Origin of the sequence: Billgrantia zhangzhouensis (assembly GCF_021404465.1) — a bacterium.
Taxonomy (GTDB): domain Bacteria; phylum Pseudomonadota; class Gammaproteobacteria; order Pseudomonadales; family Halomonadaceae; genus Halomonas; species Halomonas zhangzhouensis.
Window position 1 is genome coordinate 110,853 of the sequence record NZ_JABFTT010000010.1, and the last position, 56,705, is coordinate 167,557.

The 56,705-nt window shown below is 63.8% G+C and carries 51 protein-coding genes (2 of these 51 cut by a window edge); 33 read left to right on the top strand and 18 right to left on the bottom strand.

The annotated features are described in order from the left end of the window. Nucleotides 1–240: the 5' end (the start) of a methionine ABC transporter permease gene (locus tag HOP51_RS14025; RefSeq protein WP_234274521.1), read on the bottom strand. The gene continues 414 nt to the left of window position 1, outside the view; only the first 240 of its 654 coding nucleotides appear in the window; it begins with the start codon at nt 238–240; its stop codon lies off the left edge, out of view. After that, nucleotides 221–1,228 (bottom strand): methionine ABC transporter ATP-binding protein, encoded by a 1,008-nt coding sequence (locus tag HOP51_RS14030; RefSeq protein WP_407061811.1) that lies wholly within the window; start codon nt 1,226–1,228, stop codon nt 221–223. The genes HOP51_RS14025 and HOP51_RS14030 overlap by 20 nt, the downstream gene beginning before the upstream one ends. Before the next feature lie 535 nt (nt 1,229–1,763). Here HOP51_RS14030 and HOP51_RS14035 point away from each other — a divergent pair. The 7 genes from HOP51_RS14035 (at nt 1,764) to HOP51_RS14065 (ending at nt 7,810) form a co-directional block, all read left to right on the top strand. Next, complete coding sequence (locus HOP51_RS14035) at nt 1,764–2,393, top strand: riboflavin synthase subunit alpha (protein ID WP_234274523.1); 630 nt, start codon at nt 1,764–1,766, stop codon at nt 2,391–2,393. 206 nt (nt 2,394–2,599) lie between these two features. Next, a complete protein-coding gene (locus HOP51_RS14040) occupies nt 2,600–3,892 on the top strand; it encodes an NCS2 family permease (RefSeq protein WP_276574357.1) in 1,293 nt (430 codons plus the stop codon). A gap of 22 nt (nt 3,893–3,914) precedes the next feature. After that, entirely contained in the window at nt 3,915–4,460 is a 546-nt protein-coding gene (locus tag HOP51_RS14045; RefSeq protein ID WP_234274525.1) for an adenine phosphoribosyltransferase, read from the top strand. Between the two features lie 7 nt (nt 4,461–4,467). Then, on the top strand, nt 4,468–4,947 hold the full coding sequence (gene gpt, locus HOP51_RS14050; protein ID WP_234274526.1) for a xanthine phosphoribosyltransferase: 480 nt from the start codon (nt 4,468–4,470) through the stop codon (nt 4,945–4,947). Nucleotides 4,948–5,021: 74 nt separating this feature from the next. Then, nucleotides 5,022–5,705 (top strand): uracil-DNA glycosylase, encoded by a 684-nt coding sequence (gene ung, locus HOP51_RS14055; protein ID WP_234274527.1) that lies wholly within the window; start codon nt 5,022–5,024, stop codon nt 5,703–5,705. A 116-nt stretch (nt 5,706–5,821) separates the two neighbouring features. After that, entirely contained in the window at nt 5,822–6,451 is a 630-nt protein-coding gene (gene upp / locus HOP51_RS14060; RefSeq protein WP_234274528.1) for a uracil phosphoribosyltransferase, read from the top strand. A gap of 117 nt (nt 6,452–6,568) precedes the next feature. Continuing rightward, complete coding sequence (locus tag HOP51_RS14065; protein ID WP_234274529.1) at nt 6,569–7,810, top strand: uracil-xanthine permease family protein; 1,242 nt, start codon at nt 6,569–6,571, stop codon at nt 7,808–7,810. Nucleotides 7,811–7,859: 49 nt separating this feature from the next. Here the strand turns inward: HOP51_RS14065 and HOP51_RS14070 are convergent, their stop codons facing one another. Then, nucleotides 7,860–8,441 carry a cupin domain-containing protein gene (locus HOP51_RS14070; RefSeq protein WP_234274530.1) on the bottom strand — a complete coding sequence of 194 codons (582 nt, stop codon included), beginning with the start codon at nt 8,439–8,441 and terminating at the stop codon, nt 7,860–7,862. Between the two features lie 144 nt (nt 8,442–8,585). Between HOP51_RS14070 and mobA the strand changes: the two genes are divergently transcribed. The 6 genes from mobA to HOP51_RS14100 all read left to right on the top strand — a co-directional run bounded on the left by mobA (nt 8,586) and on the right by HOP51_RS14100 (nt 12,592). After that, a complete protein-coding gene (mobA, locus tag HOP51_RS14075) occupies nt 8,586–9,230 on the top strand; it encodes a molybdenum cofactor guanylyltransferase MobA (protein WP_234274531.1) in 645 nt (214 codons plus the stop codon). 5 nt (nt 9,231–9,235) lie between these two features. Beyond that, nucleotides 9,236–9,817, top strand: coding sequence for a molybdopterin-guanine dinucleotide biosynthesis protein B (gene mobB, locus HOP51_RS14080; RefSeq protein ID WP_234274603.1), 582 nt, complete (start codon nt 9,236–9,238; stop codon nt 9,815–9,817). Between the two features lie 53 nt (nt 9,818–9,870). After that, a complete protein-coding gene (gene moaC / locus HOP51_RS14085; RefSeq protein WP_234274532.1) occupies nt 9,871–10,680 on the top strand; it encodes a cyclic pyranopterin monophosphate synthase MoaC in 810 nt (269 codons plus the stop codon). A gap of 5 nt (nt 10,681–10,685) precedes the next feature. Beyond that, complete coding sequence (moaE, locus tag HOP51_RS14090; protein WP_234274533.1) at nt 10,686–11,153, top strand: molybdopterin synthase catalytic subunit MoaE; 468 nt, start codon at nt 10,686–10,688, stop codon at nt 11,151–11,153. A 4-nt stretch (nt 11,154–11,157) separates the two neighbouring features. Beyond that, nucleotides 11,158–12,150 (top strand): GTP 3',8-cyclase MoaA, encoded by a 993-nt coding sequence (gene moaA, locus HOP51_RS14095; RefSeq protein ID WP_234274604.1) that lies wholly within the window; start codon nt 11,158–11,160, stop codon nt 12,148–12,150. Nucleotides 12,151–12,301: 151 nt separating this feature from the next. Next, nucleotides 12,302–12,592 (top strand): H-NS family histone-like protein, encoded by a 291-nt coding sequence (locus tag HOP51_RS14100; protein ID WP_086509616.1) that lies wholly within the window; start codon nt 12,302–12,304, stop codon nt 12,590–12,592. 155 nt (nt 12,593–12,747) lie between these two features. On the opposite strand, the gene HOP51_RS14105 is transcribed toward HOP51_RS14100, so the two are convergent. Next, entirely contained in the window at nt 12,748–14,331 is a 1,584-nt protein-coding gene (locus HOP51_RS14105; RefSeq protein WP_234274534.1) for a ribonuclease J, read from the bottom strand. Nucleotides 14,332–14,579: 248 nt separating this feature from the next. Between HOP51_RS14105 and purU the strand changes: the two genes are divergently transcribed. Both purU and HOP51_RS14115 read left to right on the top strand, forming a co-directional pair. Beyond that, nucleotides 14,580–15,434 (top strand): formyltetrahydrofolate deformylase, encoded by an 855-nt coding sequence (purU, locus tag HOP51_RS14110; RefSeq protein ID WP_234274535.1) that lies wholly within the window; start codon nt 14,580–14,582, stop codon nt 15,432–15,434. 22 nt (nt 15,435–15,456) lie between these two features. Continuing rightward, on the top strand, nt 15,457–16,128 hold the full coding sequence (locus HOP51_RS14115) for an energy-coupling factor ABC transporter permease (RefSeq protein ID WP_234274536.1): 672 nt from the start codon (nt 15,457–15,459) through the stop codon (nt 16,126–16,128). Between the two features lie 4 nt (nt 16,129–16,132). Here the strand turns inward: HOP51_RS14115 and dinB are convergent, their stop codons facing one another. Continuing rightward, the gene (dinB, locus tag HOP51_RS14120) at nt 16,133–17,182 is read right to left on the bottom strand and encodes a DNA polymerase IV (protein ID WP_234274537.1); all 1,050 of its coding nucleotides are present in this window, start codon (nt 17,180–17,182) and stop codon (nt 16,133–16,135) included. A gap of 40 nt (nt 17,183–17,222) precedes the next feature. Then, nucleotides 17,223–17,870, bottom strand: a complete 648-nt coding sequence (gene lexA / locus HOP51_RS14125; RefSeq protein ID WP_234274538.1) for a transcriptional repressor LexA — start codon at nt 17,868–17,870, stop codon at nt 17,223–17,225. 199 nt (nt 17,871–18,069) lie between these two features. On the opposite strand from lexA, the gene HOP51_RS14130 reads away from it, so the two are divergent. The 4 genes from HOP51_RS14130 to HOP51_RS14145 all read left to right on the top strand — a co-directional run bounded on the left by HOP51_RS14130 (nt 18,070) and on the right by HOP51_RS14145 (nt 21,010). Then, nucleotides 18,070–18,738 (top strand): TetR/AcrR family transcriptional regulator, encoded by a 669-nt coding sequence (locus HOP51_RS14130; protein WP_234274539.1) that lies wholly within the window; start codon nt 18,070–18,072, stop codon nt 18,736–18,738. Continuing rightward, nucleotides 18,738–19,256 (top strand): L,D-transpeptidase, encoded by a 519-nt coding sequence (locus tag HOP51_RS14135; protein ID WP_234274540.1) that lies wholly within the window; start codon nt 18,738–18,740, stop codon nt 19,254–19,256. The genes HOP51_RS14130 and HOP51_RS14135 overlap by 1 nt, the downstream gene beginning before the upstream one ends. 116 nt (nt 19,257–19,372) lie before the next feature. Then, nucleotides 19,373–20,386, top strand: a complete 1,014-nt coding sequence (gene nagZ / locus HOP51_RS14140; RefSeq protein WP_234274541.1) for a beta-N-acetylhexosaminidase — start codon at nt 19,373–19,375, stop codon at nt 20,384–20,386. A 45-nt stretch (nt 20,387–20,431) separates the two neighbouring features. Next, complete coding sequence (locus tag HOP51_RS14145) at nt 20,432–21,010, top strand: hypoxanthine-guanine phosphoribosyltransferase (protein WP_234274542.1); 579 nt, start codon at nt 20,432–20,434, stop codon at nt 21,008–21,010. A gap of 141 nt (nt 21,011–21,151) precedes the next feature. On the opposite strand, the gene HOP51_RS14150 is transcribed toward HOP51_RS14145, so the two are convergent. Then, on the bottom strand, nt 21,152–22,642 hold the full coding sequence (locus HOP51_RS14150; RefSeq protein ID WP_234274543.1) for a CoA-acylating methylmalonate-semialdehyde dehydrogenase: 1,491 nt from the start codon (nt 22,640–22,642) through the stop codon (nt 21,152–21,154). A gap of 11 nt (nt 22,643–22,653) precedes the next feature. After that, nucleotides 22,654–23,994: an aspartate aminotransferase family protein gene (locus tag HOP51_RS14155; RefSeq protein ID WP_234274544.1), complete on the bottom strand. Its 1,341-nt coding sequence runs from the start codon at nt 23,992–23,994 to the stop codon at nt 22,654–22,656. A gap of 171 nt (nt 23,995–24,165) precedes the next feature. Between HOP51_RS14155 and HOP51_RS14160 the strand changes: the two genes are divergently transcribed. Further along, a complete protein-coding gene (locus HOP51_RS14160) occupies nt 24,166–25,089 on the top strand; it encodes a LysR family transcriptional regulator (RefSeq protein WP_234274545.1) in 924 nt (307 codons plus the stop codon). A 62-nt stretch (nt 25,090–25,151) separates the two neighbouring features. Here the strand turns inward: HOP51_RS14160 and nhaC are convergent, their stop codons facing one another. After that, nucleotides 25,152–26,675, bottom strand: coding sequence for a Na+/H+ antiporter NhaC (nhaC, locus tag HOP51_RS14165; protein ID WP_234274546.1), 1,524 nt, complete (start codon nt 26,673–26,675; stop codon nt 25,152–25,154). Between the two features lie 277 nt (nt 26,676–26,952). Here nhaC and HOP51_RS14170 point away from each other — a divergent pair, with 277 nt between their 5' ends. Beyond that, nucleotides 26,953–27,441: an Lrp/AsnC family transcriptional regulator gene (locus HOP51_RS14170; RefSeq protein WP_234274547.1), complete on the top strand. Its 489-nt coding sequence runs from the start codon at nt 26,953–26,955 to the stop codon at nt 27,439–27,441. A 5-nt stretch (nt 27,442–27,446) separates the two neighbouring features. On the opposite strand, the gene amaA is transcribed toward HOP51_RS14170, so the two are convergent. After that, nucleotides 27,447–28,727 (bottom strand): L-pipecolate oxidase, encoded by a 1,281-nt coding sequence (gene amaA / locus HOP51_RS14175; RefSeq protein WP_234274548.1) that lies wholly within the window; start codon nt 28,725–28,727, stop codon nt 27,447–27,449. Nucleotides 28,728–28,801: 74 nt separating this feature from the next. Then, nucleotides 28,802–30,295, bottom strand: coding sequence for an L-piperidine-6-carboxylate dehydrogenase (gene amaB / locus HOP51_RS14180; RefSeq protein ID WP_234274549.1), 1,494 nt, complete (start codon nt 30,293–30,295; stop codon nt 28,802–28,804). A gap of 121 nt (nt 30,296–30,416) precedes the next feature. On the opposite strand from amaB, the gene gcvA reads away from it, so the two are divergent. After that, the gene (gene gcvA / locus HOP51_RS14185; protein ID WP_234274550.1) at nt 30,417–31,304 is read left to right on the top strand and encodes a transcriptional regulator GcvA; all 888 of its coding nucleotides are present in this window, start codon (nt 30,417–30,419) and stop codon (nt 31,302–31,304) included. Nucleotides 31,305–31,373: 69 nt separating this feature from the next. Here gcvA and HOP51_RS14190 read toward each other — a convergent pair whose 3' ends face one another. Continuing rightward, the gene (locus HOP51_RS14190) at nt 31,374–33,101 is read right to left on the bottom strand and encodes an AMP-binding protein (protein WP_234274551.1); all 1,728 of its coding nucleotides are present in this window, start codon (nt 33,099–33,101) and stop codon (nt 31,374–31,376) included. A 173-nt stretch (nt 33,102–33,274) separates the two neighbouring features. Next, entirely contained in the window at nt 33,275–33,715 is a 441-nt protein-coding gene (locus HOP51_RS14195; RefSeq protein WP_267957753.1) for a MerR family transcriptional regulator, read from the bottom strand. 223 nt (nt 33,716–33,938) lie between these two features. On the opposite strand from HOP51_RS14195, the gene HOP51_RS14200 reads away from it, so the two are divergent. From HOP51_RS14200 to HOP51_RS14225, 6 genes are all read left to right on the top strand, one after another. Then, a complete protein-coding gene (locus HOP51_RS14200) occupies nt 33,939–35,105 on the top strand; it encodes an acyl-CoA dehydrogenase family protein (protein WP_234274552.1) in 1,167 nt (388 codons plus the stop codon). Between the two features lie 37 nt (nt 35,106–35,142). Further along, nucleotides 35,143–36,297 carry an enoyl-CoA hydratase/isomerase family protein gene (locus tag HOP51_RS14205; protein WP_234274553.1) on the top strand — a complete coding sequence of 385 codons (1,155 nt, stop codon included), beginning with the start codon at nt 35,143–35,145 and terminating at the stop codon, nt 36,295–36,297. A gap of 46 nt (nt 36,298–36,343) precedes the next feature. Then, nucleotides 36,344–37,246, top strand: a complete 903-nt coding sequence (gene mmsB, locus HOP51_RS14210) for a 3-hydroxyisobutyrate dehydrogenase (RefSeq protein ID WP_234274554.1) — start codon at nt 36,344–36,346, stop codon at nt 37,244–37,246. Nucleotides 37,247–37,311: 65 nt separating this feature from the next. Continuing rightward, nucleotides 37,312–38,715: an MATE family efflux transporter gene (locus HOP51_RS14215; protein ID WP_234274555.1), complete on the top strand. Its 1,404-nt coding sequence runs from the start codon at nt 37,312–37,314 to the stop codon at nt 38,713–38,715. A gap of 84 nt (nt 38,716–38,799) precedes the next feature. Beyond that, nucleotides 38,800–39,981: an acyl-CoA dehydrogenase gene (locus tag HOP51_RS14220; protein WP_234274556.1), complete on the top strand. Its 1,182-nt coding sequence runs from the start codon at nt 38,800–38,802 to the stop codon at nt 39,979–39,981. A 158-nt stretch (nt 39,982–40,139) separates the two neighbouring features. After that, nucleotides 40,140–41,345: a CaiB/BaiF CoA transferase family protein gene (locus HOP51_RS14225; RefSeq protein WP_234274557.1), complete on the top strand. Its 1,206-nt coding sequence runs from the start codon at nt 40,140–40,142 to the stop codon at nt 41,343–41,345. A gap of 9 nt (nt 41,346–41,354) precedes the next feature. On the opposite strand, the gene ppsR is transcribed toward HOP51_RS14225, so the two are convergent. Then, complete coding sequence (gene ppsR, locus HOP51_RS14230; RefSeq protein ID WP_234274558.1) at nt 41,355–42,188, bottom strand: posphoenolpyruvate synthetase regulatory kinase/phosphorylase PpsR; 834 nt, start codon at nt 42,186–42,188, stop codon at nt 41,355–41,357. A gap of 292 nt (nt 42,189–42,480) precedes the next feature. Here ppsR and ppsA point away from each other — a divergent pair, with 292 nt between their 5' ends. After that, on the top strand, nt 42,481–44,853 hold the full coding sequence (ppsA, locus tag HOP51_RS14235; RefSeq protein WP_234274559.1) for a phosphoenolpyruvate synthase: 2,373 nt from the start codon (nt 42,481–42,483) through the stop codon (nt 44,851–44,853). Between the two features lie 106 nt (nt 44,854–44,959). Next, nucleotides 44,960–46,792: a gamma-glutamyltransferase gene (gene ggt / locus HOP51_RS14240; RefSeq protein ID WP_234274560.1), complete on the top strand. Its 1,833-nt coding sequence runs from the start codon at nt 44,960–44,962 to the stop codon at nt 46,790–46,792. 52 nt (nt 46,793–46,844) lie between these two features. On the opposite strand, the gene HOP51_RS14245 is transcribed toward ggt, so the two are convergent. The 4 genes from HOP51_RS14245 to acnB form a co-directional block, all read right to left on the bottom strand. Continuing rightward, nucleotides 46,845–48,716 (bottom strand): glycerophosphodiester phosphodiesterase family protein, encoded by a 1,872-nt coding sequence (locus tag HOP51_RS14245; RefSeq protein WP_234274561.1) that lies wholly within the window; start codon nt 48,714–48,716, stop codon nt 46,845–46,847. An 84-nt stretch (nt 48,717–48,800) separates the two neighbouring features. After that, nucleotides 48,801–49,289: a ribonuclease E activity regulator RraA gene (rraA, locus tag HOP51_RS14250; RefSeq protein WP_234274562.1), complete on the bottom strand. Its 489-nt coding sequence runs from the start codon at nt 49,287–49,289 to the stop codon at nt 48,801–48,803. A gap of 145 nt (nt 49,290–49,434) precedes the next feature. After that, a complete protein-coding gene (locus tag HOP51_RS14255) occupies nt 49,435–50,043 on the bottom strand; it encodes a porin family protein (protein WP_234274563.1) in 609 nt (202 codons plus the stop codon). A 310-nt stretch (nt 50,044–50,353) separates the two neighbouring features. After that, nucleotides 50,354–52,957, bottom strand: a complete 2,604-nt coding sequence (acnB, locus tag HOP51_RS14260) for a bifunctional aconitate hydratase 2/2-methylisocitrate dehydratase (RefSeq protein WP_234274564.1) — start codon at nt 52,955–52,957, stop codon at nt 50,354–50,356. Nucleotides 52,958–53,210: 253 nt separating this feature from the next. Between acnB and HOP51_RS14265 the strand changes: the two genes are divergently transcribed. The 3 genes in view from HOP51_RS14265 to HOP51_RS14275 are tightly spaced (at most 30 nt apart) and all read left to right on the top strand, a layout consistent with a single transcriptional unit that may run on beyond the window. Beyond that, nucleotides 53,211–53,666 (top strand): DUF1289 domain-containing protein, encoded by a 456-nt coding sequence (locus HOP51_RS14265; protein ID WP_234274565.1) that lies wholly within the window; start codon nt 53,211–53,213, stop codon nt 53,664–53,666. Between the two features lie 29 nt (nt 53,667–53,695). Beyond that, nucleotides 53,696–54,331: a tRNA-(ms[2]io[6]A)-hydroxylase gene (miaE, locus tag HOP51_RS14270; RefSeq protein WP_234274566.1), complete on the top strand. Its 636-nt coding sequence runs from the start codon at nt 53,696–53,698 to the stop codon at nt 54,329–54,331. 30 nt (nt 54,332–54,361) lie between these two features. Then, nucleotides 54,362–56,705, top strand: partial view of an AAA family ATPase gene (locus tag HOP51_RS14275; protein ID WP_234274567.1) — the 5' portion only. The gene runs 1,595 nt beyond the window's last position; 2,344 of the gene's 3,939 nt are visible here — the first part of the coding sequence; its start codon is at nt 54,362–54,364; its stop codon lies beyond the right edge, outside the window.

The following is a 56,705-nucleotide window of genomic DNA, read 5'->3' on the forward strand; positions in this document are numbered from 1 at the left end:
GCGCGTGAAGGGGATGATCGCCACCATCAGGATGATGAAAGGGATCGAGCGGCCGATGTTGGTCACCATGCCCAATACCTGGTTGAGCGCCGGGCGCGCCAGGATCTGGCGTGGGCGGGTGACGTAGAGCATCACGCCCAGCGGCACGCCGAACAGAGCCGAGACCACGCCCGACACGGCAACCATGTAGAGCGTGTCAAGGGTCGCCTGGAGGATCAGGTCAATCATCGCGCTGGACATGGCCGAGCACCTCCACGTGAAGATCATGGGTTTCGAGATAGTCGATGGCGCGACGGGTCTGTTCGGGTGAACCGAGCAGTTCGGCGATCATCAGTCCCAGGGTGCGCTCCTGGATCGACTCGACCTTGGCTTGGAGAATGCTTACGTCGACGCCGCACTCCCGCGCCAGGCGCGAAATGAGCGGCGTGGAGACCGCATCGCCGGAGAATGCCAGGCGAACCACCGGGTGGGTATGCTCGCCCGGCGCCTCTTCCAGGCGCTCGACCAGCGCCTTGGGCGGCTCCAGCTGCAGGAAGTCGTTGAGGAACTCGCGGCCGAGCCGGGTTCGCGGGGCGGTGAAGAAGTCGCCTACCTCGGCCTCCTCGACTAGCTCGCCATCGGAGATCAAGCTGACCCGATGGCAGATCGACTTGACCACCTCCATCTCGTGGGTAATCAGCAGGATGGTCAGGCCGAGCTTCTGGTTGATCTCGCGCAGCAGGGCGAGGATCGAACCGGTGGTCTGGGGGTCGAGCGCCGAGGTCGCTTCGTCGCAGAGCAGCACACGGGGCTCACTGGCCAGCGCTCGAGCAATGGCCACGCGCTGTTTCTGCCCGCCGGAGAGCTGGGCAGGGTGCTGGCGGGCCTTGTCGGCCAGTCCGGTCAGCTCGAGCAGCGGCAGCACACGCTCGCGGATCGCGCCACGCTTCATGCCCATCAACTCCAACGGCAGCGCGACATTGTCGAATACGTTGCGCGTGGTCAGCAGGTTGAAATGCTGGAAGATCATGCCGATGCGATGTCGGGCCTGGTTGAGTTCGGTGGCAGAGAGATCAGTCATCTCCTTGCCGTCGACCACGACGCTGCCGCTGGTGGGGCGCTCGAGCAGGTTGACGCAGCGGATCAGGGTCGACTTGCCGGCACCGGACAGGCCGATGACGCCATGAATGCTGCCCTGGGGCACGTGCAGATCGACGTTCCGGAGGGCCTCGATCGTTCTGGTTGGCATGTCGCGGCGACGCGCGGCGAACGGCAGCCGGCTTCCGGGCCTGCTGAGATGGTAGGTCTTGGAGACGTTGCGTAGCGTGATCATCTGGCTTCCTGGGGGCCGTCCCGGTGGCGCGGGCGCAGCAATAGCCAGAGCGGATGACCGGAACGAAAAAAAGGCCACCCTGACGGGTGGCCATCAACGCTGGACACACCCTTTTAGCTGCACTTCACACTGCTGGACAGGGAATTCGTGATTCCTTGCCGGCAGCGTGGGCGCCCGCAATCCGGGTACAAATCGGCGCCTGAAATGTGAGGCGGCATCTTAGGACCAACGGCGTGTCGTGTCAATCCATTTGGTGAATGCGCGGTACTCCTGGCGCTTCGCTTGGTAAATTTTGCTGGATACGTCCCGGTTGGGCATGCATTCGTTTCGTTGTCGGTACTGTCATGCGGACCGGTACCGATGGACGTAGGGTAGCTGAATTCTTAAACTGCCAACCCACTCTTTCCTTTTGCTCTTCACTCTCCTTGCCAGGAGCTGCCCAGGAGACGCCATGTTCACAGGCATCGTTCAGGGGACGGCAGAGATCGTCGCCATTCAGGAAGCCGAGGCATTCCGTACTCATGTCGTGAGCCTGCCGGAACCTCTGCGCGAGGGGCTGGAACTCGGCGCTTCGGTGGCGCACAACGGCGTCTGCTTGACCGTGACAGCCATGGTGGGGGAGCGCATCAGCTTCGATCTGATGCGCGAGACGCTACGCGTGACCAATCTTGGGGCGCTGCGCGAAGGCGACCGCGTCAATATCGAACGGGCTGCGCGCTTTGGCGATGAAATCGGCGGTCACGCCATGTCCGGGCACGTCATGGCGATGGCCGTGCTGGTCGAGCTGGACCAAGCGCCGAACAATCGCCGGCTATGGTTCGAAGTGCCGCATGCGCTGGGGCGCTTCCTGTTCGAAAAGGGGTACATCGGCGTCGATGGCATCAGCCTGACGATTGGTGCGGTGAGGCATGCTTCGGCCGATCATGGTCCGCGTTTTTGCGTCGATCTGATCCCCGAAACGCTGGAGCGCACCATTCTGGTCGATCGCGTGCCGGGCGACCGGGTCAATATCGAGATCGACCCGCAGACCCAGGCCATCGTCGAGACCGTGGAGCGGGTGCTCGCTTCGCGAGGTGCCTGAGTTCCAGCTTCAAATGACCGTTTCGTCAAGTCTGCGTTGGTAGCTGCACTGGCGCATGGCGTAGAGTTTGCTTATACAAAGCGAACCGTGCCATGGCGCTCAAGGCGGGCCTCGCATCGCAGGCGGTCCTTGGGTACCATGTGCGACTTTTCTCGCCCCCTGGTCGACGGCCAGCCCTAGTGCGCAGGAATGCCAAAATGAAGAACATGCTCGATAAACACTTCAAGCTGACGGAACACAATACCAGCGTGAAGACCGAGGCCATTGCGGGAGTCACCACCTTCCTGACCATGGCCTATATCATCTTCGTCAACCCCAGCATTCTCTCCGAAGCGGGCATGGACTACGGTGCGGTGTTCGTCGCGACCTGTCTGGCCGCCGCCGTCGGCTGCCTGATCATGGGGCTGTGGGCCAACTATCCTATCGCCCAGGCGCCGGGCATGGGGCTCAACGCCTTCTTCACCTATGGTGTCGTGCTCGGCATGGGCTACACCTGGGAGGCAGCGCTGGGGGCGGTGTTCCTGTCCGGCTTCTGCTTCTTCCTGCTCAGCGTCTTCAAGATACGCGAATGGATCATTCACTCCATTCCTCTCTCCCTGCGGCTGGGCATTGCCGCCGGTATCGGCCTGTTCCTGGCCATGATTGCGCTCAAGAACGCCGGTATCGTGGTGTCGAACCCGGCCACCTACGTGGCGCTAGGCGATCTCTCCGAACCCGCTGCCATCTATGCGTTGCTGGGCTTCTTCGCCATTACCGCCATGGCCTATCTGCGCATCACCGGTGCGGTGATGATCGGCATTCTCGGTGTGACCGTGCTGGCCATGATCCTGGGGCATAATCAATATGGCGGTCTGATGTCGATGCCGCCTTCCATCGCGCCGACCTTCATGGCGCTGGATCTCGCCGGAGCGCTCGACGTGGCCATGCTCAGCGTGATCTTCGCCTTCCTGTTCGTCGACCTGTTCGATACCTCGGGCACCCTGGTCGGCGTGGCCCACAAGGGTGGGCTGCTCGACAAGGACGGCAAGCTGCCGCGCTTGGGGCGTGCCATGATGGCCGACAGCGGTGCCTCCATGGCCGGTGCCGTGCTGGGTACCTCGACTACCACCAGCTATATCGAATCCACCGCCGGCATCGCCTCGGGCGGGCGCACCGGTCTCACCGCCGTGGTGGTGGCCGCGATGTTCCTGATCAGCCTGTTCTTCGCCCCGCTGGCCGGCTCGATTCCCGCCTACGCCACGGCTGGCGCGCTGCTCTACGTGGCGGTACTGATGGCCGGCAGCCTGGCGCATGCCAACTGGGACGATCCGACCGATGCCGCCCCCGTGCTGATCGCCGCGCTGGCAATGCCGTTGACGTTCTCGATCGCCGAAGGCATCGCGTTGGGCTTCATCAGCTACGCTGCTATCAAGACCCTCTCCGGCCGCTTCCGGGATCTCAACCCGGCCGTGGTCGTGCTGGCGATCCTGTTCGTGTTGAAGTTCCTGTTCCTAGACTGACATTTCCTCACCGAGACCTGCGATGAGCATTTACGGCGACTATATCAAGTCCGTGATACGAACCGTCCCCGACTGGCCGCGGCAGGGGGTCAACTTCCGCGACATCACGCCGCTGCTGCAGAACAGCTCGGCCTTTCGCAAGCTGATCGACAGCTTCGTGCACCGCTACCAGGAGATGGAGCTCGACGCCATCGCTGCCATCGATGCGCGCGGTTTCATCATTGGTGCGCCGGTGGCCTATGAGCTGGGCTGCAGCTTCGTGCCGGTGCGCAAGAAAGGCAAGTTGCCGTTTCGCACCATCAGTGAGACCTACACGCTGGAGTACGGCCAGGCCGAGGTGGAACTGCATTCCGATGCCTTCCGCCAGGGGGACCGCATCCTGATCATGGACGACCTGATCGCCACCGGCGGCACCATGCTGGCTGCCGCCAAGCTCATCACCCGCACCGGGGGCCAGGTAGTGGAGACCGCTACCATCATCGACCTGCCGGAGATCGGCGGGTCTGCCAGGATTCGTGAGGCCGGTTTCGGCGTCTTTGCAGTCTGCTCCTTCAATGAGGACGAGTGACACCATCATGAGCAACGCCCGCTACCACCAGCATTTCACCGTTTCCTGGGATCAACTGCATCGCGACGTGCGCGAACTCTGCCATCGCCTGGTCGAGCGCGACTTCAAGGGCATCGTGGCGATTACCCGAGGTGGATTGATTCCTGCGGCGCTGATCGCGCGCGAGCTCAACGTTCGTCTGATCGATACCGTTTGCATCAAGAGCTACGACTATATGGACCAGGGCGGGTTGGACGTCATGAAAGGCGTGGGTCATGACGGTGACGGCTGGCTGCTGGTGGATGATCTGGTCGACACCGGCAAGACGGCTCGCAAGGTGCGTGAAATGCTGCCCAAGGCGCATTTCGTTACCGTCTATGCCAAGCCGGAGGGGCGCCCGCTGGTGGACCAGTACCTGACCGAAGTGGCGCAGGATTGCTGGATTCAGTTCCCTTGGGACATGGGGGTGGCTTACGTTGAGCCGCTGGTCGACCAGGTCAAGCGCTAGCTGCCTGCAAGCATCACCAGCGCAATCGTCGAACCCTGGTTAAGGTCAACCGCACGTCATATCGAGTGATCGCCATGAGTTGTCCATTGCCTGAAAGCTGGCAGCGCTGGCTGGGAGATGAATTCTCCTTGCCCTACATGCAGTCGCTGCGTGACTTCCTGGCGGCGGAGAAGGCCGCCAGGAAGGTGATCTACCCACACTCCTCGAACTGGTTCCGAGCCTTCGAGCTCACGCCGCTGGAGCAGGTCAAGGTGGTGATCCTGGGGCAGGATCCTTACCACGGACCCCAGCAGGCGCATGGCTTGTGTTTCTCGGTTCGCCCTGGGGTCCCGGTGCCGCCATCGCTGGTCAACATCTACAAGGAGCTGGCCGTCGATGTCGGCTTCCAGCCGGTGGCGCACGGCAACCTCGAGCACTGGGCGCGACAGGGCGTGCTGCTGCTCAATACCTCGTTGACGGTGGAGCAGGGTAATGCCGGCTCGCACCGGGGCAGGGGCTGGGAGACCTTTACCGACCGTGCCATCGAGACGGTCAACGCTCATGCACCACCTTCCGTGTTCCTGTTATGGGGCAGCCATGCCCGGCAGAAGAAGGCGCTGATCGATACCTCACGACACCTGGTACTGGAATCGCCGCACCCTTCGCCGCTCTCCGCCCATCGGGGGTTCTTCGGCAATCGGCATTTCTCCCGGGCCAATGCCTTTCTCGAGGCGAATGGCCGTGAGCCGATCGACTGGCAGCTCCCTGCCATGCCCTGAGGTGGCGGAGGAGTTGCCTGGCATGCCTTAACCTGTTCGTCGGTTACGGGTAGAATGCGCGCGACTCGTCCACAAGACGCAGCTTGCCCCTTCCATCCCACGCCGAGAGGTCCGTCATGAGCGTCCATGCCATTCAACATCCGCTGGTCCAGCACAAGCTGGGTCTGATGCGCGAAGCCGGCATCAGCACCAAGAGCTTTCGTGAGCTGGCCGGTGAGCTGGCCAAGCTGCTCACCTACGAGGCGACCAAGGATCTGGAGCTGGAGCAGCAGAACATCGACGGCTGGAGCGGCAAGCCGATTCCGGTGAAGCTGCTCAAGGGCAAGAAAGTGACCATCGTGCCGATCCTGCGCGCCGGGCTGGGCATGCTGGATGGCGTGACTGACCTGATTCCTAGTGCCCGGATCAGCGTGGTGGGGCTCTATCGTGACGAGGAAACGCTCGAGCCCGTGCCGTACTTCGCCAAGTTCGCCAATGACCTGGACGAGCGCATGGCGATCGTGATCGATCCCATGTTGGCGACTGGCGGCACCATGGTGGCGACGCTCGACATGCTGCGCGAGCGCGGTTGTCAGCAGATGAAGGTGATCGTGCTGGTGGCGGCCCCCGAAGGGATCAAGCGGGTGCAGGACGCATATCCCGACATCGAGATATACACCGCTGCGGTGGACGATCACCTCGACGAGAACGGCTATATCGTGCCGGGCCTCGGCGATGCAGGAGACAAGATCTTCGGCACTAGGTGATTTAAGTTCATTGGCAAAACAACGCATGATGCTGCCCCTGAGATCGCGATCCAGGGGCGTTTTTCTGGGCAGGATGCCTTCATTCGAACCAACGATACAAAAGAAGGATAGCTTCCCATGAACGAACACGTGGCGACTGCGCAGGCGCCGGTCGAATCCTTGCCCAAGGTAATTCTGACCGGGGCGCAGATGCTTTTCGTCGCCTTCGGCGCGCTGGTTCTGGTGCCGCTGTTGACTGGTCTCGATCCCAGCGTAGCGCTGTTCACTGCCGGGGTCGGTACCTTGGTATTCCACGGCGTGACGCGCGTCACCGTGCCGGTCTTCCTGGCCTCGTCGTTCGCTTTCATCGCGCCGATCCAGGGCTCGGTGGCCAGTTTCGGCGTGCCGGCCACCATGGGTGGGTTGATGGCGGCGGGGCTGGTCTATGTGGCGATCTCCCAGGCGGTTCGTCTCAAGGGCACCGCCTGGTTGCATCGCCTGCTGCCGCCGGTGGTGGTGGGGCCTGTCATCATGGTGATCGGCCTGGCTTTGGCGCCGGTGGCGGTGAGCATGGCTACCGGTGAGACCAGCGATCATATCGACTATGGCCCCGCCATCCTGCTGTCGATGGCCAGCTTGCTGGTCACGCTGGTGTTGGCAGTGTTCGGGCGCGGCCTGTTGCGCCTGGTGCCCATCATGGGCGGTATCCTGGTGGGCTACGCCATGGCGCTGGTGATGGGGCTGATCGACTTCACGCCGGTCCGCGAGGCAGCCTGGCTGGCTCTGCCGTCGTTCACGGCACCGAGTTTCCACTGGGCGGCGATCCTGTTCATGATCCCGGTGGCCATCGCCCCTGCCGTCGAGCATATCGGCGACATGATCGCCATCGGCTCGGTCACGCGCAAGAACTACCTGGAGAAGCCCGGCCTGCACCGCACCCTGCTGGGCGATGGCTTGGCGACCTTCACGGCGGCGCTGTTCGGTGGTCCGCCCAACACTACCTACTCGGAGGTGACCGGGGCGGTGACCCTGACCCGCGCTTTCAACCCGAAGATCATGGTCGTTGCGGCCTGCTTCGCCATCGGCCTGGCCTTCGTTGCCAAGCTGGGTGCCTTGCTGCAGACCATCCCGGGGCCGGTGATGGGCGGTATCATGACGCTGCTGTTCGGCTCCATTGCGGTGGTCGGCATGAACACCCTGGTGCGTGCCGGTCATTCGCTGACCGCGCCGCGCAACCTCGTGGTGGCGTCGCTGATCCTGGTATTCGGTATCGGCGGCATGCAGTTCGGTGGCGGCCAGTTCACCCTGCAAGGGGTAAGCCTGGCCGCGTTGGTGGGCATCGTCCTCAACTGGGTGCTGCCCCGCGCCGATGAGGAGTGATTGAGCTTCGTTTGCAAAACCGGCGAGCGTAGAGGGTTTTCGGACCAAACTAGGCGTGATGCAACTCCCTGCCGCCCTCCGAAAAGGTCGGCGGGGAGTTGGCGCTGACGATCACGCACTCATCCTCGCCCACGTTGCGAAAGCGATGGGGCAGGCGCGAATCGAAGTAGTAGGCATCGCCCGCGCGCAGGATCCGGGCCTCGCCGGCCACCGTAAGCTCAATCTCCCCCGCAATCACCACGCCGCCTTCCTCGCCGTCGTGCTCGAGCATATCGGCGCCGGTGTCAGCCCCTGGCGGGTAGCGCTCATGAATGATCGACATGCTGCGGTCAGGGCGGCGTGCCGCCACCAACCGCCATGACAAATGACCGTCGCCGATCTCGGTGAGTTCATCGGCGGGGTAGAAGGCGCGCGGCGGGGAGGGTTCGTCCCCGGCAAAGAACGCGCTGATCGACACCGGCAGCGCATCGAGAATCTTCTTCAGCGAGCTGACGGAAGGGCTGACGCTGTTCTGCTCTATCAGTGAGATGGTGCTGTTGGTGACGCCGGCTCGCTTGGCCAGCTCGCGTTGGGATAACTTACGTGCCTTGCGCAACTCGCGCAGGCGGCCCCCCACATCAAATCCTTCCATTGTCAGGTCCAGGGTCCGTTCGATTTGTTTGACACATGATACCCTCGCTGTCGCTGTCGTGCATGAGATGATCCGGATCATGGCGCACGCACGATTGGCGCGCTCGTCATGGCACCGGCGTGTCGCCTAAGGCATCATGGGGGTATGACCGATCGAACAGAAATCCGCCCCTTGAACTCCTCGACCGATGTCACCGGCTTGATACTGGCTGGCGGGCAGGGCAGCCGCATGGGTGGACGCGACAAGGGGCTGGTGCGGCTCGATGGCATCGAACTGGTCGGCCACGTCCGAACGCGCCTGGAAGGGCGGGTGGCCGAAGTGCTGATCAGTGCCAACCGTCATCAGGAAAGTTACCGAAGGCTGGCCGACCGTGTGGTGGCTGACAGCGAGCAGGGCTTCCAGGGGCCGCTGATGGGCATTTGCAGTGGCCTTGGCGTTGCGACCACGCAGTGGGTGCTGGTCGTGCCCTGCGATACGCCGGCACTTCCACATGACTTGGTACCACGCATGGTGGCCGGTATCGGTGGGCACCGTATCGCTGTCGCCCATGACGGAGAGCGCTTGTATCCGGTGATCATGCTACTCGAGCGTCGACTGGCAAGCGATCTGCAGGCGGCGCTGGCAGCGGGGGAGCGAAAGGTCGGTCGCTGGCTCGAGCGCCACGACTGGACCTGCGTGGACTTCAGCGACTGCCCCGATGCCTTCAGCAATCTCAACACCGAAGAAGACAAGCGGCGTCTGGAAGCACGTTTGAAAAGGCCGGATTTGGAAAGGAAAGAGGAGGGATGATCCTGATGACATCCGCGGAGCATGCCCAGCTCGACTTCGACGATGCGTTACCGTTGCTCGGCATCGCGGCGTGGAGCGGAACCGGCAAGACCACCCTGTTGGAAGCGCTGTTGCCACGTCTTCGGCAGCGTGGGTTGCGTGTCGCCGTGATCAAGCATGCCCATCACGATTTCGATGTCGACCAGCCTGGCAAGGACAGCCATCGGCTGCGCCAGGCCGGTGCCGCACCGATGCTGGTTGCCTCCCGCGCCAGGTGGGCCATGATGATGGAAACACCCGAGTGCCAGGAGGCAGACTTGGCGCAATTGATCGAGGCGGTACGACCGCAACGGCCCGACCTGATCCTGGTCGAGGGTTTCAAGGCCTGGCCCTTGCCCAAGCTGGAGCTGTACCGCGAGGCGCTCAGCAAGACGCTGCGTGTGGTGGAAGATCCCTGGATCAAGGCGGTGGCGAGCCAGGCACCGATGAAGGTCCCAGCCGGCGTCGAGTGGTTGAACCTGGACGATGTCGATGCCATTGCCGAGTGGGTCGCTGCCTGGCCGGCGCGTTGGCCGGGCGAGCGGGTGCCGCGAGTGGCCCAGTCATGAACCTCTCATTTTCGAACCTTTAACCCGCTCAATCGATTCCGAGGCTGCTTCACATGAGTCTGACCCATCTCAACCAGCGCGGCGAGGCCCACATGGTCGACGTCGCCGACAAGGCGGAAAGCCGCCGTGAGGCCACCGCTTCCGGTCATGTCCAGATGAAGCCCGAGACGCTGGCTCTGCTCAGCGAAGGGGGGCTGCCCAAGGGCGACGTGCTGGCTACGGCGCGTATCGCCGGCATTCAGGCGGCCAAGCGCACCCACGAGCTGATTCCGCTGTGTCATGCGCTGCCCCTGTCGAAGGTTACGGTGGATTTCCGCCTGGACGAGCAGAATTCCCGCGTCGAGGTCTTTGCCACCTGTCGCCTCAATGGTCGTACCGGTGTCGAAATGGAGGCGTTGACGGCGGTTTCGGTGGCGTGCCTGACGCTCTACGACATGTGCAAGGCGGTAGACAAGGACATGGAAATCGGCGCCATTCATGTCGATACCAAGCGCGGGGGGAAGTCAGGAGATTATCAGCGTCAGGCCGATGCTTCCGCGACTCCCATCGTGACGGGTGAGGGGGCGGCGGGCCAGGTGTCGGTGGGGAGCCGTTGCGATATCGACTCTCCCTGCGTGCGGGTGAAATTCCTGGCCGAGTTGCGTGAGCGCCTGGGGATCAGCGAGCTCGTCTTGCCTTTGGACAGCCTGCCGAGTACCGACGTCGGTGGCTTGAAAAGCGCTCTTGTGAAGCGCGACGCTCGCTTCTCTCGTTTGACCGAGGGGCGCGTTCTGTGTGCCGTGAATCAAGTCATGGCGCTGGATCCCACGCCCATCACCAATGACGATGAGGTGGCTTTCTTCCCGCCGGTAACGGGAGGATGAACGACATGATTCGGGTACAAGAGGCCCCTTTCGACGCAGGGGCCGAGCAGCAGCGCCTTCTGACGGGGCGCTCGGATATCGGTGCGGTGATCAGCTTCACGGGGCTGGTACGCGACTTCAACGAGCGTCCCGACGTGAGTGCGCTGACTCTGGAGCACTACCCGGGCATGACCGAAGCTGCCCTGGGCGAGATCGTGGCGGAGGCCGAGTCACGCTGGCCGCTCCAGGGGGTGCGGGTCATTCATCGTGTTGGACGGCTTTCCCCGGGGGAGCCTATTGTATTGGTGGTGGTGGCTAGCGCTCACCGCCGCGCGGCCTTCGAGGCCTGCGACTTCATCATGGATTACCTGAAGACTCGTGCACCTTTCTGGAAAAAGGAGCACAGCATTACCGGGGACTACTGGGTTTCCGAGCGTGAATCGGATCACCGGGATGCCAGCCGCTGGGAGAGCGATGATGACAAGATTCCCTGAGCCCTTGCCATCGGAATTGATCGATGGCTTCGGCAGGCGGGTTCGCTACGTGCGGATCTCCGTTACGGATCGCTGCGACTTTCGCTGCGTTTACTGCATGAGCGAAGAAATGACCTTTCTGCCCCGTGCCCAGATTTTGACGCTGGAAGAGTTGGGCATGGTGGCGCGGGCATTCGTCGAGATGGGCGTGGAGAAGATCCGCTTGACCGGCGGTGAGCCTCTGGTGCGACGTGGTATCGATCAGCTCATCGAGCAGACCAGCGCGCTGCCCGGGTTGCGTGATCTGGCCATGACCACCAACGGCGCGGGCTTGGTAAAGCATGCCCGACGCCTGCGTGAAGCGGGCCTGAATCGGCTCAATATCAGCCTGGACACGCTCGATCCGCAGCGCTTTCGTCAACTCACCCGCACCGGAGATCTCGGGCGTGTACTCGATGGACTACGTGCGGCGCGAGAGGCCGGATTCGAACGCATCAAGCTCAATGCCGTGATCCTCAAGGGACGCAACGACGACGAGGTGTTGGATCTCGTTGAATTCGCCCGGGCGGAAGGCGTCGACTTGAGCTTCATCGAGGAGATGCCGCTGGGGGATGTGTCCGATCATTCGCGTGCCGAGACCTTCTGCTCCAGCGATGAAGTGAAAGCCATCATTGAGTATCGTCATGCATTGATTCCGACGACCGAGTCGACACTCGGACCATCACGCTATTTCCGCATGACCGATAGCGATAGTCGGATTGGCTTCATTTCTCCCCACAGCCATAACTTCTGTGCCAGCTGCAATCGCGTGCGTGTCACGGCGGAAGGGCGGCTACTGCTCTGCTTGGGCAATGAACACTCCGTCGATTTGCGCGGCGTGCTACGCCAGCACCCAGGCGACCTCGATGCCTTGAAACGGGCTATCGTCGCGGCGCTGCCGCTCAAGCCCGAACGCCATCATTTTACCACCGATGGCGATGTCCAGATCGTGCGATTCATGAACATGACGGGTGGCTGAGCCCTGACAAGCCGGCACTTTCACTTCCCACTTCGGTGATTTTCGGCTTTGCGTCGATGGGGGATTTTCTTGCCAATTCGGCAAATCGGCATATACTTTCGACGAGTGAGTCATAAGACTCTCTCGTCTTTTTCTTGCATGGAGGAGGCCAATGTCCAGCGAAACCCTGGAGCGTATCGCCCGTAACAAGAACGTGGCTCGTGCCGCGGCTCGCCAGTTGAGCATGGAGCAGCTGCACAAGCTCTCCGATGTGATCGGCGAGGTAATCGAGCAGAAAAATGAGGAAGAGAAGCTCCGCAAACAGGAAGAAGCGGACAAGGAAAGGAAGCTGGCTGAGATCCGCGAGGCCATGAACGATGCTGGTCTCTCCGTGGAAGATCTCGTAGGTGAACAGCCGCGTCGTCGGCGTGGTCGTCCGCCCAAGAATGCCAGCGGTTCGTGATCCGGCAGGGTACGAGTCGTCTGCTCGCGCAGCTCAGGCCGGAGGGGGCATGACGTATCCCCTCCGGCCTGCTGCATTCTGGCCCGCTGTATAGAGTGTGAAGTCTAAATGGATTCCGCTTGGCTAGCCGATGCAACGTGCTCGGCCAAATGGGGTCAGCGGAAGGCCGGGGATTCCACCGCGATCAGTTGGAGATGAACGTCCGGTAATTGACGCAGGCGCTGCCCCAGCCAAGAGGTGATCAGCGGCTGCAACGCGGTACGCAGCTCGGCCAGACTATCGGCCTCCAGCTCTTCCAAACGCTCATCGAGCCATTCGGTGAAGCTCTCTTCGTCCATCGCGCTGACTCGATGCGCATCCATCATGAGACGCCCGATTCGCGTCCAGCCCGTGTCCGTCGAGGCGACGGACACGGCCAAGTGCAGGATGCCGTGGCGTGACGAACCGTGCTCGGCAGTGAGGCCCGGTAGCGGCGTGACGGCATTCTGGCTGATGATGCAGGGACGCTGGGGATGACGCGACTCGAGGCTCAGGCCGTCGCCATCGAGTCGAATCAGGTCACCGTTGACCGGTGCCAGAGGCGCCTGGATGCCCATCGATTCCGCCAGCTCGCGATGTGCCTGTTGATGACGATGCTCGCCATGGACCGGCAGCAGGTGGCGTGGCTTGATCCAGCCATAGAAGGTGTGTAGCTCGTCCTGGGCGGGATGCCCCGAGGCATGCAGCTCGGGGTGGTTGAATTCGTCCCATACCGCCACGTCCAGGCGGGCCAGGGCGTGCTTCAGACGCTCGATCTGGCGTTCGTTGCCGGGGATCGCCTTGGCCGAGAAGATCACGGTGTCACTGGGCATCATCTCGAAACTGTGATGACGGCCATTGGCCAGGCGGCTGAGGGCGGCACGCGGCTCTCCCTGGCTGCCGGTGGCGATGACCAGGACCTCATTGGGCGGCAGGTAGCCCAGATCCTCGACCGGCACCAGCGGCGGCATGTCATCCAGGTAGCCGAGACCCCGGGCCACCGCCACCATGCGTTCCATGGCCCGCCCCATCAGGCTGACGCGGCGGCCGCATCGCTCGGCCGCCTGAGCCACGGCCAGCACCCTGGCCAGGTTACTGGCAAAGCAGCTCACCACGACGCGGCCCGAACACTGGCTGAGGCGATGCTCCAGTGCTCTGGCCACTTCACCTTCGCTGCGCGAGTGGCCGGGCATGGGCGCGTTGGTGGAGTCACCCACCACCAGGTCGATCGGGGCCAGGGCGCGGAACAGCGAGCCCTTCACCGGCGGACCGATCAGCGGCTCAGGATCCAGTTTCCAGTCGCCGGTATGCAGTACGCGGTAGTCGCCGGCGGCGATCAGCAGGGCGCAGCTCTCCGGTATCGAATGAGTCAGTGGCAGGTAGCGCAGGGTGAAGGGGCCGTTCTCCAGCGCCTCGCCCGGCTCGATCACCTGGATGGCATCGACGGCCAGGCCGCGCTCGATGAACTTTGCCCGCAGCAGGCCGGCCGCCAGGGGCGTGGCGTACACCGGACATTGCCATCGGGGCCATAGCCAGGCGGCAGCGCCGATGTGGTCCTCGTGACCATGGGTGATGATGAGTGCCCCAGGACGGATACCGAGCGCTTCGGGAGTTTCCAGGCTGGGCACTTGAAGCGGTGTGTCCGGCAGGTCCTGGCGAATCATCATGCCGCAATCGACGGCGATCCATGCGTTCTCAAGCCCATAGAGTCCCAGGTTCATGCCGATTTCTCCGCACCCCCCCAAGGGCAGGAAGTACAGCGGGGAGCGGCGGCGGGGACGGATAGTGGCGTGAGTCGAATGCATCGGCAAATCTGGACCAGACAATGGAAACTTCACTATACGGGAACGTCGCAATTCTCCACAAATGCGATGTCGGCAGTGCTTCCTCCGAGTGAGACGTGTTCCGGGTATGCCGAGTTCGCTACAATGCGCGCTTCCTGCATCCCGTTCAGTACCAGGTTGGGCTCATGTCTCACTACTATCGACTCGTCGTTTCCTGTCCCGATCGCCGCGGTATCGTGGCCCGCGTGTCCGGCTTCATTGCTGGCCATGGCGGTTCCATCACCGAGGCCAGCCAACATTCCGACCTGGAGGCGGGGCGCTTCTTCATGCGCTACGAGATCCTGGCCGACTCCATCGGCATGACGGCCGCCGAGCTGGAAGAAGCCTTCGAGCCCGTAGCGCGGGAATTCGACATGGACTGGGCGCTGCGCGATACGCGCCGCCGGCCGCGGGTGGTGGTCATGGTTTCGCGTGAATCCCATTGCCTGGTCGACTTGCTGTACCGCTGGACGGCCGGTGAGCTGGAAGGCGATATCGTCGGTGTGATCTCGAACCATGACGACATGCGCAGCATGGTCGAGTGGCATGGCCTGCCGTACTACCACGTGGCGGTTCCCGCCGAGGACAAGAGTGTCGCCTTTGGTGAGGTGGAGCGCCTGGTCGAGGAAATGGAGGCCGATACCGTGGTGCTGGCCCGCTACATGCAGATCCTGCCGCCGCGGCTGTGTGAGCGCTATGCCGGGCGGGTCATCAATATCCACCACAGCTTCCTGCCGTCGTTTGCCGGGGCGCGGCCCTATCACCAGGCGTATTCGCGGGGTGTCAAGCTGATCGGCGCTACCTGTCACTACGTGACCGAGGAACTGGATGCCGGTCCGATCATCGAACAGGACATACACCGCGTGAGCCACTGCCATACCCCGCAGGATCTGGTGCGCTTCGGCCGTGACGTGGAGAAGGCGGTGCTGGCACGCGGCTTGCGCTGGCATCTCGAGGACCGGGTGTTGATTCACGGCAATAAGACCGTCGTTTTCGCCTGAGCCCGGTTCGCAGGAGCGTGGCATGACCTTTTCCCAGCCGATCCTCGCGTCGTGGTTGCTGATCGCCTGCGGCGTAATCTCCCTGCTCGTGCTGCTTCTGGCGCTGGCACAGCGCCCCTGGCGGGAGCTGCTGGCCGACCGCGGCCTGCAGCACCGCTGGCTGGCCGCCAGCGTTGCGGTCGTGTTGTTGTGGCAACTACGGGCGCAGTCGGTGGATTGGCTGACGCTCCACCTGATGCTCACGGCCCTGCTGACGCTGCTCTTCAAGGCCCCGTTGGCGCTTGTGACCAACCTGCTGGCCAATCTCTCATTGGTGGTGCTGGGCAAGGCGGGCTGGCCCCTGTTGGGGGTCAACATGCTGATCACCGGGGTGATACCGGTGGCGATCGTGGTCTCGGTGTGGCGCATCGTCGACCGCTACTTACCGGACAACCTGATGCTATTCCTGTTCGTGTGCGGTTTCTTCGGCGCTGCCCTGGCTGCGCTGGGTACGGGGCTGGCAGGGCTCGGGCTGGTCATGCTCGCCGCCAGTGACCCCGGGGCGGTCTACCTGGCACAGGAATATGCGCTCTTCCTGCCGCTGTTGATGCCCTCGGAGGCCTTTCTCACCGGCATGCTGCTCAGCGTGCTGATGGTCTATCACCCCGACTGGGTCGCGACCTTCAACGACCACCGCTATATCGATACCAAGTGAGTCTTCAAAAAGGCAGGCGGAGCTGACGCCGTGCATCGTCCGTCACCAGCCGTACTCCCACGCCGAGCAGCCGTACCGGGCGTGTGCGACGTGCCCAGGCTTGCTCCAACAGGGCAGTGAAATTCTCCAGGGTAGGGGAGCCGCCTCGCGAGTCGAGGGTGGTCAGGGAAAAGTCGTCGAAGCGTACCTTGACGAAGGTGCCGGCGATGGGCGGATGCCCGTGCCGTGCCAGCCTGGCGTCGAGGCGTTCGCACAACGGCGCCAGCTCGGCGTAGCAGAGCGAGAGTTCGGGCAGGTCGCTGGCGAAGGTGGTTTCCGCGCTCACCGACTTTCGCTCGCGCTCGGTGCGCACCGGTCTATCGTCGATTCCCCTGGCAAGCTCGAACAGGCGTCGGCCGAACTTGCCGAACTCCTGCAGCAATCGGTCAAGCGGTATCCGCTGCAGATCGTTGCAGGTGTCGATATCGAGGGCCTGCAATCGCTTGGCCGTGGCCGGGCCAACGCCGTGCAGCTTGGTGACCGGGAGTTGGCGCACGAAGCCATTTACCTGGGAGGGAGAGATGACGGTAAGGCCGTCGGGCTTCTCCCAGTCGCTGGCGATCTTGGCCAGGAACTTCGACGGAGCGGCGCCTACCGACACCGTGATGCCGACGCGCTTCAGGCACTCCTCCTTCAGCCAGCGTGCCATCCAGGTGGCGCTGCCCGAGAAGCGCGTCACGTCGGTGACGTCGAGAAAGGCCTCGTCCAGCGACAGCGGCTCCACCAGCGGGGTGAGTTCGTGGAAGATCGCCGATATCTGGCGTGACGCTTCGCGGTAACGGTCGAAATCCCCGCGCAACAGGGTCAGGTGGGGGCACAGCCGCAGTGCCCGCGCCGTCGGCATGGCGGAATGAATGCCGTAGGCACGGGCAGGGTAGTTGCAGGTCGCGATGACGCCCCGGCCCTCCGCACTGCCACCGATCGCCAGCGGCACCTCGCGCAGCGCAGGGTTGTCACGCATCTCCACCGCGGCGTAGAAACAGTCGCAGTCGGCATGCAGAATCTTGCGGCTCATGGTGAATTATTAGCCTGGCGGGGCCAAGCGCAGCCAGCTCTTACCCTAGAGCTTGGCCGTTGCCGCCGCGTATTACCCCTACGCCTATGCCCTCGATCTCGAGTTCCTGATGGCGCAGATCCACCTCGATCGGGGCGAAATCGGCGTTCTCGGCTTCCAGCACGACACGATGCCCCTGGCGATGGAAGCGCTTGACCGTGACCTCATCCTCCAGGCGCGCGACCACGATCTGGCCGTCGCGCACGCGCTCGGTGCGATGCACGGCAAGCAGGTCGCCTTCGAGAATGCCGATATCCTTCATCGACAGGCCGCGAACCTTGAGCAGGTAGTCGGCACGGGGCGTGAAGTAGTCCGGCGGCAGGGGGCAATAGCGATCAATATGCTCGGCGGCCAGGATCGGGCTGCCGGCAGCTACTTCACCGATGATCGGCAGTCCTTCGCCGCTCGGTTCGTTGCTGGCGGTATCGGCTTCCTGGGCCGGCAGGCGTATGCCGCGCGAGGTACCGCGGATCACCCGGATCACGCCCTTGCGTTCCAGCGCGCGCAGGTGCTCCTCGGCGGCATTGGGCGAGCGGAAGCCCAGGGCCCGGGCGATTTCGGCGCGGGTGGGAGGGTAGCCGAACTCGTTCATGGTCTTGACGATGAAGTCATAGACGTTCTGCTGGCGCGAAGTGAGGGGGCGTGTCATGGCGAACTCCGGTAGCGTGACTGCCGTATTGGTCAAGTATACAGCATGGAAGCCTATACAGTAAAAGCCCTCGTTTCCGCTCGTGATCTGCCTGCCAGGGCGTTTAAAACGCTTTGGATTGCCTATACGTTGAGGCATAAGGCGTAATGTCGTAGACTTTTGTAATGTTTAAAACAGTCGTTTCCAGTGGGAACTGATCATGGCCCAGACCGATACCGTCACGCGCATCCTCGACACTGCCGAAGTCCTGTTCGCCGAGCGCGGCTTCGCCGAGACCTCGCTGCGCACCATCACCAGCAAGGCTCGCGTCAACCTTGCTGCGGTCAACTATCACTTCGGCTCCAAGAAGGCGCTGATCCAGGCGGTTTTCTCGCGCTACCTGGACCCCTTCACGGTGCGTTTCCACCATGCCCTCGACGAGCTCGAGGCGCAGCATGCCGGACGTGTCATCCCGCTGGAGGTACTGCTGGAAACCATGGCTCGTACCGTGCTCGAGGTACCGGCCGAAAAGCACAGCCTCAAGGTTTTCATGAAACTGCTGGGACTCGCCTACAGCCAGGCCCAAGGACACCTGAGACGACATATCCAGGAGGAGTATGGCAGCGTCTTCACTCGCTTCACCGACCTGGTGCGCCGTGCCACGCCGGAGCTGCCCGATGCCGAGCGTTTCTGGCGCCTGCACTTCGTCCTGGGTACGGTGATCTTTACTCTCTCCGGCCTCGACGCGCTACGTGACATCGCCGAGAAGGACTACCATGAGCATGTGTCGGTGCGCGACCTGGTCCGCCGCCTGCGCCCCGTAGTGGTAGCAGCGATGAATGCGCCCTTGCCGCCGCCACCGGCCGCGCAGCCGGCCAAGGCGAGCTGATGCGTACTCCCCGGCTCGAAGCGCTGCCGCCGCGAGACGAGACCTGGCTCGAGATCGACATCGCCCGCCAGTGTCTCGTCCACTGGCAGGGCGAGCATGCCGTGGTGGAATGGTCGGTTTCAACCGCGCTGGCGGGAGTGGGGCAGCGTGAAGGTAGTGGCTGCACGCCGCTCGGTTGGCATTACGTAAGGGCTGCCATCGGCCATGGGCAACCGCTGGGTACCGTTTTCCGGGGCCGGCGTCCCACCGGTGAGGTCTACAGCGCGGCACTGGCCGCGGCCCACCCCGGGCGCGACTGGATATTGACCCGCATCTTGTGGCTGTGCGGGCTTGAGCGCAGGTTCAATCGTGGTGGCGACGTCGACTCGCAGAGACGCTATATCTATCTACACGGTACGCCTCCCGACCAGCCGATGGGCGAGCCTCGTTCGCATGGTTGTATTCGTCTGCGCGACGAAGCGCTGCTGGAGGTCTGTGCCGTGGCGCCCCCGGGCACGCCTGTCTGGCTGCATGACTGACACGCCATGCCGTGCGTCGTCAGGCAGCGGACGCGATGCAGGTATGTCTGGATGGCTGTCGTCATACCCGGCTTTGGTCTAGAATCAGCTCCCTTTCCGCCCCAAGGACCCCGATCATGACCCAGACCCTCGGCCCGGTGATGCTCGACCTGGAAGGCACCGAACTGCGCAGTGAGGAGCGTGATTTGCTCAAGCGCCCCGAAGTGGGGGGTGTCATCCTGTTTTCTCGCAATGTCGAGCATGCGCAGCAGGTGCGGGAGCTGTGCCATGCCATGCGTCGCATTCGTCCCGAACTGCTGCTGGCTATCGACCAGGAGGGCGGGCGTGTCCAACGGCTCCGTGAGGGCGTGACCCGACTCCCTGCCATGGGGCGAATTGGCCGGGATTATGCCGTGGCCCCGGAGGTGACCCTGAGGTTGTGTCTCGATGCCGGCTGGCTGCTGGGCATGGAGATGGCGGCTTGTGGGCTGGACCTCAGTTTTGCCCCGGTGCTCGATGTCGATGTTGGCCTTTCCAGCGTGATCGGCGATCGCAGCTTCTCCTCCGACCCCCAGGCCGTGGCAGCCATGGCCGGCGCCTTCATCAGCGGCCTGCACGAAGCCGGCATGGCGGCGGTGGGCAAGCACTATCCCGGACACGGCGGGGTGGCGGCGGATTCTCACCTGGAGCTGCCGATAGACGAGCGCCCCTTGGAGGAGCTGCGGCAGCGCGACCTGGTGCCATTTGCCGAACTCGCCAGCCGGCTCGACGGTGTGATGCCGGCTCACGTGATCTATTCCGCCTTCGACTCGCGCCCGGCGGGTTTCTCGGCAAGCTGGCTGGGCCTGCTGCGCGAATCGCTGGGCTTCAAGGGGACTATCTTCTCCGACGATCTCGGCATGGCCGGTGCCGGCTTTGCCGGCGCGCCGGGCGAGCGGGCCCTGGCCGCGCTCAATGCCGGTTGCGACATGGTGCTGGTGTGCAATGACCGTGCGGCGGCGTTGGAGGTGCTGGAAACCTGTCAGGGCCGCAGCACACGGCTGACGAACCGCCTGCGCTATGGCCGTGCGCGCCCCGATCTGACCGCCCTCGAGGCACTGGGGCGCTGGCGTCGGGTGCATGCGCGCCTGGAAGCCATGGCCACGCTCTGATCGACCCATTTTTCCTTAACGTACCCTCATCGATACGAGTGTTTCATGCCCAAACTCGAACCCGACTTCCATGATTCCCTGGCCACCATGCGCGATGTCATGGAGAACGCCGACTGCCTGATCAGCCACGAAGAGGTCGAACGCGCCCTGGATCGCATGGCCGAGCAGATCACCGCCGATCTGGGCGACAAGCTGCCGGTTTTCTACTGCGTGATGAACGGCGGCCTGATCACCACGGGACACTTGCTGACCCGGCTGGGATTCCCGCTGGAAGTCGACTACATCCATGCCACCCGCTATCGCGGCGGTCTGCGCGGCGGTGAGCTGTTCTGGCGTGTGTCGCCGGAGATCCCCATGGCCGATCGTCATGTGGTCATCGTCGACGACATCCTTGATGAAGGCGCGACGCTTGCCGCCATTCTCGACTACTGCCGCGAAGCCGGTGCGGCGAGCATTTCCACCGCCGTACTGGTGGACAAGCGCCATGATCGCAAGGCGGTGCCGGGGCTCAAGGCCGACTACTGCAGTCTCGAAGTGGTCGACCGCTACGTGTTCGGCTTCGGCATGGACTATAAGGGGTATTGGCGCAATGCGCCGGGGATATTCGCGCCCAAGGGACTCTAGGGAAACACTTATATGGACTCCCCCTTTGCAAGCGCAGGCGCTTGCGTTGATTCGTAGCCCGTGGCTTCTCGCCCCAGGAAGAAGCCGAAATGAAAAAGCCGAACCAGGAAACCTGGTTCGGCTTCATGCCACCGCCTGCCGTTAGGAGGGGAAGGAGAACTGCGCGCCCTCGCGGACCCCGGTCGACGGCCAGCGCTGGGTGACGGTCTTGCGCTTGGTGTAGAAGCGCACGGCATCCGGCCCGTAGGCGGCCAGGTCGCCGAACAGCGAGCGTTTCCAGCCACCGAAGCTGTGGTAGGAAACCGGCACCGGCAGCGGCACATTGACGCCGACCATGCCCACCTGAATATTGTCGCTGAAGTAACGGGCCGCCTCGCCATCACGAGTGTAGATACAGGTACCGTTGCCGTACTCATGGTCGTCGATCAGCTTCATGGCTTCTTCCATGGAGGCGGCGCGAACCACCAGCAGGACAGGGCCGAAGATCTCCTCCCGGTAGCAGGTCATCTCGGCGGTCACGCGGTCAATCAGGGTGCCACCCACATAGAAACCGTTTTCGAAGCCCGGTACCTGCACGCCGCGGCCGTCGACCACGATCTCGGCGCCCTGGACCTCGGCGCTGTCGATATAGCCGCACACCTTCTCCTGGTGAGCCTTGGTGATCACTGGACCGAAGTCGTTCCCGGCGTCGGAGAAGGGACCAACCTTGAGGGACTTCAAACGCTCCCGCATCTTGGCGACCAGGGCGTCGGCGGCGGCGTCGCCCACGGCTACCGCCACGGAGAGGGCCATGCAGCGTTCGCCGGAGGAGCCGAAGGCGGCGCCGGTGAGCGAATCGGCCACGTTGTCCATGTCGGCATCGGGCATCACGATGGCATGGTTCTTGGCGCCGCCAAGCGCCTGGCAACGCTTGCCGTTGGCGCTGGCGCGAGCGTAGATGGTTTCGGCAATCGGCGTGGAGCCGACGAAGCTGACGGCCTGGACACGCGGGTCGTCGAGCAGGGTATCGACGGCTTCCTTGTCGCCGTTGACCACGTTCAGCACGCCGGCGGGCAGGCCCGCTTCCAGCGCCAGTTCGGCGATGAACAAGGCCGAGGTCGGGTCGCGCTCGGAGGGCTTGAGCACGAAGGTGTTACCGCAGGCGACGGCCATCGGGTACATCCACAGCGGGACCATGGCCGGGAAGTTGAACGGCGTGATGCCGGCCACCACGCCCAGCGGCTGGAACTCGCTCCAGGAGTCGATGCCGGGGCCGACGTTCTTGCTGTATTCGCCCTTGAGCAGTTCCGGCACGCCGCAGGCATACTCCACGTTCTCGATGCCGCGCTGTAATTCACCCTTGGCATCGTGGACGATCTTGCCGTGTTCCTGACCGATCAGCCGGCAGATCTCGTCGGCATGTTCTTCGAGCAACTGCTTGAAACGGAACATGACGCGGGCGCGCTTGGCCGGCGGCGTGTTGCGCCAGGCTGGGAAGGCGGCCTGGGCGGCGGCGATGGCCTGCTCGACGGTGGCCTTGCCGGCCAGGCTGACCTGGCCGCTCACCTCGCCAGTGGAGGGGTTGAAGATATCTTGGGTGCGTCCTTCGCCGGCGACGCGTGCGCCGTCAATCAGATGCCCGAGTGTGCTCATTGCGTTACCTCTCAATCCAATTCGCCGATGGTTTCGCCCAATACGTTGACGAGGCGGTCGATCTCGTCGCGCTCGACGATGAAGGGCAGGCCGAGCTGAATGGTGTCGCCGCCGTAGCGCACGTAGAAGCCCTTGTCCCAGCACTTCATGGCGATCTCGAAGGGGCGGCGGGCCGGTTCGCCGGGGTAGGGTTCGATCTGCAGGGCGCCGGCGAGCCCGTAATTGCGGATGTCGTTGATATAGCGCGTGCCCTTGAGCCCATGCAGGGCCTCCTCGAAGACCGGACTCATCTCGCGCACGCGCTCTACCAGGCGGTCGTTCTCGAGCACGTCGAGTGCCGCCAGCGCCGCGGCACAGGCCACTGGATGCCCCGAGTAGGTGTAGCCGTGGGGCAGCTCGAGCATATAGTCGGGCCCACCCTGTTCCATGAAGGTGTGGTAGATCTCTCCCTGCACGATGACCGCACCCATGGGCACCGCACCGTTGGTCAGTTGCTTGGCCACGTTGAGGATGTCCGGCACCACGCCGAACTCCTCGGCACCGGTCATGGCGCCCATGCGCCCGAAACCGGTAATGACCTCGTCGAAGATCAGCAGGATGTCATGCGCATCGCAGATCTCGCGCAGCCGCTGCAGGTAACCCTTGGGCGGCGGAATCACCCCGGCCGAGCCGGCCAGCGGCTCGACGATCACCGCGGCGATGTTGGACGCATCGTGCAGGGCGATCAGCTCCAGCAGTTCCTCGGCCCGCTCGGCGCCACGCTCGGGCATGCCCCTGGTGAAGGCGTTTTCCGCGAGCAGAGTGTGGGGCAGGTGGTCGGCATCGACGCCCTGGCCGAAAATGGTGCGGTTGGCGCCGATGCCCCCCAGGCTGAAGCCACCGAAGTTGACCCCGTGATACCCCTTGGCGCGACCGATCAGCTTGGTCTTGGTCGGCTTGCCCTTCTTGCGCCAGTAGGCGCGGGCGATCTTCAGTGCGGTGTCGGCACTCTCCGAGCCGGAGCCGGTGAAGAACACATGATCGAGGCCTTGGGGCGTCAACCCACGGAGCCTATGGGCCAACTCGAATGCCTTGGGATGGCCGAACTGGAAGGCCGGCGAATAGTCCAGCTCGGCTAGCTGACGGGCTACCGCCTCGGTGATCTCGGGGCGACAGTGGCCGGCACCGCAGGTCCACAGCCCGGAGAGACCGTCGAAGACCCGGCGGCCCTGGGCATCGGTCAGGTAGCTGCCCTGGGCGCCGACGATGATTCGCGGGTCGCGCTTGAACTGGCGGTTGCCGGTGTAGGGCATCCAGTAGGCGTCCAGTTGCTCCTGGCTCAGGCCAGCGTGCAGCGATTCTTGAACAGACATGTCAGCACCTCGGTTGGCATTGCCGTTATTGGTGGCTTTCAGCAACAGGCTAGGACGAAGTGAGGATAAGTTAAATCAAGATCTTTTTAAGCTTACGCAAGCAGTTGCTTAACTTTTCGTCCGGGCGGCGATATTCTCGAAGGCTAACGTCATGAACGAAGGGAGCGGCCCATGTCACGCCGCAAGGAGACCCTGTCGGCCCAGCCCGGCGATGCCGATCTGCGCCTGCTGAAGATCTACCGCAAGGTGGTGGAGTGCGGCGGCTTTTCCGCTGCCGAGGTAGAGCTGAACATCAGCCGCGCCGCGATCAGCATGGCGATGAACGACCTCGAGACGCGCCTCGGCTTGCGGCTGTGTCTGCGTGGGCGCAGTGGCTTCTCCCTGACCGATGAAGGCGCGGAAGTCTACCAGGCGACCCTGCAGCTGCAGGCCGCGGTCGAAGGGTTTCGCACCCGGGTCAATGGCCTGCATGCCTGGCTCAAGGGCGAGCTCAACATCGGTATCACCGACAACCTGGTGACCATGCCGCAGATGCATATCACCAATTCCCTTAGCGCACTCAAGGAGCGCGGTCCGGATGTGCGCATCAATATTCGAATGATCCCGCCCAGCGAGATCGAGCTGGGCGTGCTCGACGGTCGCCTGCATACCGGCGTGATACCGTCGCTCAAGACTCTGCCGGGGCTCGACTATCTCCCGCTGTATGCGGAAACCTCCCAGCTCTATTGCGCCTCGGGCCACCCTTTGTTCGAGGCCGAAGGCGTGTCCGAGCACCAGTTGGCGAACTGCGATGCGGTGGTTCCGGCCTATGCCCAGACACCCGAGGTCAAGGCGCTGCACGAGCCGCTCAGGGCCGCTGCCTCGGCCACTGACCGGGAAGGGATCGCCTTTCTCATTCTCTCCAACCGCTATATCGGCTACCTGCCGACCCACTATGCCGAACGCTGGGTGAGAAGTGGCCGGATGCGAGCCCTGAATCCCGCGTGCTGGCACTATCTCACCCACTACAGTGCCATCACCCGCAAGGGCGCCCCACCCAACCTGGTGCTGGAAACCTACCTCGAGGAGCTGCGGCGGTTGCAGAAAGACGAATGAAGAAAACCCGGCAGGCTTGGCCTGCCGGGTGGGTAACACGATCCCCCGAAGCGAGAAGCAGGTCAGTTGGTTCGTGTTGCCGGGGTGGTGCTTATGGAAGTCTCGCCAGCGGCGCCGAGGTCGGTCGCGATGGCTTCTCCCTGCTCCTTCCAGAGCTGGCGCTCTTCATCGCTCGCGCGGGGTGAGAATAGGCCGGTCTGCGCATAGAACAGGCCGATCACCGGCGACAGCCAGCAGGCGAAGGCCAGGGGGATGTACAGCAGGTTCTCGACGTTGCCGTCGGCGATGCCGAGTGCCAGGGCGCTGATCACGAAGGCGCCGCCGGCATTCCACGGAACCAGGGGCGAGATGAGCGTGCCGCCTTCCTCGATGGCGCGCGACAGGTTCAGGGTCGAATAGCCCATGCCGCGATAGGTGGGGGCATACATGCGTCCGGGCAGGGCGATCGAGAGGTAGGGGTCGCCGGCGACCAGGTTGGTGGAAACCGAGGTCAGCACGGCCGAGGTCTGCAGTCCGGCGAAGCTACGCACCTTGGTCATGATGGCGCGGATGATCGCTTCCAGGCAGCCGGTCTTCTCCAGCGCACCGCCAAAGCCCAGCGCGATGAGCACCAGCGAGATGGTCCACATCATCGACTGGATGCCGCCACGGTTGAGCAGGCTGTCCATGGCCGCGATGCCGGTATCGATCGAGTAACCGCTGTTGGCATAGGTCAGCACGTCATGCACGCCGACTCCCTGCACGAACATGGCGGTGACCGCACCGGCCAGGGCGCCGGCGAACAGCGACGGGATGGGCGGCATGCGCTTGACCGCGAGCACGATGACCAGTACCGCGGGCAGTAGCAGCCAGGCGGAAATGGTGAAGTTCGCCTGCAGTGCCGAAGTGATGGCGTCGATCCGCTCGAAGGATGCGGAGTTGTCATCGATCAAGACGAAGCCGGCACCGAGATAGATGACGAAGGCGATCAGCATGGCGGGGACCGTCGTCGGCATCATGTTCTTGATGTGCGAGAAGATGTCGGTGCCGGTGACCGCCGGGGCGAGGTTGGTGGTGTCCGACAGCGGCGAGACTTTGTCGCCGAAGAATGCCCCCGAGACCACCGCTCCGGCGGTCCAGTACATCGGGATGTCGAAGCCGGCGCCGATGCCCATCAGGGCCAGGCCCACCGTGCCGACGGTGCCCCAGGAGGTACCCAGCGCCAGCGAGACGATCGAACACAGCAGCATGGCCGCGGCCAGGAAGATGGTCGGCGAGAGAATCGTCAGGCCGTAGTAGATCAGGGTCGGAACGGTGCCGCTGGCGATCCAGACGCCAATGATCATGCCGACGCAGATCAGCACGGAGACGGAGGGCAGCGACACGTGAATGACGTGGAAGATGCCTTCTTCGATCTGCTTCCAGCGGAAGCCAAGCTTGACGCCTACCAGCGCCGTGATGGCCAGGCCGATGGCCAGGGGGATATGGGGCGTGAAATCGCCGAAGTAGAACAGCTGCACTGCCAGTACCAGCAGTGTCAGGACGACGGGAGTCAGCGCTAGCAGCAAACTTGGCTGCTGGTATTGGATGGACGTTGAACTTTTCATATTAACTTTCCCTTGGAACAAATGTGCGTTGTTCTTGGTTTGCTTATTTATCGATAAGCACTACGCAGCTTCCCAACCCTCATCGCCATGCGCAGGCGACCAAGGCCGCTCACTGGGTTCTCCGGGTATCGTCTGGATCACCTCCTCGGGTCGTTATCGTTGTTGTCATGTGTACCGTTCTTCAAGCCTAATTGTTGGTCAATCTTGATAGGAATTGGCTCTAAATAACGCTAAATTGTTTTACCTTTATCCTTAAAAACAAATATTGGTAGGCAATATGGCTAGTAAACTGGACCGCATAGATCGCCGTATCCTGAACCAGTTGCAGGAGAACGGGCGTCTTTCCATCGTGGAGCTCGCCAGCCGGGTCAACCTGACCAAGACGCCTTGCGCTCAGCGGGTACGTCGGCTCGAGCAGACCGGCATCATCCGCGGCTACCGTGCCGACCTCGATCCGGAGCAACTGGGGGCGGGCCACGTACTGGTGGTGCTGGTGACGATGGAAAAGACCAGCGAAGACGCCTTGGATCGTTTCAACGAGGCCGTGCGTCTCATCCCCGAAGTTCAGGGCTGCTACATGGTAGCGGGGAACTTCGACTACATGCTCAAGGTGAGAACCCATGACATCTCTCATTACCGGGCCGTGCTGGTCCAGCAGATCGGTCGGTTGCCGAATGTCCATCAAACGCACTCCTTCGTGGTAATGGAGCTGGTGAAAGACGAAGTGACGGTGCCGGTTCCCATCGATAACTACTTCCAGCCGTAAGCTTCTCAACTCAACACTCTCAAGCATTGCCCCGTGTGGTAGAGTATGAAGCCGCTTTCGTAACCGGAGCTACGCAGCGCCCTGGCCCGTATCGGCCGGGGTGTGCGAATTGGTAGGGGGAGGGCGTCGTCCTCGCCGGTCATCAGATACTGGGCGAAACCCTTGCCCACCACGGTGCCAGTGGTGATACCGCGCCCGTTGTAGCCGGAGACACCCAGCACACCCGGGGCAAGCTCGAAGAGGCGCAGCGTATGATCGGGCGTGAAGCCGATTCGTCCCGTCCAGCTGTATTCCCACTCGATACTGCCCAACCGAGGGAAATAATGACGCTGGATGCGGTTGGCCCAGCAGCGGAGGAAGGCGGCGGGTTTGCCTGCCCCCTTGCCGAGGCTGCCGAGGATCAGTCGGCCTTCTGCATCGCGACGCATGCTGCTCAGCACCATGCGGGTGTCCCAGGCACCCTGGCGCCCCGGCAGGATCTCATCGGCAGCCCCGCCGGATAGCGGTCGGGAGGCGACTTGGTAGAAGTGGCCGACGAAGAAATGGCGGCGGACCTCGTTCCAGCGGTCCTCGGTATAGGCGTTGGTGGCAAGCACCAGACGCTGGGCCTGGACGCTGCCGTGAGCGGTGGTGATCCGCCAGCGGTCTCTCGCTCGGGCGACGGCGGTGGCGGCGCTATGGGTGTATAGGCGTGCGCCGGCCGCTTTCGCGGCACGTGCCAGGCCGCGAGTGTAGGCGGCGGGGTTCAGGGTCCCGGCACGGTGGTCGAGCAGGGCGCGGTGGATGCGCCGGGTGCCCACGTATTCCCGGCAGGCCGCTGCCTTGAGCAGTTCCACGGGAGCCCCGCGTCGCTGCAACTGCTCCGCTCGCCGCGCCAGTTCCTGCTCGCCTTTACCGTTATGTGCCAAGTGCAGAGTGCCGCTGCGGGTTGCCTGGCATGCGATACCGTGCCGCTCGATCAGCGAGAAGACGACCGCAGGGGCGCCGCCGAGAATCGTGTTGGCGCGCTCGCCGATCTCCTCGCCAAGCACCGCGAGGATGTCGTCCGGTGGAATCCACAGTCCCGCATTGACGAGTCCGACATTGCGTCCCGAAGCGCCGCTAGGGAGGTCGCCTGCTTCGATCAGGGTCACGCTGACGCCAGCCTCAGCCAGGTGTAGGGCGGTGCTGAGACCGGTAATCCCTCCACCGATCACCAGCACATCGGTGCTGCGCTCACCCTGCAGCATGGCCTGATCCGGGGGCGGCTCCGGAGAGGTGTCGTGCCAGAGACAGCGCTCCTTCATTGTGCCTCCCGTACATGGGGTGATGGGGAAGGCTTCGGCGAGCTGCTGTGCCGAAGCTGAGGATGCCCAGTCGATCAGTCGAACTTGATACCTTGGGCGAGCGGCAGCTCCCTGGAGTAATTGACGGTGTTGGTCTGGCGGCGCATGTAGCTCTTCCATACGTCGGAGCCCGATTCGCGGCCGCCGCCGGTCTCCTTCTCGCCACCGAAGGCACCGCCGATCTCGGCGCCGCTGGGGCCGATGTTGACGTTGGCGATACCGCAATCGCTGCCCACTGCGGAGACGAAGGTTTCCGCCTCGCGCACGTCGGTGGTGAAGATGCAGGAGGAGAGACCCTGGGGCACGTCGTTGTTGAGTGCGATGGCTACATCGAGCGCTTCGTAGCCGATCACGTAGAGAATCGGTGCGAAGGTTTCGTGCCGCACCAGATCGCTCTGGCCTTCGACCTCGACGATGGCCGGTGCCACGTAGTAACCCTCAGGATACTGCTCTGCGAGCTGGCGCTGGCCGCCGAATACGTTGGCACCCTGCTCGTGGGCCTGGGTCAGCACCGTCTGCATGGTGTCGAAGGCTTGGCGGTCGATCAGTGGGCCGATCAGGTTGCCTTCGAGCGGGTCGCCGATACTGATGCCGGCATAAGCCTGCTTGAGGCGGGCAACGACCTCCTCCTTGATGGAACGATGCACGACCAGACGGCGCAGCGTGGTGCAACGCTGGCCAGCGGTCCCCACCGCTGAGAAGAGGATGGCGCGCACGGCCATGTCGAGGTCGGCGCTGGACGTCAGGATCATGGCGTTGTTGCCGCCCAGCTCGAGGATACTGCGACCGAAGCGGGCGGCCACGCGCGGCCCCACGTCACGGCCCATTCGCGTGCTGCCGGTGGCACTGATCAGGGGAATTCTGGCGTCGTCGGCCAGTTGCTCGCCCGCGGCACGCTTGCCGATGATCACTTGGCTGAGGTATTGGGGCGCGTCATCGCCGAACTCGGCCATGGCACGTTCGAGCAGTGCCTGGCAGGCCAGGGCGGTGAGAGGTGTCTTCTCGGAGGGCTTCCACAGCAGGCTGTCGCCGCATACCAGGGCCAGTGCCGCGTTCCAGGCCCAGGGGGCAACCGGAAAATTGAAGGCGGTGATCAACCCGATCGGGCCGAGCGGGTGCCAGCTCTCACGCATATGGTGTCCGGGACGCTCGGAGGCGATAGTGAGGCCATAGAGCTGGCGGGACTGCCCAACGGCGAGGTCGCAGATGTCGATCATCTCCTGCACTTCACCGAGCCCTTCCTGAAGGATCTTGCCGCACTCCCAGGTGACCAGTGCACCCAGGTCCTCCTTGTGGCGGCGCAGTTGATCGCCGAACAGGCGTACCAGCTCGCCGCGACGCGGGGCGGGCACCTGGCGCCACGCTTTAAAAGCGCGCTGGGCGTTGGCGATGGCCGTGTCGATCTCTTGGGCAGTGGCCGTGCGCACACGACCGATCTCGCTGCCGTCGATAGGCGTGGCGACCGCGATATCGCCGTCTCGGTACTGTTCAGGCGCCACGCCGAGGCGCTGCATCAGGGAGTCGATCATTCTTTCTCCTATCGTTATTATCCAAGAATGTCGTGACGCCCAGTATCGCTACCACTGCCGAGCGGCAACAAGCGACGATTACGATACATGTCATTCCTTAATTTCATGCTAGGCGGGCGAAATGAGTCGTCGACACCTTCCTTCCCTGGCCGGGCTGCAATGCTTCGAGGCGGCGGCCCGCCATCTGAGCTTCACCCGCGCGGCAGATGAGTTGAGCCTGACCCAGAGCGCCGTGAGCAAGCAGGTCGCACAGTTGGAGTCGCTCCTGGAGCATCCGCTATTCCGGCGCATCCGTCGGCGCTTGCACCTCACCCCGGAGGGGGCAATCTACCTCGGCGAAGCGCGCAAGATTCTCGCCCAGGTGGAGATGTCGACGCGCTACATGCAGTCCTACGGTGGCGAGGCGGACGTGCTCAACGTGGCGACCCTGCCCACCTTCGGCGCGCGCTGGCTGGTCCCGCGGCTCAACGGTTTCCGCTTTCGACACCCCAACATCAACCTCAACATCAGCAACCGGGTCGAGCCGTTCGATATGCAGCAGGAGCGGGTGGAGGTGGCGTTCTTCTTCGGTCACGGAGCCTGGCCCAAGGCCGAATGCATCAGGTTGCTCAAGGAGGAGATCGTGCCGGTCTGCTCGCCGCAGGCCTTGGTGGGTATGAGGGTGGAGGAACCGCTGGCGCTGACGCGGCTCGTGCTGCTGCAGAGCACTACCCGGCCGGAGGCATGGCACGACTGGTTCGATGCCCAAGGCCAATACACCGAGCACAGCTACCATGGGCCGCGCTTCGACACCTTCTATATGGCGCTACGTGCGGCGCAGGCCGGCTGCGGCGTGGCGCTGGTGCCGCGCTTCCTGGCCCAGGAGGAGATCGACGAGGGCAAGCTGATGGTTCCCTGGCCGTTCAGCCTGAAGAGCCGGGACGGCTACTACATGGCCTACCCGGAGCACATGGCGGATCTCTACAAGGTGCGCGCCTTCATCGATTGGATACGCGAGCGCATCGTCTGACGGCGAAACGAAAGCACCCCTGCCGAGGCAGGGGCGTGACGGTCGGCAAGTCATCGCCTTGTCAGCGGTTCAGGCCAGGCCAAGCTCGTGGGTGGCTTCTTCACGCATCTTGAACTTCTGGATCTTGCCGGTGACGGTCATCGGGAACTCGTCGACGAACTTCACGTAGCGCGGGATCTTGTAGTGGGCGATCTTGCCCTTGCAGAACTCCTTGAGCTCGTCGGCGGTGAGCTTCTGGCCATCACCGAGCTTGACCCAGGCCATGACTTCCTCGCCGTACTTTTCGTCGGGCACGCCGATCACCTGCACGTCGGAGATGGACGGGTGGGTGTAGAGGAAGTCCTCGATTTCGCGCGGATAGATATTCTCGCCGCCGCGGATGATCATGTCCTTGATGCGGCCGACGATGGCCACATAGCCTTCCTCATCCATGGTGGCGAGATCGCCGGTATGCATCCAGCCGGCGCTATCGATCGACTTGGCGGTGGCCTCCTCGTTGTTCCAGTAGCCGAGCATCACGCTGTAGCCTCGGGTGCACAGCTCGCCGGTCTCGCCGCGTGGTACCACCGCGCCGGTCTCGGGGCTGACCAGCTTGACCTCGAGGTGGGGATGGATGGTGCCCACCGTGGTCACGCGTTTCTCCAGGGGGGCGTCGGTCTGGGTCTGGAAGCTGACCGGGCTGGTCTCGGTCATTCCGTAGCAGATGGTGACGTCCTCCATGTGCATCTTGTCGATGACCTTGCGCATCACCTCGATGGGGCAGATCGAGCCTGCCATGATGCCGGTGCGCAGGGTAGAGAGGTCGTACTGGGTGAAGTCGGGATGTTCCAGCTCGGCTATGAACATGGTCGGCACGCCGTAAAGCGCCGTGGCCTTTTCGTCGGACACCGCCTTGAGGGTGGCCTCCGGGTCGAAGCCGTCGCCCGGATAGATCATGGTGGCGCCGTGGGTCATGCAGCCCAGGTTGCCCATCACCATGCCGAAGCAGTGATAGAGCGGTACCGGGATCACCAGGCGGTCCTTCTCGGAGAAGCCCATGGTACGGGCGACGAAGAAGCCGTTGTTGAGGATGTTGTGGTGGGAGAGGGTGGCGCCCTTGGGCGCCCCGGTGGTGCCCGAGGTGTACTGGATGTTGACCGGTTCGTCGAACTGCAGCGTGGCCTGGATGTCGGCAAGGTGTTCTTCAGAGACCTCGTCGGCATGCGCCAGCATGCTCTGCCAGTTGAACATGCCGGGAAGGGCACGGTCGGCGTCGAGGCACACCACGCGCTTGAGTTCGGGCAGCTTGGCGCAGGAGAAGGCGGACGGTGCTCCATTGTGCAGCTCCGGGACCTTCTCTTCATGGAGCTCCGGGGCCAGCTCCGCCAGCATGGCCACGTAGTCGGAAGTCTTGAACTTGCCCTGCAGGATCAGCGTGGAAGTGCCGGACTGCCTGAGCGCGTATTCGAGTTCATGGGTGCGGTAGCTGGGGTTGATGTTGACCAGGATGGCGCCGATCTTCGCCGTGGCGAACTGGGTGATGGTCCATTCGGCGCAATTGGGCGACCAGATGCCAACCCGGTCGCCTTTCTTCATGCCCAGCGCGAGCATTGCCCGGGCAGCCTGGTTCACCGCCTGCTGCAGCTCTCTCCAAGTGTAGCGCAGCCCCTGATGCAGGCTGAGCAGGGCCTCGCCATCGGGAAAGCGTGCCACGGTCGCGTCGAAGCAGTCGCCGATGGTTTCGCCCTTGAGTGGCGTATCGCTGATGCCGCTGACGTAACTGTTCGGGACGCGTTCTTGAAGTGCTTGGCGTGTCATCGTATTACCCGTCTTGTTGTGCAGTTGGCTGCGGTAGTCGATTGCCGATGGGCACCGTGGCTGGGCACCCATCCGTTGAACGGCGTGGTCGGACGTCACGTTGCGGCGGCCATGGAGTGGGCTTGTCCGATGAGCGCCTGTGCTCGGCGGTTCTTCAGGCGAACAGGTGAAACCTAGTCCTGGCCGAGGCGCTCGAGTACCTCGCGGGCGCGCATTTCCACGTCATCGAGTTCACGCTGCATCAGGCGAATGTCCTCCAACTGACGCTCCATGTTGTTGCGCTTGTCTGCCAGGATCTCCAGCAGGCGCTTGAGCTGCCGAGCGTTGCCGTCGGGCATGGCGTCGTACATCTCGATGACCTCGCGGATCTCGGCCAGCGAGAAGCCCAGGCGCTTGCCGCGCAGGGTCAGCTTGAGACGAACCCGATCCTTCTCGTGATAGATGCGGGTCTGACCGCGACGCTCCGGCGCCAACAGCCCTTCCTGCTCATAGAAGCGGATGGTACGCGGGGTCACCTCGAACATCCGGGCCAATTCGCCTATCGAATAGGTACGACGCTGGCGTGTCAGGCTGCCGTTGACCGGGGTGGTAGCTTCCGCTTTGGATGTGCTCATCGCTGTTTTTTCCTATGAGTTGGATGGGCCGTCGTGCGGTGTCCTCCACTAATCGCAACACTAGACGACGTTGACGTTAACGTAAAGTGGTTGTCGACCAAGGGAGGTGTGCGATAAAACCTAGCAAGTGCTAGGTTGGTTGGCGAGCAGGCCAGGTCTGCATGGCAATGCCAGCCATCTTTTGCTGGACGAACGGTCCGCCCAACATTCAGAGGACAGCGCAATGGATTTCTCCCTAACCGACGATCAGAAGGCGCTCGTGCAGGCCGCCGCGGATTTCTCGCGGGCGGAACTAGCCGACCACGCCGCCGAATGGGACGCCACTTCCCACTTCCCGGTCGATGTCATCCGCCGGGCGGGCGAAGCAGGCTTCCTTGGCATTTACATCCCCGAAGAGCGCGGCGGCCTGGGGCTGTCGCGGCTCGATGCCTCGCTGATCTTCGAGCAGCTCTCCCAAGGCTGCATCTCGACGACCGCCTATCTTACCATCCACAACATGGTGGCCTGGATGGTGGCCAGTTGGGGCAATGAGGCGCTGCGTGAAAGCTGGGTCGAGCGTCTGATCAGCGGCGCATGCCTGGGCTGCTACTGCCTGACCGAGCCGGGCTCCGGTTCGGATGCCGCCAGCCTGCGTACCAAGGCCGTGCGTGAGGGAGACGAGTATGTCATCAGCGGCTCCAAGATGTTCATCTCTGGTGCCGGGGCCAATGACGTGCTGGTGGTCATGGCGCGTACCGGTGCCCCCGACAGCGGTGCCGGGGGAGTGTCGGCGATCCTGGTGCCGGCGGATGCCGCAGGCATCGAGTACGGCAAGAACGAAGAGAAGATGGGCTGGAAGAGCCAGCCCACACGGCTGATCAGCTTCGACGGCGTGCGCGTGCCGGTGGGCAACCGGCTGGGCGAAGAGGGTGAAGGCTTCAAGCTGGCGATGAAGGGGCTTGACGGCGGCCGGCTGAATATCGCCAGCTGTTCGCTGGGTGCCGCTCAGCACGCGCTGACCCTGTCGCGCAACTACCTGCAGGAGCGCAAGCAGTTCGGCCGTGAACTGGCGCAATTCCAGGCGCTGCAGTTCAAGCTGGCCGACATGGCGACCGAACTGGCGGCGGCCCGGCTGATGGTTCGTCACGCCGCCTGGCGGCTCGATCAGGGCGATCCGGAAGCCACGGCCTATTGCGCCATGGCCAAGCGTTTCGCCACCGACATGGGCTTCAGCGTGTGCAACGAGGCGCTGCAGTTGCATGGCGGTTATGGTTACTTGAGGGAGTTTCCCCTGGAGCGCATGGTACGCGACACCCGCGTGCACCAGATTCTCGAGGGCACCAATGAGATCATGCGTGTGATCGTGGCTCGCCGCCTGCTGGCGGACGGCGTGATCGAGGCGTTGCAATGAGCATTAGCGGCTATGAGCATAAAAGGAGAAAGCAGGCATGACGGAGCTAGCGGTCATCTTCGATGAGCTGCCGACCCGCGACGGCGGGCGGATCGGTGTCGCCACCCTCAACTCGCCCAAGTCGCTCAACGCCCTGTCGCTGGAGATGGCGCGACAGCTCGACGCCAAGCTCGAGGCCTGGGCGGTGGACCGCAGTATCGTTGCGGTATGGTTGGAGGGGGCCGGTGAAAAGGCGTTCTGCGCCGGTGGCGACGTGGTAGCGCTGTACCGTTCGATGACCGAGGAGGGCGACGACCCCGGTGCTGGGCGCGACAGCCTCTTTGCCGAGACCTACTTCACCACGGAATATCGCCTCGATTACCGCATTCACACTTATCCCAAGCCGATCCTGGGATGGGGTGACGGCATCGTCATGGGCGGCGGCCTGGGGCTCATGGCGGGAGCGTCGCGGCGTCTGGTGACCGAAACCACGCTGATTGCCATGCCCGAGATCACCATCGGCCTCTATCCGGACATCGGCGCCAGTTGGTTCCTCAATCGCATGCCGCCGGGTGTTGGTGCCTACCTGGGCATCACCGGGGGCCAGCTCAACGCCCGCGATGCGCTCGACCTGGGGCTGGCCGACCACTTCGTACCGCGCGAGCGGCGTGAGGCCCTGCTGGAAGCGCTGGGTGAGGCCGATTACGGCACGTGCAGCCCCCGCGATCTGCAGGCCGGGGTGCAGCGGGTCCTCGACGAACTCGAGGCGCGCAACCGGGCTCCCGTGCCGCAGGTCGCGCCGCTGCTCGATCATATTCAGGCATTGACGGCACAGGTCGATGCCGTCGCCGCGGTGGAGCGTATTCTCGAGGATCGCCGTGACGACGCCTGGCTTGCCGCCAACCGCAAGCGGCTCGAGGCCGGTAGCCCACTGAGTGCCCATCTGGTCTGGCGCATGCTCGAACGGCACCGCCACACCAGCCTGGCCGATGCCTTCCGCGACGAACTGAACCTCTCGGTGCAATGCTGTCGCCTGGGCGATATCGCCGAGGGCGTCAGAGCCCTGCTGATCGACAAGGACAAGAATCCCAGGTGGCAGCACGAAAGCGTTGCCCGCGTTCCCGAGGCGGACCTCCAGGCACTGCTGGCGCCGCTGTGGAGCGAGGAGGAGCACCCGCTGCGCGACCTCGGTCGCGACAAGCGGAGCCATTGAACGAACGATGCATTTCCTTTCATAACGACAATCAGGAGCAGCTCGCATGAAAATCGCCTTTATCGGCTTGGGCAACATGGGTGCCCCGATGGCCCTCAATCTGGTCAAGGCCGGCCATGAGGTCAGCGTTTTCGACCTGGTCGATTCGGCCATGCGGCGCCTCGAAGAGGCCGGAGCCCGGACCGGCGCCAGTGCCGAGGACGCGACCCGCGGGGCTGAGGTAGTCATCTCGATGCTGCCGGCCGGTCAGCACGTTCGCCGCCTCTACATCGGTCAGCCGGACTCGTCGGGACTGTTCGATGCACTCGAGGGCAAGCCGCTGATCATCGACGCCTCCACCATTTCGCCGCAGGATGCACGCATCGTGGGTGAGGCCGCCGCCGAGCGCGGACTGACCTACCTCGATGCCCCGGTCTCCGGCGGGGTCGGTGGCGCCCAGGCGGGTACCCTGACCTTCATCGTCGGTGGCAGCCAGGCCGGCTTCGAGCAGGCCAGACCGGTGCTGGAAGGCATGGGCAAGAATATCTTCCATGCTGGTGGGATCGGCGCCGGGCAGGTGGCCAAGATCTGCAACAACATGCTGCTCGGCATCCTCATGAGCGGTACCGCCGAGGCGTTGGCCCTGGGGGTCAAGAGCGGCCTCGACCCCGCCGTGCTCTCCGAGATCATGAAGCAGAGCAGCGGCGGCAACTGGGCGCTCAACGTCTATAACCCCTGGCCCGGGGTGATGGAGGGCTCCGCCGCCTCGCGCGACTATCAGGGCGGTTTCCTCACCGACCTGATGGCCAAGGATCTTGGGCTGGCGTGGGAGCTGGCGCTGGGTTGCAAGGCCACGGTGCCGATGGGCTCGCAGGCGCGCAACCTGTTTGCGCTGCACGCGGCCCAAGGCAACGGCGGTCTCGACTTTTCCAGTATTCAGAAGCTTTACCGCTCGGGCGAGGAGAGCTAAACCCCTTTTGGCAGCTTGGCGAGAAACGGGCACAATCTTGTACCCGTTTCTCGTTTCGAGGTCCCATGCCAACGTCTCCTTCCACGGCTGAAGGCGGCTCGCGACGCCCCATGCGGCGTGAACTGCTCGAAGGCCCCATTGCTCTGACTCTGCTGCGCAAGTGCCTGCCCGTCGTGGGCGGCATGATCGCCATGATGAGCTTCAATCTGGTCGATACCTGGTTCATCGCGCGGCTGGGGCCGCAGCCACTGGCGGCGGTGTCGTTCACCTTTCCCGTCGTGTTCGCGGTGATCAGCCTGGCCATCGGCTTGGGCATCGGCACCTCGGCAGTGGTGGCGCGGCTATTGGGGCAGGGCGATCACGACACGGTGCGGCGAAGGGCGACGGATGCGGCGTTGCTGGCGCTGGCGGTCGGGGTGCTGCTGAGCGTGCTGGGCCTGACCACCCTCGAGCCGCTGTTCCGCCTGCTCGGAGCCGACGCCGCCCTGCTGCCGCACATCCGCGACTACATGGGTATCTGGTATCTGGGCGCGGCGGCGGTGATCGTGCCGCGGGTGCTCAACAGCGTGCTGCGCGCCCAGGGCAACACCCTGATTCCCGGGCTGATGATGGCGCTGGCTGCGCTGCTCAATGGACTGCTCGACTGGCTGCTGATCTTCGGCGTGGGACCGCTACCGGCGCTTGGTGTACAGGGGGCGGCCCTGGCCACGGTGCTGAGCTGGAGCGCCATGACCGCGGCGCTGTTCTGGCAGCGCGAACTGCGCGAGTGTCTCGACCTGCGCCATCTCACGCCGAGCGGGTTGATGGCGTCGTGGCGTGAGTTGGGCCGTATTGCCGTGCCGGCGGCGATCACCAGCGTTTTCACGCCATTGGCCCTGGCGCTGGTCACACGCATCGTCGCCGGGCATGGCCATCACGCGGTAGCGGGCTATGGCGTGGGCACGCGTATCGAGGCCATCGCCCAGATCGGCGTGCTGGCGCTTTCGATGACCCTGCCGCCGCTGGTCAGTCAGAACGCCGGGGCAGGGCAGCACGAGCGTGTGCGGCGGGCCATCTTCGGCTGTTTCGCCTTCGTGCTGGTGTGGCAGTTCGGCGTCTGGCTACTGCTGCAGCTGCTCGCCCCCTGGCTGCTGGCCAGCTATGCCACAGGCGACGAGATGGCCGGGGTGCTGCGCAGCTTCCTGTGGTGGGTGCCGCTGGGGCTGGGAGCCCAGGGCGTGGTCATTCTGGCGGTATCGTCCTTCAATGCGCTGCACGAACCGGGCCGGGCCATGCGGCTTTCGGTGATCCGGTTGTTCCTGCTCACGGTGCCGCTGGCCTGGCTGGGGGGAGTGCTGGGTAGCACCCAGGGCATCTTCGTCGGCTTGTTCCTGGCCAATGTACTGGTGGGGCTGGTGGCGTGGCACGCGCTTCGCCGGCGGCTCGATGCCAAGCGGCAGGGGCAGACTTCTGCGGAAGGCAAGGCCTGATAAAAAAGCGGGCTGAGGGGTTGGCATCAAGATTCTCTTGGTCTACATTTGATGAAAATGTAGAAATTATTCAGGAGAGTCATCATGAGCCAGATCACCCCCGTCACTTGGGAAGACCCGTTCCGCCTGATCGATCAGCTCGACGAAGACGAGCGCATGGTCCTGCAGACCGCACACGACTACTGCCAGGACAAGCTGATGCCGCGGGTCCTCGAGGCCAACCGCCACGAGCGCTTCGATCGCGAGATCATGAACGAGATGGGGGAACTGGGCCTGCTCGGCGCCACCATCGATGGCTATGGTTGCGCAGGCATGAACTACGTCAGCTACGGCCTGATCGCCCGCGAGGTGGAGCGGGTCGACTCCGGCTACCGTAGCGCCATGAGCGTGCAGTCGAGCCTGGTGATGTATCCCATCCATGCCTTCGGCAGCGAAGCCCAGCGCGATAAGTACCTGCCCAAGCTGGCCAGCGGCGAGTGGGTGGGGGCTTTCGGCCTCACCGAGCCGGACCATGGTTCCGATCCGGGCAACATGTCCACCCGCGCCGTACGCACCGAGAACGGCTGGCGCCTCAACGGCACCAAGACCTGGATCACCAACTCGCCCATCGCCGACGTGTTCGTGGTCTGGGCGCGGGACGAGGAGGGCGTGGTCAACGGCTTCATTCTCGAGAAAGGGATGAAGGGGCTCTCGGCACCCAAGATCGAGGGCAAGTTCAGCCTGCGTGCCTCCGTCACTGGGCAGATCGCCATGCAGGACGTGGAAGTCTCCGACGAGCAGCGTCTGCCGGGTGTGACCGGGCTCAAGGGGCCGTTCTCATGCTTGAACCGCGCTCGCTACGGCATCGCCTGGGGCAGCATGGGCGCCGCCGAGGCGTGCTGGCACGCCGCCCGCCAGTACACCCTGGATCGCAAGCAGTTCGGTCGTCCGCTGGCTGCCAACCAACTGATCCAGAAGAAGCTCGCCGACATGCAGACCGAGATCGCCCTGGGCCTGCAGGCCGCGCTGCGAGTGGGGCGCATGATCGACGCGGGCCAACTGGTGCCGGAGGCGATCTCGCTGATCAAGCGCAACAACTGCGGCAAGGCGCTGGACATCGCCCGCGTGGCCCGCGACATGCATGGCGGTAACGGCATTGCCGACGAGTACCATGTGATTCGCCACGTGATGAACCTCGAGGCGGTCAATACCTACGAGGGCACCCATGACGTGCATGCGTTGATCCTGGGTAGGGCGCAGACCGGTATCCAGGCTTTCTCCGGTTGAAAGGTCATTCATACAATTGAGCCAACGAGGGGCGCCGGTAACAAGTCGAAGGGGAGGTCCTACGCCAGGGATGGCGTCGGTAGCGTACAGGGATGTATTCACAGCGCCTCCCCGAAGGCTTGTTGCCGGATCAGCCCCGAGTGAGCAAGGATCTCAAGATGAGTGGACCTCTTGAAGGCATCACGGTGCTCGACATGTCGCGGGTACTGGCCGGCCCCTGGGCCGGCCAACTGCTCGCCGACCTCGGGGCGCGGGTGATCAAGATCGAGCACCCCGAACGCGGTGATGACACCCGCGGCTGGGGGCCGCCCTGGTTGGCGGCCGATGACGATGTCGAGCGGGTGGCGGCCTACTACCTGTGCGCCAACCGCGGCAAGCAGTCGCTGGCCGTCGATATCGCCAGCGAACGGGGGCAGGCACTGGTTCGCCAGCTCGCCGTAGGCGCCGACATCGTGTTGGAGAACTTCAAGGTCGGCGGTCTGGTCAAGTACGGCCTTGATTACGCCAGCCTGAAGGCGCTCAATCCGCGGCTGATCGGCTGCTCCATCACCGGCTTCGGCCAGGACGGCCCCTATGCGCACCGCGCCGGCTACGACTTCATGATCCAGGCCATGGGCGGGCTGATGAGCATCGGCGGCGAGCCGAGCGGCATGCCGATGAAAACCGGCGTGGCGATTACCGATGTGATGACGGGGCTCTACGCTACCATCGGCGTGCTTGCGGCACTGCACGAGCGCAGCCGTACTGGCGAAGGGCGCCACGTGGACGTGGCGCTGCTCGACGTGCAGGTGGCGGCGCTCGCCAACCAGGCGCTCAATACGCTGGTCAGTGGGGTTTCGCCAGAGCGACACGGCAACGCTCACCCCAACATTGTGCCTTACCAGGCCTTCGCCTGCGGTGACGGCCACCTGGTGCTCACCGTCGGCAATGACGGGCAGTTCTCGCGCCTGGCGGAGCTGCTGGGCCATGCCGAGTGGGCCGACGATCCGGCCTATGCCACCAACGCCGCCCGGGTGGGCAATCGTGAGCAGCTGGTACCCCTGATCCAATCGATCCTTCTCACCCGTGGGCGCGACGAATGGCTGGCCGAACTGGAGGCGCGGGGTATCCCCGCCGGGCCGATCAACACCATCAGTGAGGTGTTCGACGACCCTCAAGTGAAACACCGCGGCATGCAGCGTTCGCTCAAGCGTGGTGAACTCGACGTGCCCCAGGTGGCCTGCCCGCTGCGCTTCGACAGCGAGCCCGCCATGAGCGAGGTGGCGCCGCCCCGGCTGGGTCAGGACAGCGATGCGATACTCGCCGAGATGGGCCTGACCGCCGAGGACATTGCCCGCCTGCGGCGCGAGGGCATCGTTCGCTAGGGCGTCGATTCAGCGCGGCGAGAAGCGTCGCGTCAGCCCTGTCTCGGCAATCATGCGGGTCGAGATCTCTTCCACCGAGAAGCGCGTGGTATCGATGTAGGGAATGTGCATCTGGCGGTAGAGCCCTTCGGCCTGTTCCACTTCCTGTACGCACTGGTCCAGCGAGCTGTAGCGGCTGTTGGGCCGCCGCTCGTGGCGAATCGCGGCCAGCCGGCGCGGGTCGATCGTCAACCCGAACAGCTTGTGGCGGTACTGGGCGAGGGCGCGGGGCAGCTTCAGGGTTCCGTCTTCGTCGAGATCGTCTTCGGTGAGCGGATAGTTGGCGGCGCGAATGCCGAACTGCAGGGCCAGGTAGAGCGAAGTGGGGGTCTTGCCGCAGCGCGACACGCCGACCAGTATCACGTCGGCCTGGTCGTACTGGTGGGTGCGGGCCCCGTCGTCGTTGTCCAGGGCGAAGTGGACCGAGTGGATGCGGTCCATGTAGACCTCATCCTGACCGATGGAGTGCGTGCGGCCCACGGTGTAGCTCGAGTGGGTGCCGAGTTCCTTTTCCAGCGGCTTGAGGAAGGTGGAGAAGATGTCCACCTTGAAGCCCGGTGCGCGGCGGATCACTTCGCGGATGGACTCGTCGACGATGGTATCGATGATGATCGGCTGCTCGCCATCGCGGACGGCGGTGTTTTCGATGATCTCGACCAGGGTGCGGGCCTTGTCGATGGTATCGATGTAGGGCTTGGTCAGCATGCGCAGGTCAACGTTCTCGAACTGCGCAAGCAGGCTACGGCCCAGGCTCTCGGCGGTGATGCCGGTGCCGTCGGAAATGAAGAAGGCGGTACGGGACATGGCGTCGGCAAGGTCCATTACGATTGAACCGCCTATTGTCGTGGCTGGTGCCTTTGGCGGCAAGGCGGAGCTGCCTTGCGGCCTGTCCCGACTACAGAAAACGCGCAAATCGTGCCGTTGTTGTAAAAAACCTTCAGTGACTTCGATGTTAGACCAATGGCGTATATGGCCGCTTGCGTTTAAGGTGGGCAGCATTGCGTTTTTCGCCTGAGGCGGCCCTGCCCGAGAAAGCGGCAAGCGCAAGCGGCGCAACGGTGGCAGGGCCTCGGCAACGAAAATCAAAGGGGGTTACGTGGAAGATTACATCCTGTGGTTCGATCAACTCGGCATGGACGATGTGGAGCGGGTGGGCGGCAAGAACGCCTCGCTCGGCGAGATGATCTCCAACCTTTCGGGAGCCGGCGTCACCGTCCCTGGCGGCTTTGCCACCACCGCCCATGCCTATCGCGAATTTCTCGCCCATGAAGGGCTCAACGAGCGGATCAACCAGGCCCTGGCACGACTCGATGTCGACGATGTCAGCGAACTTGCCCGGGTCGGCGCCCAGATTCGCCAGTGGGTGATCGATACTCCGCTGCCGCCCACCTTCGAGACGCACCTGCGCAGCGCTTACGACAAACTTGCCAGCCAGCATCCCAACCTCAAGGTGGCGGTGCGCAGTTCGGCTACCGCCGAGGACCTGCCGGACGCTTCATTCGCCGGGCAGCAGGAGACCTTCCTCAACATCGAGGGCTTCGACAACGTCAAGCGTGCCGTGCACGAGGTGTTCGCCTCGCTGTTCAATGACCGTGCCATCTCCTACCGCGTGCATCGCGGCTACGCCCACGAGAACGTGGCGCTGTCGGCGGGCATCCAGAAGATGGTGCGCTCCGAGACCGGTGCGTCCGGCGTGATGTTCACCCTCGACACCGAATCGGGCTATCGCGAGGCGGTGTTCGTCACCGCTTCCTGGGGCTTGGGCGAGACAGTGGTGCAGGGCTCGGTGAACCCCGATGAGTTCTACGTGCACAAGTCGACCCTGGCCGCGGGGCGGCCGGCCGTGCTGCGCCGCAACCTCGGCTCCAAGCTGATCAAGATGATCTACAGCGACGATGCCAGCGCCGGCAAGTCGGTCTCTACCGTCGACGTGCCGCTCAAGGATCGCGCGCGTTTCTGCATCAGCGACGATCAGGTGATGGCCCTGGCGCGCCAGGCGGTGACCATCGAAGAGCACTACGGCCGGCCGATGGACATCGAATGGGCGCTCGACGGTGATGACGGCGAGCTCTACATCGTCCAGGCGCGTCCGGAAACCGTGGTCTCGCAGCAGGAAGGGGGCAAGCTGGAGCGCTTCCACCTCAAGGAGAAGGGGCGCACCCTGGTGAGCGGCCGCGCCATCGGTCAGCGCATCGGTCGTGGCGCGGTGAAGATCGTGTTCACCCCCGAAGAGATGGACAAGGTCAACGCCGGTGACGTGCTGGTGACCGACATGACCGACCCCGACTGGGAGCCGATCATGAAGCGCGCCTCGGCGATCGTCACCAATCGCGGCGGCCGTACCTGCCACGCGGCGATCATCGCCCGCGAGCTGGGCATCCCGGCGGTGGTCGGCTGTGGCGACGCCACCGAGATCCTTGAGGATGGCCGCGACGTCACCGTCTCTTGCGCCGAGGGCGACACCGGCCATGTCTACGAAGGGCTGCTCGACTACGACCGTCGCGTCACCAGCGTCGACTCGATGCCCGAGATCCCGTTCAAGATCATGATGAACGTGGGCAACCCCGACCGCGCCTTCAGCTTCGCCACCCTGCCGCACGCCGGCGTTGGCCTGGCTCGCCTGGAGTTCATCATCAATCGCATGATCGGTGTGCACCCCAAGGCGCTGCTCGAGTATGACACACTGCCGCTGGACCTCCAGCAGACCATCAACCTGCGCACCGCCGGCTATGCCAGCCCCGTGGACTTCTACGTCGACAAACTGGTCGAGGGTATCTCGACCCTGGCGGCGGCGTTCCACCCCCAGCGGGTGATCGTGCGGCTCTCCGACTTCAAGTCGAACGAATACGAGAACCTGATAGGCGGTAAGCTCTACGAGCCGGGTGAAGAGAACCCCATGCTCGGCTTCCGAGGCGCCTCGCGCTACATTTCCGACGCCTTCCGCCCCTGCTTCGAGCTCGAGTGCCGTGCGCTCAAGAGGGTGCGTGACGAGATGGGCTTCGACAACGTCGAGATCATGGTGCCCTTCGTGCGGACCACCGACGAGGCGCGCGCGGTGGTCGAGCTGATGGCGGCCAACGGGCTCAAACGTGGCGACAACGGGCTCAAGGTGATCATGATGTGCGAGCTGCCGGCCAATGCGCTACTGGCCGAGGAGTTCCTCGAACACTTCGACGGCTTCTCGATCGGCTCCAACGACCTGACCCAACTGACGCTCGGCCTCGATCGCGATTCAGGGATCGTGGCGCACCTGTTCGACGAGCGCAATCCGGCGGTGAAGCGTCTGCTGGCCATGGCCATCCAGGCCTGCAAGGCCCAAGGCAAGTACGTCGGCATCTGCGGCCAGGGGCCCTCCGATCATCCCGACCTGGCCAAGTGGCTCATGGAGCAGGGCATCGATTCCGTGTCGTTGAACCCCGATGCGGTACTGGAAACCTGGTTCATGCTGGCGGGTGAGACCCTGGCATAGTTAATTCCGCTCAACGTTACAAACTTGCCCGATTGAGGCCTCTCAATCGGGCTTTTTTTCGCCTATGCTGTACACCTCTTACATGGAGTTACCGAGGGGCACTCAAATGGACAATCGTATAGTTTCCAGGCGTAGGCGCTGGTTAGCTTTCGTTACCTCCGCCGCCGGCGTGTTGAGCATGCCGCTGATGGCGACTGCCGAGGTAAGCTTTCAGTACGAGGCCCCGGCCATCGAACCGGAAGCCGCTTCCGGCTACCAGGAGAAGCCCGGCTGGAGCACCGAGCGTTTCGCCGTGGCGGCTGCCAACCCGCTGGCCACCGATGCCGGCTATCAGGTGCTCAAGGCGGGCGGCTCGGCGGTGGATGCCGCCATCGCCGTACAGATGGTCCTTACCTTGGTGGAACCCCAGTCGAGCGGCATCGGCGGCGGGGCATTCCTGATGCATTACGACGGCAGCGAAGTGAAGGCCTACGACGGCCGTGAGACCGCTCCCCGCGCAGCCAGCGAATCGCTGTTCCTGAATGGTGGGGGCGAGCCCCTGGAGTTCATGGATGCGGCGGCCAGTGGCCTCTCCGTTGGCGTTCCAGGCACCGTGCGCATGCTCGAGATGGCTCACGAGAAGCATGGCAAGTTGCCTTGGGCAGAACTGTTCGCCCCGGCCATCGCCCTGGCGGAGGAGGGCTTCGAGGTCAGCCCGCGCTTGCATACGAGCCTTGCCGCCGAAGAGCGGCTGCGCGACGACCCGCTCGGCGATACCTTTTACTACACCGAGGAGGGTGAGCCCCTGCCCCAGGGACATCGCCTCGAGAATCCGGCATTGGCCGCCATCCTGAGAGACATCGCCGAGAATGGCAGCAAGGCGCTGCATACCGGATCGATTGCCGAGGACCTGGTGCAGCGCGTGCAGAACCATCCCGTGCGCCCGGGAGCGATCAGCCTGGAAGACATGGCGACCTATGTCGCCAAGGAGCGAGATCCGCTGTGCACCGACTGGCAGGCGTATCGGGTCTGCGGTTTCCCACCGCCCTCGTCGGGACACCTCACCATCATGCAGATCCTGGGAGTCATGGGGCACCTGCCGGAGCTCGACGAGCCGCTGGACGAAGACCGGCCAGGCGTCGAGTGGCTGCATCGTTTCCTCGAGGCATCGCGGTTGGCATTCGCCGATCGCGGCAAATTCATTGCCGACCCCGATTTCGTCAATCCTCCCGGGGGGGACTGGAACAACATGCTCGATGAAGAGTACCTGGCCGAGCGCGCCGAGTTGATCGGCGAGCAGAGCATGGGCCCCGATGGGGCCAAGGCGGGCAATCCCGGCGAGGTGGAAATGGCCTGGGCCGTGCAGCCCTTGCAGCCCGAGTACGGTACCAGCCATATCAGCATCGTCGATGAAGAGGGCAACGCAGTGGCCATGACCACGACCATCGAGGCGGCGTTCGGCTCACGTATCATGGCCGATGGTGGTACCGGTCTGGCGGGGGGGTACCTGCTCAACAACGAGCTGACCGATTTCTCGTTCCGACCGTTGGACAGCGATGGCTCGCCGATCGCCAACCGTGTCGAGGCCGGCAAGCGGCCGCGTTCCAGCATGAGCCCGACGCTGGTGTTCGATCGCGACAGCGGTGAACTCGTTGCCAGCCTCGGTTCGCCGGGCGGTGCGGCGATCATTCACTATACCGCCAAGGCGCTTGTTGCCATGCTCGACTGGGAGCTGGATGCGCAAGAGGCGCTCAATCTGCCTCATGCCATCACTCTGGGCGGGCCGGCTTATCTGGAGGAAGGACGCTTCCCCGCCGAGGTGATCGAGGCGCTCAACGAGCTGGGCCACGAGGCCAGCGAGCGCGAGCTGACAAGCGGCTTGCAGGCGATCCAGCGCACCGACGAGGGTTTCTTCGGCGGCGCCGACCCGCGTCGTGAAGGTGTGGTGATGGGCGAGTAGAAGCTCATGAGCGAGTAGAGTTCCGGCGAATGGCGCCCGCGGGCGCCATTCGTCAGCGTCGCAGCCAATTACGCAATTTCACCAGCAGGATCGCACCGTCGCTGAGTTCGCTACGCTCCTCGATGAGTTCGGCGAGACGATCCGGATGGTCGGTAATGATGGCGTCCACTCCCAGGTCGATCACCTGCGACATGCGGGCGCGGTCGTTCACCGTCCAGGCGTGCACTTCGTAGCCCAGCTCCCGAGCCAGCCGGATCTCGTTCTCGGTGATGCGGTTGTGGCGCAGTCCCAGCGCATCGAAACTGCGTCGATCCAAGGTGCCCGGCATGACCAGTTGGGCCAGCAGGGTCACGCGCAGGTCAGGCTCCCGCTCCTTGATCAATTCCAGCACGCTGGCCGACATGACGGCGAGGCGAGTCTCTCCGGCCACATCCGGGTTGCCGCAGCGCGATGCCTCGGCCGGGGCGACACGCGTCAGACAAGTGCGCCGCGCTTCGGCCTCCCGCTGTAGCGCGGCCAGCACGGCTTCCACCAGCGCGGCTTCGGCTCCGGGATCCGGCTTCATATCGATCATCAGGGCACTGCTGTCGCGTACCGCGGCGAAGGCCTCGTCGAGGGTGGGGATGCGCTCGCCGACGAAGGCATCGCCGAACCAACTGCCGACATCGAATGTGCGCAGCTCTTCCAGCGTCATTTCCTGCAGATTGCGTGGGTCGCCCGTCAGGCGTTGCAGGCTGCGGTCATGATAGAGCACCACCTCGCCATCGGCCGTCAGACGGACATCGATCTCGACGTAGTGGGCGCGGTCCTCGATCGCTTGCTCGATCGCCGCCAGGGTATTTTCGGGCGCGGCCACGGAACTGCCGCGATGCGCGATGACCGTCACGTCGTCACGCAGCTCGAAGCTATTGACGATCCACCAGGCCTGAACCACGGCAAAGAGCAGGACGGCTAGCTCTATTCCCCAAGCCAGGCGTCCCGGGTGGGCGTCGGGTGGTGGTGGGGTGGGACGAGGTTCACGGTGCGCCAGGCGCAGGTAGAGACAGGCCGAGAGCAGTGAGTTTGCCGCGATGCCGATGAAGGTAATGGCCAGCGTGACGAGGACATAGCCGGTCATGTAGGCCAGCATGGCGGGAATCAGTACCGCATTGCGTTCCGGCAGCCACCATAGCATGGGTGTGAAGACACGGTCGAAGAGGGTGCTGGCGGCGAAAGGCAAGGCAACGATGACCAGCAGCACGGAGATCACCACCAGGGCGACCTTGCCGCGCTGCCCGCGGGTCAGCTCCCGGCTGCGCTTGAGAGCTGCAGGGGCGGAAAGATTTTCCAGCGTGGCCACTGGCAACGCCAGGATCCAGCGTACATAGAGCCAAGCGGCGATCAGCGCCCAGGCGAAGGCAACCGGTGCCGCCGCCGCCAGGAAATACCACAGCGCCGGCGGACGCATGCGCATGACGTAGTAGGGATCGAGTCCGCCGATGATCAGCTCGTAGAGCCAGCCCAACAACAGGGCCGCAGGTAGCAACAGCAGAAGATGCGCCCCTACCTGCAGTACCACCAGCCCAGCCAGGGCGGGCAGGCGGCGCAGGGTTTGCCAGAGGGCGATGAAGGCTAGCCGGTAATGGTTGTCGCGGCGCTTGATTGCCACCAGGATCATGCCGGCCTGCTGAAGGTAGAGCAGCAGGAACGTCAGGCCGATCGCAGCCAAGAGCCACAGGATTCCTCCCGGGCTGAGCAGCAGGTTGAGCAGTTCGGCATTGGTGATGACAGGACGGTCGAAGCGCCTGAGCAGGCTGGTCAGCGTCCAGGCTATGGCCGGTAGCAGCAGGCTGGAGGCGAGCAGCGTGAAGAACAGATGGTACGCCACCAGCGGACGCAGATGCTCGCGCAAGCTGCGTAGCACATCCACGCCTAATGACGTCATCGATCTGCAGGCTCTCGGTGAAGGCTCATGCCATTAGCGTGGCATCGCCGCCGCATGAAGAGCAAGTGCCGCCGTGCGTGCCGATCAGCTGTCGAGCGGCAGGCGCGTCTCGGCCACCACGATGCCGTTGTTGTCGGCGTAGAGCCACTGGCCGGGCCGCAGGGTCACGCCGGCAAAAGTGACGGCCACGTCGCGGCTGCCCTCGCCACGCTTCTCGCTCTTGCGCGGGTGAGCCCCCAGCGCCTGCACGCCCAGATCGGTTTCGGCCAGGACATCCACATCGCGCACGCAGCCGTACATGACGACGCCGGACCAGCCGTTGTCCACGGCCTGTTCGGCCAACATGTCGCCGAGCATGGCGCAGCGTTGGGAACCGCCGGCATCGACCACCAGCACGGCACCTTCGCCAGGCTCGCTGACCGCTTGCTTGACCAGGGAGTTGTCCTCGAAGCACTTGACCGTGCGAATCGGCCCGCAGAAGGCGTCCCGACCGCCGAAATTGATGAAGATCGGATCGAGAACCTGAACTTCCGGATGGGCATCGCAGATATCGGGAGTGATGATGGCACTCATGGGGGTTCCTTGCCGACGAGAGTGGAAAGTCCAGACATGATGCCACACTCGGTCGTGGGTGGCTGTCCTCGGTTAGTCTGAGATCTCCGGCACCAGGAATGGTCCGGTGCCGGAGGGGCAGGTGAATGGCACGAAGTGGGACTGACTAGAAGCGCAGCCCTACCGAGGCCGTGAAGGTATCGATGGTGTAGTCGCTATTGAAATCGTAGCGCTCGTATTCGGCTCGGATCAGCACCGGATTGAAGTTGAACTGGGCGCCGAGGCCATAGACCGGATCGAAGCCGTCATTGTCCTGAAGGTCGAGTTCGGCATCGCCCAGATTGCCTTTCACCTCTGTCTCCCAACTGGCTGCGCCGACCTTGGCGAATGGGGTGAACCAGGGCGTGACGGGGAGCTGACCGACAAGGCTGGCGCCGTAGGCGGTCGAATCTAGATCGGTGCTGGCTCCGTCGGTACCGCGCAACCGCACGCGCCCCAGGTCGGCGTAGAAGGCTTCCACTGCCAGATAGCGGTTGAACTGGTAGCCGGCAAAGCCCTTCCAGACGTTGTCGTCGTCGTCAACGCTGAAATTGCGACCCCCGCTTTCGATGAAATTGTCCACCTCCTCGCGGTCGTTTTCCAGCGAACTGAAGCCGGTACCGAGACCCAGATAGGCGTAGCGTTCATATGGATCGTTGGTCTGGGCCTGTGCTCCAGTGACGAAAAGCAGCGTGGTGGAGGCGAGCGTTGCGGTGAGGAGCGTTCTCTTCGACATGTTCTGACTCCTTGAATGTCCCTTGGCCTCTCGAATCCCTCTTATTCTCATGCCCAGACGGCTCCATGCCGCCAGCGCACGAAGGCTTCTTAAAGTTAGACTCGCCGGGAACGGCTCTCAAGGTGGGGCTGGTAAAGAAACGTAGCGAGGCGTCGCTTCGTAGCGACATTAAGGTGAGGTAATACAAAAGCTTATAAAAAAAGCGCCCTCGTGGGAGGGCGCTTCGTTCATCGGCTCCGGTGCCTTCTGCAAGGCACCATCGATGTTGCGAGCATCGGAGTCGAACCTGATGCTATCAGAACCGGGAGTATCAGGCTTCCTGAGCGATCGGAATCACGTTGGAAGCGGCGTTCTGATACTCCTCGATCTCATGGAAGTTCATGTAACGATAGATCTCCCCGGCCATGGCGTCGAATTCACCCATGTAACGCTGGTACTCCTCGACGCTCGGCAGGCGACCTTCCACCGCGGCCACCGCGGCCAGCTCCGCCGAGGCCAGGTAGACGTTGGCGCCGTCGCCCAGGCGGTTGGGGAAGTTGCGGGTGGAGGTGGAGACCACGGTGCTCTTGGCGGCGACGCGGGCCTGGTTGCCCATGCACAGCGAGCAGCCCGGCATCTCCATGCGCGCTCCGGCGCGACCGTAGATTCCGTAGTAGCCCTCTTCGGTCAGCTGGTGCTGGTCCATCTTGGTCGGCGGGGCCAGCCACAGACGAGTCTTCAGGCTACCGGCGGGCTGCTTCTCGAGCAGCTTGCCCGCAGCGCGGAAGTGACCGATGTTGGTCATGCACGAACCGATGAAGACCTCGTCGATCTTTTCGCCGGCCACTTGGGAGAGCAGGCGGGCGTCGTCCGGGTCGTTCGGGGCGCACAGCACCGGCTCCTTGAGTTCGGCCAGGTCGATCTCGATCACCGCGGCGTATTCGGCGTCCTTGTCGGCGCGCATCAGGCTCGGGTTGGCCAGCCACTCCTCCATCGCCAGGATACGGCGCTCGATGGTGCGCTTGTCGCCGTAGCCGTTGGCGATCATCCACTTGAGCAGGGTGATGTTGGACTTCAGGTATTCGGTGACGCTTCCCTCGCCCAGGGTAATGGTGCAGCCGGCGGCGGAGCGCTCGGCGGAGGCGTCGGAGAGTTCGAAGGCCTGCTCGACGGTGAGATCCTCAAGGCCCTCGATTTCCAGCACGCGGCCGGAGAAGACGTTCTTCTTGCCCGACTTCTCGACGGTCAGCAGACCTTCTTGGATGGCGTAGTAGGGGATGGCGTGGACCAGGTCGCGCAGGGTGACGCCGGGCTGACGCTTGCCCTTGAAGCGCACCAGCACCGATTCCGGCATGTCCAGCGGCATCACGCCGGTGGCGGCGGCAAAAGCGACGAGGCCTGAGCCGGCCGGGAATGAGATACCCAGCGGGAAGCGGGTGTGCGAGTCGCCGCCGGTGCCCACGGTGTCGGGCAGCAGCATGCGGTTCAGCCAGCTATGGATGATACCGTCGCCGGGGCGCAGCGAGACGCCGCCACGGTTCATGATGAAGTCGGGCAGGGTGTGATGGGTCTCCACGTCGACCGGCTTCGGATAGGCCGCGGTGTGGCAGAACGACTGCATCACCAGATCGGCCTGGAAGCCCAGGCAGGCCAGGTCCTTGAGCTCGTCACGGGTCATCGGGCCGGTGGTGTCCTGGGAGCCCACGGTGGTCATCTTCGGCTCGCAGTACATGCCCGGGCGTACGCCCTCCATGCCGCAGGCCTTGCCGACCATCTTCTGGGCCAGGGTGAAGCCCTTGCCGGTGTCCTTGGGCTGCTCGGGCAGGCGGAACACGTCGGACTGGGGCAGGCCCAGCGCCTCGCGTGCCTTGCCGGTCAGGCCACGACCGATAATCAGCGGAATACGGCCGCCGGCACGCACTTCGTCGAGGATCACCTGGGTCTTGAGCTCGAAGGTCGAGACCACTTCATCGGTGCCGTGCTTGCACACCTTGCCTTCGTAGGGGTAGACGTCGATCACGTCGCCCATTTCGAGCTTGGAGACGTCCATCTCGACGGGCAGGGCGCCAGCGTCTTCCATGGTGTTGAAGAAGATCGGGGCGATCTTGCCGCCGAAGCAGAAACCGCCGGCGCGCTTGTTGGGCACGTTGGGGATGTCGTCGCCGAAGAACCACAGCACGGAGTTGGTGGCCGACTTGCGCGAGGAACCGGTGCCGACCACGTCGCCCACGTAGGCGACCGGGAAGCCCTTGACCTTCACCTCTTCGATCTGCTTGAGCGGACCGGTGGTACCGGGCACTTCGGGCTCGATGCCTTCGCGCTCGTTCTTGAGCATGGCGTTGGCATGCAGCGGGATGTCGGGGCGCGACCAGGCGTCAGGCGCGGGGGATAGGTCGTCGGTGTTGGTCTCGCCCGGCACCTTGAATACAGTGAGGCTGATCTTCTCGGCCAGCGCCGGCTTGGACAGGAACCACTCGGCGTCGGCCCAGGACTGCATGACATCCTTGGCCACGGCGTTGCCGGCCTTGGCGCGCTCTTCCACATCATGGAAGGCATCGAACATCAACAGGGTGTGCTTGAGCTGCTCGCCGGCTTCCTTGGCCAGCTCGCTGTCGTCCAGCAGCTCGACCAGAGTGGCGATGTTGTAGCCGCCCTGCATGGTGCCCAGCAGTTTGACGGCATGTACCTTGTCGACCAACGGCGATTGCGCCTCGCCCTTGGCGATGGCGGTGAGGAAGCCGGCCTTGACGTAGGCGGCCTCGTCGACGCCCGGGGGAACGCGATTCGTCAGCAGATCGAGGATGAACTCTTCCTCGCCGGCAGGCGGGTTCTTCAGCAGTTCGACCAGCGCGGCGGCCTGTTCGGCATTCAGGGGCTTCGGCGGGACGCCCTCGGCGGCGCGTTCTTCGACATGTTGGCGATAGGCTTCAAGCACGTTGGGGCCCTCATCTGGTGTGTTGCCCAAAGCGGGTCGATAGGCGATGAACATCGGCGAAATGCCCGCTTTGGTTGGTGAAACAACCGTAGTCACTGGGTGGCGCGATTCTACGGGAAACTGTCGACAATGTTAAGTTGGGCCTCCTGGCGAGAGCCTAGACTTTGGTCGTCGCGATGTTCGCCGAACTACAGCGTGCCACCTGGAGCGGGTCGCGTTACCATGGGCCGGTGAAACGATAGGGGATGGGTAGATGTGCGCGCGTATCGCCTCGCCCTGCGTGGGGCTCTGCTCGACGACGCTTGGCGACCCCGTGTGCCGGGGTTGTCAGCGTACCGATGATGAGATTGGCGAATGGATGGCGCTGCCCGCCGAACAGCGCGATAGCCGCATGGCGGAGCTGGACGGCCTGCGTGAGCGAGTGGCCGGCCGCCTCCTGCGCGTCGACGACGAAGCCCGCCTGGAGGCGCAGCTGAAGCGCCACCGCATCCGCTTCCGTCCCGAGCAGCCGCCGCTGTCGCGTGCGGTGGAGTTGTTGCGGGTTGGCCGAGACCGCATACGTGACCTGCAGCGCTATGGGCTGGCACCGCTGGAAGGTGCCGTGGGCCTCACCGCCGCTGAACTTCACGAGCGCCTGAGTGCCCGATTGCTAGAGGAGGCGAGCAGGCGCCGACGCGAGCTGCAAGCGTGTACGGACTCCCACTGTTGATTGCCTGACCAGAATTCCGAGCTGAAACCATGTCCGATACCCTGGAAGCGACCCTGAGTGACGTCGAGCTGCCACCGAGCCTGCTCGCCTTTCTTGCCTGTCCCACGCCCGATATCTGGGTGGAGTGGGCACTGAAAAACCCCGAACTGCTGCTCATCGATCACGCTCAGTGCGAAAAGAAGGCGGCTTCCACCGCCATGAGTCTGCTTTACCGCTACGTGAACCAGCCGCTGCTGCTCACCAAGATGTCCCAGCTCGCCCGCGAGGAGCTGCTGCACTTCGAACAGGTGGTCAAGCTGATGGAGGCGCGGGGTATCGAGTATCGCCACTTGAGTGCATCGCGCTATGCCGAATCGCTACGCCGACACGTTCGCCCTCAAGAACCCGACAGGCTTGTCGATATCCTCATTATTGGGGCATTCATCGAAGCGAGAAGCTGCGAACGCTTCGCCAGGCTCATACCTCATCTCGACAACGAGCTGGCTAGATTCTATCGCTCGCTGGTCAAGTCCGAAGGGCGACACTACGAAGATTATCTCATGCTGGCACAGCATCTTTCGTCGGATCCCATTGACAAGCGGGTGGGTTTCTTAGCCGAATGCGAAGCACAACTAATAGTCACGCCGGACACGGCGTTTCGTTTCCATAGTGGCGTGCCGGCCTGACGCCACCACTTTGCCATGCAGGGTTCCGTCATGCAGGACGCTTCAGTAATGGTGCAACACAGTGATGACAGCGACCACCTGGCGCTATTCGGCCAGTTCTCGCTGGCGCTGGGTGATGACGTTCTGACCCAGTTCAGCTACGACAAGGTCAAGGCGCTGCTGGTCTATCTGCTGCTTCATCAGCAACCCGTCAACCGGGCCAGTCTGGCCGAACTACTGTGGCCCGACCAGGGGCTCTCCTCGGGGCGTACCAACCTGCGCCACGCGCTGCACTGCCTGCGCCAGTCGCTGGCCGAGCAGGCCGAGCAAGTGCTGGTCGTATCGCGCCAGACCATTGCCTTTCGTCGACCCGAGAGTTGGCGCTTCGACCTCCACGAGCTGCAGCTGCTGCTGGAAGGGGAGCAGGACGTCGCCACCCTCGAGCAGCTCCTGAAGCGCTATCGCGGCGACCTGGTGGAAGAGCTGCAGTTACCCGCCTGTACCGAATTCCAGCGCTGGCTGGTTCAGTTGCGCAACGAGTGGCGCCAGCGGGTCATCCGCTTCGCCGAGGGAGTGCTCGAGTGCAACGACGAAGTGCCCGATGCGCTGTTGCAGACGCTGGTCAGCCGCTTCTCCGGTTATGGTCCGTTCCATGAGCGCCTGGTGCGTCAGCTTGCCGAGCAGGGGCAACTGGCCGCCGCGCATGAGCAGTACAACACCTACCTGCAACTGCTGGCTCTCTCCGGCCAGCAGCCTGAGCCCAACTTCCTGCAACTGGCGCGCTACTGGTCGGATGGCAGCCCCGATCTGCAAAGCCTCTCGCCGCAAGGCGCCTTCTCGCGCACGTTGGCGGCCGGCAGCTCGCCGCTGCGCGAGGACGAGATCGAACAGCGACAGCTGTCGGTGATGGCGATCCGCCTGCGAGTCAAGGGGGAGTTCTCGGCTCGCGACGAGACCCGCGCCTGCCTGGCGCTGCAGATCGAACTGATGCGTTGGCTGGAGCAGCAGTGCCACCACCTGGGGGGGTTCTGGCTTCCCGGCGCCACCGGCGGGCTGGGGCTGGCCTGCTTCGGTACCCACGGTCCTGCGCATCAGTTGGCGGAACTGGTGGCACTCTACGAACACTGCCGGCGCGTGCTGCCCGATGAGGTGGCGCGCCACTGGAGCGGAGAGGACGAGCCGCCGCGCATCGAGCTGGCGGCCGGGCTCAACAGTGGCCGGGTGGTCTACCTGCCCGAGCGACAGTTGGTCGATCCGCTGGGTCAGGTGACCCAGGGTTCACTGGACCTGATGAGTGCCGCCGAAGGCAGCGAGTTGGTCATTTCTCAAGAGGCGAGCCAGCATATGCCGCCAGCGTTGGACCTGCAGCCGCGTCTCTCCTCGCGGCTGGTGGCGAGCGATGGCCGCGTGAGGCTGCGTGCACTGGTGCTGGGTCACAACGAGGGCGGGCGCGATGCCATGCCGCCGAGCCTGGTCGGACGCGAGGCATCGCTACGCGTGCTGCGCGATGCCTTGGCGCGTGCCGGTATCGGCCTGCGCCAGAGTGTGCTGGTGCGGGGAGCGTCCGGTATGGGCAAGTCGGCGCTGATGGTTGGCTTCCGTCAGCTCGAGCTGAGTCGCGACGCGGCTATCTGCTGGCAGCCCACGACCCGCCTGTCGGTGCTGGAGCCCTACGGTGTCGCGCGCACGCTGCTGCGCTGGCGGCTGGGCGGAAAACTCGACCAGCACAGTCTCGAGGAACTGATCGCCCAGAGTGATCTCTCGCTGAGCCCCGAGCAGTTGGGCTTGCTGGAAGAGGCGCTGGGAGTCAAGGAGGCGACCGAGGTGGTGCAACTGGCCAAGAGCGGCGAGGCGGTCGACCTCGTCGTCGCCATGTTGTGCCGGGTCATCGAGCGCCAGGCCATCGAGCGCCCCCAGGTGCTGATGATAGATGACCTGCAGTGGCTCGATGAGCCTTCGTTCCGCGTGCTGGCCGGGCTACAGGCGCGCCTGCCGATCAACTGTGCCTTCATGCTGGTGGCCAGCCACCACGGTCGCGAGGCGCTGCCCACGCGCCTGCACTGGGATCAGCAGGTCACCTTGAGTCACCTCGATGCCATGCAGTCGTCGCGGCTGCTGTCGCAACTGGCCAGGCGCTACCGGCTGCACCTGAGCCCGCGTCTGCGTGGCCAGATCATCGAGCGCTGCGATGGCGTACCACTTTACATGCAGGAGATCTGCCGGCGTCTGGAGATGGACCGGCGCGAGGGGCGCAGCGTGCACCTCGACGAGCTTCCCCGAGGCTTGCTCGGCCTGCTGGCCGGGCGCATCGATCAGCTCGACGGCGATCGTGAGGTGGCGCATGTCGCCGCGGTACTGGGCCGCCGCTTCCGCCTCGATTTCCTGGCGGAGTGCA

What these genes read in the sequence shown, in the direction of transcription:
- HOP51_RS14030 (WP_407061811.1), bottom strand. Translation starts at nt 1,228, where the DNA reads ATGCCAACCAGAACGATCGAGGCCCTCCGGAACGTCGATCTGCACGTG.
- HOP51_RS14035 (WP_234274523.1), top strand. Translation starts at nt 1,764, where the DNA reads ATGTTCACAGGCATCGTTCAGGGGACGGCAGAGATCGTCGCCATTCAG.
- HOP51_RS14040 (WP_276574357.1), top strand. Translation starts at nt 2,600, where the DNA reads ATGCTCGATAAACACTTCAAGCTGACGGAACACAATACCAGCGTGAAG.
- HOP51_RS14045 (WP_234274525.1), top strand. Translation starts at nt 3,915, where the DNA reads ATGAGCATTTACGGCGACTATATCAAGTCCGTGATACGAACCGTCCCC.
- gpt (WP_234274526.1), top strand. Translation starts at nt 4,468, where the DNA reads ATGAGCAACGCCCGCTACCACCAGCATTTCACCGTTTCCTGGGATCAA.
- ung (WP_234274527.1), top strand. Translation starts at nt 5,022, where the DNA reads ATGAGTTGTCCATTGCCTGAAAGCTGGCAGCGCTGGCTGGGAGATGAA.
- upp (WP_234274528.1), top strand. Translation starts at nt 5,822, where the DNA reads ATGAGCGTCCATGCCATTCAACATCCGCTGGTCCAGCACAAGCTGGGT.
- HOP51_RS14065 (WP_234274529.1), top strand. Translation starts at nt 6,569, where the DNA reads ATGAACGAACACGTGGCGACTGCGCAGGCGCCGGTCGAATCCTTGCCC.
- HOP51_RS14070 (WP_234274530.1), bottom strand. Translation starts at nt 8,441, where the DNA reads ATGGAAGGATTTGATGTGGGGGGCCGCCTGCGCGAGTTGCGCAAGGCA.
- mobA (WP_234274531.1), top strand. Translation starts at nt 8,586, where the DNA reads ATGACCGATCGAACAGAAATCCGCCCCTTGAACTCCTCGACCGATGTC.
- mobB (WP_234274603.1), top strand. Translation starts at nt 9,236, where the DNA reads ATGACATCCGCGGAGCATGCCCAGCTCGACTTCGACGATGCGTTACCG.
- moaC (WP_234274532.1), top strand. Translation starts at nt 9,871, where the DNA reads ATGAGTCTGACCCATCTCAACCAGCGCGGCGAGGCCCACATGGTCGAC.
- moaE (WP_234274533.1), top strand. Translation starts at nt 10,686, where the DNA reads ATGATTCGGGTACAAGAGGCCCCTTTCGACGCAGGGGCCGAGCAGCAG.
- HOP51_RS14100 (WP_086509616.1), top strand. Translation starts at nt 12,302, where the DNA reads ATGTCCAGCGAAACCCTGGAGCGTATCGCCCGTAACAAGAACGTGGCT.
- HOP51_RS14105 (WP_234274534.1), bottom strand. Translation starts at nt 14,331, where the DNA reads ATGAACCTGGGACTCTATGGGCTTGAGAACGCATGGATCGCCGTCGAT.
- purU (WP_234274535.1), top strand. Translation starts at nt 14,580, where the DNA reads ATGTCTCACTACTATCGACTCGTCGTTTCCTGTCCCGATCGCCGCGGT.
- HOP51_RS14115 (WP_234274536.1), top strand. Translation starts at nt 15,457, where the DNA reads ATGACCTTTTCCCAGCCGATCCTCGCGTCGTGGTTGCTGATCGCCTGC.
- dinB (WP_234274537.1), bottom strand. Translation starts at nt 17,182, where the DNA reads ATGAGCCGCAAGATTCTGCATGCCGACTGCGACTGTTTCTACGCCGCG.
- lexA (WP_234274538.1), bottom strand. Translation starts at nt 17,870, where the DNA reads ATGACACGCCCCCTCACTTCGCGCCAGCAGAACGTCTATGACTTCATC.
- HOP51_RS14130 (WP_234274539.1), top strand. Translation starts at nt 18,070, where the DNA reads ATGGCCCAGACCGATACCGTCACGCGCATCCTCGACACTGCCGAAGTC.
- HOP51_RS14135 (WP_234274540.1), top strand. Translation starts at nt 18,738, where the DNA reads ATGCGTACTCCCCGGCTCGAAGCGCTGCCGCCGCGAGACGAGACCTGG.
- nagZ (WP_234274541.1), top strand. Translation starts at nt 19,373, where the DNA reads ATGACCCAGACCCTCGGCCCGGTGATGCTCGACCTGGAAGGCACCGAA.
- HOP51_RS14145 (WP_234274542.1), top strand. Translation starts at nt 20,432, where the DNA reads ATGCCCAAACTCGAACCCGACTTCCATGATTCCCTGGCCACCATGCGC.
- HOP51_RS14150 (WP_234274543.1), bottom strand. Translation starts at nt 22,642, where the DNA reads ATGAGCACACTCGGGCATCTGATTGACGGCGCACGCGTCGCCGGCGAA.
- HOP51_RS14155 (WP_234274544.1), bottom strand. Translation starts at nt 23,994, where the DNA reads ATGTCTGTTCAAGAATCGCTGCACGCTGGCCTGAGCCAGGAGCAACTG.
- HOP51_RS14160 (WP_234274545.1), top strand. Translation starts at nt 24,166, where the DNA reads ATGTCACGCCGCAAGGAGACCCTGTCGGCCCAGCCCGGCGATGCCGAT.
- nhaC (WP_234274546.1), bottom strand. Translation starts at nt 26,675, where the DNA reads ATGAAAAGTTCAACGTCCATCCAATACCAGCAGCCAAGTTTGCTGCTA.
- HOP51_RS14170 (WP_234274547.1), top strand. Translation starts at nt 26,953, where the DNA reads ATGGCTAGTAAACTGGACCGCATAGATCGCCGTATCCTGAACCAGTTG.
- amaA (WP_234274548.1), bottom strand. Translation starts at nt 28,727, where the DNA reads ATGAAGGAGCGCTGTCTCTGGCACGACACCTCTCCGGAGCCGCCCCCG.
- amaB (WP_234274549.1), bottom strand. Translation starts at nt 30,295, where the DNA reads ATGATCGACTCCCTGATGCAGCGCCTCGGCGTGGCGCCTGAACAGTAC.
- gcvA (WP_234274550.1), top strand. Translation starts at nt 30,417, where the DNA reads ATGAGTCGTCGACACCTTCCTTCCCTGGCCGGGCTGCAATGCTTCGAG.
- HOP51_RS14190 (WP_234274551.1), bottom strand. Translation starts at nt 33,101, where the DNA reads ATGACACGCCAAGCACTTCAAGAACGCGTCCCGAACAGTTACGTCAGC.
- HOP51_RS14195 (WP_267957753.1), bottom strand. Translation starts at nt 33,715, where the DNA reads ATGAGCACATCCAAAGCGGAAGCTACCACCCCGGTCAACGGCAGCCTG.
- HOP51_RS14200 (WP_234274552.1), top strand. Translation starts at nt 33,939, where the DNA reads ATGGATTTCTCCCTAACCGACGATCAGAAGGCGCTCGTGCAGGCCGCC.
- HOP51_RS14205 (WP_234274553.1), top strand. Translation starts at nt 35,143, where the DNA reads ATGACGGAGCTAGCGGTCATCTTCGATGAGCTGCCGACCCGCGACGGC.
- mmsB (WP_234274554.1), top strand. Translation starts at nt 36,344, where the DNA reads ATGAAAATCGCCTTTATCGGCTTGGGCAACATGGGTGCCCCGATGGCC.
- HOP51_RS14215 (WP_234274555.1), top strand. Translation starts at nt 37,312, where the DNA reads ATGCCAACGTCTCCTTCCACGGCTGAAGGCGGCTCGCGACGCCCCATG.
- HOP51_RS14220 (WP_234274556.1), top strand. Translation starts at nt 38,800, where the DNA reads ATGAGCCAGATCACCCCCGTCACTTGGGAAGACCCGTTCCGCCTGATC.
- HOP51_RS14225 (WP_234274557.1), top strand. Translation starts at nt 40,140, where the DNA reads ATGAGTGGACCTCTTGAAGGCATCACGGTGCTCGACATGTCGCGGGTA.
- ppsR (WP_234274558.1), bottom strand. Translation starts at nt 42,188, where the DNA reads ATGTCCCGTACCGCCTTCTTCATTTCCGACGGCACCGGCATCACCGCC.
- ggt (WP_234274560.1), top strand. Translation starts at nt 44,960, where the DNA reads ATGGACAATCGTATAGTTTCCAGGCGTAGGCGCTGGTTAGCTTTCGTT.
- HOP51_RS14245 (WP_234274561.1), bottom strand. Translation starts at nt 48,716, where the DNA reads ATGACGTCATTAGGCGTGGATGTGCTACGCAGCTTGCGCGAGCATCTG.
- rraA (WP_234274562.1), bottom strand. Translation starts at nt 49,289, where the DNA reads ATGAGTGCCATCATCACTCCCGATATCTGCGATGCCCATCCGGAAGTT.
- HOP51_RS14255 (WP_234274563.1), bottom strand. Translation starts at nt 50,043, where the DNA reads ATGTCGAAGAGAACGCTCCTCACCGCAACGCTCGCCTCCACCACGCTG.
- HOP51_RS14265 (WP_234274565.1), top strand. Translation starts at nt 53,211, where the DNA reads ATGTGCGCGCGTATCGCCTCGCCCTGCGTGGGGCTCTGCTCGACGACG.
- miaE (WP_234274566.1), top strand. Translation starts at nt 53,696, where the DNA reads ATGTCCGATACCCTGGAAGCGACCCTGAGTGACGTCGAGCTGCCACCG.